This window comes from Vibrio sp. 10N.247.311.47 (assembly GCF_041467535.1).
In the GTDB taxonomy this organism is placed as follows: Bacteria; Pseudomonadota; Gammaproteobacteria; order Enterobacterales; family Vibrionaceae; genus Vibrio; species Vibrio crassostreae_C.
The window spans coordinates 115,344-173,014 of sequence record NZ_JBFSUR010000002.1 but is presented as its reverse complement, the minus strand read 5'-3'; the positions used below and the strand labels follow the sequence as shown (position 1 = coordinate 173,014).

Genomic DNA, 57,671 nt, shown 5'->3' with positions numbered 1-57,671 from the left:
TTTGGCGCAGGACCAATTTTAGCTTGAGGAAGCATATCGTGACAAAGTACCATTGCTTTGGCTTGTGCTAGCAACATGTGGTGGTTTTGTTGGTATAGATCTTTCACCGGGTTCTCACCGCTAACACTCTTGGTACCAATGGCATCACCGTGCAAGATCATCATATTTTGTTCATTAATTGTTAGCCAGTACTTAACACGGTCACCGTACAGCTCGAATAGTGTTTTAGAGTACAGTGCAAACGCATCAACAGTGTCACGATTTGACCACCCGCCTTTTTGTTGTAAAGCGTATGGTAAATCAAAGTGATAAATCGTTAGGATAGGCTCAATATTGTGCTTGATCAGTTCGTCGATTAAGTTGCTGTAAAACTCCACGCCTTTCTGGTTAATTTCACCGTCACCATTAGGGAAGATACGCGTCCAAGCCACAGAGAAGCGGTATGCTTTCAAGCCTAGCTCTGCAAATAGTGCTACGTCTTCTTTGTAGTGGTGGTAGTGGTCACTGGTAACTTTAAAATCTGTTGTACCCTCGACAATTGGAGCCATATCGATAACTGATGGTCCTTTACCGTCTTCGTTCCAAGCGCCTTCAACTTGGTAAGCTGAGGTTGACGCGCCCCAAAAGAAATCGGTAGGGAAAGGAGTTAGATTCTTAGGTTTCATGTTTATCTCTTTATTTTAATCTGTTGTTATTTTATTGAATTTTACGGTGTAGGTTGATTAGCTCTTCAATCAACTCACGAGCAAGCATTGCAGTCATAATGTGGTCTTGAGCGTGAACCATGATTAGGTTCACTGGCACTTTTCCTTCACCTTCATCCATTCCAATGAGCTCAGTTTGAACCTTGTGAGCACGCTTTGATGCCTCAGTAGATTGTGTTAGTAATGAGTCAACTTCTGCCCATTCACCTTTCTTTGCATTCTGTAGCGCTTGCATTGCTAGGCTTTTTGACTCGCCAGCATTGATGATCAATTCCATTACGGTTGATTCTAGTTCCATGTGGATATCCTCAATATTTTTGATGAATAGAGTGGTAGTACCCACTCTATTGAGTTAGATGAATGTTACGCGAAGCTTTGTTCACTAGATTTGTTATCTTGAGTAGAATTTGTGTCTTGAGGCTGCTCTTCTGCAAGCAACTGTTTTTCGTAAATTTTGAAGAATGGGTAGTAAACAACCAGATTTACACCAATTAGAATGAACACCAGTACAGCATTGTTTAGCTGCCATCCAGCTCCCCAAGCTGCACCTATTGGTGCTGGTGCCGTCCAAGGAACCAGTGAAACCATTTTGCCAATCCAGTCCATACTCGTCGCGAAGTAAGCGATGATAGCGTTGATCATTGGAGCGCCGACAAATGGAATGAACATAATAGGGTTCATAACGATTGGTGAACCAAAGATTACAGGTTCATTGATGTTGAACATTGCAGGAACTACACCAAGACGACCGATTGTTTTAAGGTGAGCAGATTTACTTCTCAGGTAAAGTAGAACTAATGAGAATGTTGCACCAGAGCCGCCTAATACAATAAAGAACGACCAGAATGGTTCAATAAACACTTGAGGCAGTTCCATTCCTGCAGCAAGAGCTTCTTGGTTTACACCTAGGTTGTAAAGCCAGAAGGGTGCCATGATGCCAGAAACGATTGCTGAACCATGAATACCAGCAAACCATAGAGTATGTGCAACAAGTACAGCAAGTAAAATCGCCGGCAATGTGTCAGATGCTGATACCAATGGCTGGAATAGAGCCATAATTGCACCTGGAATTAGCATATCGAAATTGTTTTGAATTAGAAGGTTTAGTGGATAAATCGTAACTATCACGATCATTGTTGGGATCAGCAGGTTAAATGACTGACGAATTTTATCAGGCACCTGCTCCGGCATTTTAATGCCAATATTATGAACTTTTAAGAAACGAGTCAGTTCAGTAACAAAGATCGCAACAATGATTGCAGTAAAGATACCAGTGCCACCAAGGTACGTTGCAGACAGAGCACCATCTTTCATCGGTGCTGCTATCAAAAGAAATGACATCAATGAAAGCATTGCCGTTGGTAGGGCATCTAACTTGTAGCTATTTGCTAGGTTATACGCGATACAAGCAGAGATATAACATGACATAATCCCCATACTCATATTAAAAGGGGTCATGATTTCATCAAAATAGGTGGATGACATTGAAATCCACCATTGACCTAAGGCAAACGCGGTATCTTCCGAAAAAGGAGGAAAAGCAAACACAAGCAAGAAAGAACCCACGATCATGAAGGGCATTGCGCCAATGAAGCCGTCACGAATTGCACACACGTGCTTTTGAGTTGCCAGTCGGCCTGCTATCGGTGTTAAGGTGTTTTCTAGAAAATCGAATAATGCTTTCATCGTGATATCCCTCTTATTGATTTAGCATTGTGATTGCATCGTTAAGGATTTTTTCGCCTTTCATCATGCCGTAATCCATTTGATTCATTACAGAAATTGGTTTGTTAGCAGCATCAGCAATCTCTTTGAAATCATTGAGTTTGTATTTAATTTGTGGACCTAGTAAAACGCAATCGAAGTTTGGAAGGTTCGACTCGAATTCATCTAATCCCACAGCTTCAATATGCGCTTCAATCCCTTTCGCTGCCGCAGATTGCTTCATTTTGTTTACGACCATGCTAGTAGACATACCAGCAGCACAGCACAATAAAATGTTGATCATGATTTAGTTCCTTTTCTTATTAATTTATCACTTAATCTAGTAAGCGTTGTAGAGTACGAGAAAAATGTAACCGGTTACAGAAACCGGTTACAGAAACCGGTTTCACTTGTGTGAGAAATGTCATAAAATATCGTTACTCAATGCTACAATTGATGACGGGCATCACATTAGGTAAGAAATCGGGTTCGAATTTAGGGGTTACTATGTTCTAGTAGACAGTAAGATAACTTTATTTTTTGATAATTGGTCCATATAAACAATAACTTATAATAATATCCAAACGTAACGTGGGTAAGTGATGAAAGGAATAGAATGAGTACCATTGTTGATGTCAGCAAACTTGCTGGAGTCTCCAAAGCAACAGTCTCGCGTGTGATCAACGGCACAGGTCAGGTTAAACAATCGACAAAAGATAGTGTCTTCGCCGCGATGGAACAGTTGGGTTACCGTCCAAACCGGACCGCTCAAGCTTTAGCGACAAATAAAACTGATACAGTGGCATTGGTACTGTCTAACTATGACAGTACTAGGTGGGGGGTACTATTACAGCAAATCTCAATTCAACTTCAATCAGAAGGCAAAACACTAACAGTAATCGATGGTAAGAATGACCCTCAACATGAATATGAAGTAATTAGACAACTAGAAGGGCAATTTGATGCCATTTTGCTTTATAGCCGAACCCTATCTGATGAGCATATACAAACGTTAGAATCACAACTGTCCGTGCCTTTTGTTGTGTTAAACCGTGCCTCTATGGCAGGGAATTACCATTCAGTATCCATTGATCAATCTAGTCTTATCGTGACCGCAATGGAACATTTGATTTCATGCGGTCATAAGAGCATCGCATGCATAACTGGTCCAATAGACAACCCAACAGGAAAAGCTCGTATCGAAGGTTATAAGCGAGCTTTAGAATCATCTAGATTGCCTTATAATCCATCTTTAGTGTTATCCGGTGATTACCATATAAGAAGTGGATATGATCTGTGTACCAACCTCTTGAAGTTAAATGTGAAGTTTACGGCGATTCTCGCATTTAACGATAATATGGCTTTAGGAGCGATTAAAGCTTTGTCAGAAGAAGGGGTTCACGTTCCAAGTCAAGTATCTGTTATTGGTATAGATAATGATCCTTTTGGTGAGTTTTCAACCCCAGAATTAACGACCATAGACTTACCGATTGAACTCATGGCACAGAATGCTGTTAAGTTAGCGTTAAAGCTACGTGATGAAGCTGTTCCATATGAACCGAAAATCTTAAATGGAAATTTAATAAGTCGAAATTCAGTGACCCCATTCCATGCGAATAAGTCTTGGTTAAGTTTCTAAAACCCTGAGGTGTGTGATTCATACAAAGCTCTCCTCGGAAAACAGCCCCAAAACGAACCATTAAAGATGGCTGACTCGTCAGTCCTTTTTCCATTGTTGTAGCAAACTTTGGGGCAAAAGTGTTTTAGCTTACCTGCCCCGTATTGAACAATATGAACGCGCAAATATAAGCGGTGAGATCGATAGCTTTACTCAGCGGTATTCCTGCACCATGGTTCGCATTGACATCAGTACGAATCATCACAGGCGCACCACCTTGATGCTTGTCTTGAAATTAACGATACAAAGATTTGGTCGACTCTCTCACAATTAAATCAATCTGAGGCAACCTTGCTTCATGTCGCTCGCCAGATAACAAGTTCAAGATCGACTGAGCACACACTTCACCAATCTCTTCAATTGGCTGCCTTAATGTTGTTAACGCGGGTGTGAAATACTTCGACGTTGGTAAGTCATCAAACCCAATCAATGACACATCTTCTGGCACTTTATAACCGTGATCGTGTAGCGCCTTAATCGCCCCGTAAGCGGTTTGGTCGTTAGCAGTAAACAAGGCGGAGAAGTGAACCCTAGATTCTAACTCTTGGATTCGTTTTTCTAATGCTTCGATATTAGTATCAGCAGCAAAAGAAGAGAGTGAAGCAAGCGATGCCGCCACTGCGACCGTTATTGGCAAAAGCTTAAATTTTTGCATTGTATTTCCCTATTATTTTTTTGAGTTTTCATCGAACAGGGAAATATTAAGCAATGAAAGAGTTGAAAAGTTGGTCGCTGTTCACACTGATAAATCAGCTTAAATGCCATGAAACTTTTAGAAAATCCATGACGAAAACTACTGATTTTAGATCAACAGGTTATAGTGAAAAATGCGTAAAATATCAGCTTGAAATCGCTTTCATTTCATCAGTAATGGTGGCGGCTATCACGTAAAAGGGTGCCGAAAAGCAAAGAGAACGAGGTGTGAATTTGATTGGTTTTCATATATATGAAAAACCTCAAAATCTAAGGTAGATTTTGAGGCTTCTTGGTCTGAGTAAAATACCCAGTTATCTAGAATCAAGCATTCGTTAAAGTGAATCTAGAGACGCAACCCCCATATTGAACAGGGTAAATGCGTAGATATCAGCAGTGAGATCGATAGCTTTACTCAGCGGCATACCTGCCCCATGCCCTGCATTGACGTCAATACGGATCACCACTGGCACGCCACCTTCATGCTTATCTTGCAGCTCTGCAATGAATTTATAAGAGTGAGCAGGTACCACGCGGTCGTCGTGATCAGCGGTCGTCACCAGTGTTGCTGGGTAATCGACGCCTCGTACAACGTTATGAACCGGGGAGTAACCCAGCAGGTATTCGAACATCTCTTTATTTTGCGCTGACGTGCCGTAATCGTACGCCCAGCCTTCGCCAGACGTAAATGTGTGGTAACGCAACATGTCCAACACCCCAACCGCAGGTAAAGCCACTTGGAACAGCTCAGGCCTTTGTGTCATGCAAGCGCCAACCAACAAGCCTCCGTTAGAACCGCCGCGAATCGCTAACTTATCGCTACTGGTGTAGTTCTCTTCAATTAAGAACTCTGCAGCAGAAATGAAGTCATCAAATACATTCTGTTTTTGTTGTTGTGTACCGGCTTTGTGCCACGCCTTACCGTATTCGCCACCACCACGTAAGTTCGGCACTGCATACACACCACCCAATTCCAGCCAACTGCCCACCGTGCCCGAGAAAGAAGGCGTTAGGCTAACGTTAAAGCCACCATAGGCGTACAACATGGTTGGAGTATTACCGTCTAACACTAATCCCTTCTTGTAAGAGATAAGCATCGGAACCTTGGTGCCATCCTTCGAGGTATAGAAGACTTGTTTAGACTCAAATTGATCCGACTCAAACGGAGACTCAGAGCGTTGGTAGATTTCAGAGCTTCCAGATTCAACATCAAAAGAGAAAATCGTTGGCGACGTTACATAGTTGGTAAAGGTGTAATGAAGCTGGGTTTGCTCTTTTTTACCACCCAAACCACTAGCCGTTCCTAGCCCGGGTAAATGAATTTCACGAACTAGGCTACCTTGGTAATCCAGCTGCTCAATCTTAGACACCACATCCACCATGTAATGAGCAAACAAGTAACCACCACCAGTGCTGATATCTAACGGCTGTGGCTTTTCAGGAATGATATCGAGCCACTGTTGACTGCTAGTATCAAAGCTCACCACCTTGCCATTAGGCGCATCGAGATTGGTGTATAGAATGAAGGTCTCATCTTGGTTATCGATGAGATAAGTGTCGCTATCCACATGATCAATCAGCGTGTTCAGCGATTGTTCCTCTGAACCTAAATCGATATAGAACAGTCTGTTACCCGATGTCGACTCTCGCCCTAGAATGATCAAGTAACGGTCGTCTTCGGTGGTATAGCCTGATACATAGCGGTGCTGCTCAGCGTTGTTCTCACCAAAGATAACTTTGTCGCTAGCTTGCTCTGTACCCAACTCATGGAAGTAAAGTTTGTGCTGTTCGGTACGTGCAGAAAGCTGGCTGCCGTCTGGCTTGTCGTAACTAGAGTAATAAAAGCCGCGATTACCCAACCAAGAAATACCAGTAAATTTGGCGTCAGTGATTTCGGCTTCAAGCTGCTGTTTAGTCTCGGTATCAATCACGAAGATCTTGCGCCAGTCGCTACCACCTTCAGAAATGCTGTACGCCACTAAGCTGTAGTCTTTAGAAAACGACACCGAGCCTAGAGATGTGGTGCCGTCTTCCGAGAAGGTATTCGGATCTAGGAATACTTCAATCGACTGACCTTCTTTCTGACGATAAAGAATACTGTGATTCTGCAGTCCATCGTTCTTATAGAAGTAGGTGTAATCTCCTCGTACAAACGGTTGTGAGCTCTTTTTGTAGTCTTGCGCTTTCGCTAATCGCTCTCGCAGTTCTGCGCGATACGGGATTTGAGCAAGGTAATCGAATGTGACTTCATTTTGACTCGCCACCCATTGCGCGGTTTCGTCACTTCTGTCGTCTTCTAACCAGCGATATGGGTCTTCGATTATCTGACCGAAATAGTCATCACTGACGATCTGTTTGTTGGTGACTGGATATTGATACTCTTTTAAATAGCTCATCGTGATCCTTATTAAAAATAATGTGAAATCGTCAGATAACGCGTTCTGATGTGTTCAATCAATAACTTAATCTTGTTCGGTGGCTGACGAGTGAACGGGTACACCGCATAAATACCCAGCTTTTTACCGACTAAATCAGGGAAGATATCCACCAGCTGGCCGTTACGAATATCGTGATACACCAGACAACGTGGCACGTACGCCACACCATGACCGCCCAAAGCGGCTTTTCGTAATGCCGTCGCGTTATCGGTAGAGAAAGAGCCAGAGACGCGCACGATGTATTTGTCGTTGTCGGTACAGCCATCCTTACTGTGTAAGAACTGCCACTCACTAGCGCCTGTCGTTTGATAAGCGTATTGCAAGCAATTGTGCTCAACCAAATCCTTGGGCTGCATCGGCTTACCGTTCTTAGCGATATAAGATGGCGAGGCACACACCACCCATTGTGAATCCAATATATGACGAGCAATGAGGCTTGAATCTTCCAAGTAGCCGGTTCGAATCACCAAATCGAGACCATCCTCAACCAAGTCGACAAAGCGATTATTCAGAGACATATCGACCGTTAAACCTGGGTGCATATTACAAAACTCGGCCACAGCGTCTGCGAGAATCAAATCTCCGGAGATAGTAGGCACTGACATTTTGATATGACCACTGACATTTTCACCAAAGCCTGAAACTGCGTCCATAGCCTCTTGAGCCGCCTGCTTCACATTTTTGGCTCCGTGTAACATTGCCTTACCCGCCTCGGTAAGCGTCAATTTACGCGTGGTTCGATATAATAGCTGCACGCCAATCTCTTCTTCCAAACGCGCAATTCTCTTACTAACTACCGAATTTGTAAGGTTATTTTGTTCTGCCACCTTACTAAAACTACCCAGCTCTACTACCTGTGAAAACAGGATCAAATCGTCTGCTCGCATTTGATTATGCCAATTTTGGAATTAATTATTTTCATTATTTCCCTATATCAATAAAAAATAAAGGGGTAAATTCACGCCAAATTAACAAAACAATTACAAAAACAGCTTTTGCAATCACATCGGTTACAAATAAAGCGACTCTAATTACAACAATTGAATCCTCGAGATTCAGATTACACCTACAAAACTAATGACGTGTTATTCACTTCAAACATGAACGTTTGAAAACAAGTACGAGGAAGTACCCATGAGTGAAACTCTACTAGCATTATTGGCCTTTTCGCCAATAGTTGTTGCAGCGATTCTGCTGGTTGGCCTTAACTGGCCTGCAAAAAAAGCGATGCCAGTGGCATTTGCATTAACCGTTGCTATCGCCCTATTCGCATGGGATATGTCTAGCACTCGCGTGCTGGCTTCAGTATTCCAAGGCTTCGGCATTACCGTGTCGGTTCTCTGGATTGTGTTTGGCGCCATCTTCTTATTAAACACTTTGAAACACACCGGAGCTATCACCACCATCCGCAACGGATTTACTGACATATCAGCAGACCGTCGTGTACAAGCGATCATCATTGCTTGGTGTTTTGGTTCATTCATTGAGGGCGCATCTGGCTTCGGCACACCCGCTGCAATCGCCGCTCCCTTACTCGTTGCAATCGGCTTCCCAGCATTAGCTGCGGTACTGATGGGCATGATGATTCAATCTACGCCGGTATCGTTTGGCGCGGTTGGTACACCTATCATTGTTGGCGTAAACAAAGGTTTGGATACGCACAACATCGGTGAAAGCCTGATTGCCAATGGTTCAACATGGGATGCTTACCTACAACAGATCACATCAAGTGTTGCGATCATCCACGCCTGCGTTGGTGTGATGATTCCTGTATTGATGGCGATGATGCTGACTCGCTTCTTCGGTAAGAACAAAAGCTGGACTGAAGGTCTTGATATCCTGCCGTTCGCACTGTTCGCAGGTGCCGCTTTCACCATTCCTTACGCACTAACGGGTGTTTTCCTAGGTGCTGAGTTCCCATCACTGATTGGTGGTTTGGTTGGCCTTGCGATTGTTGTAACAGCAGCAAAACGCGGCTTCCTAGTACCTAAATCAAAATGGGATTTTGAGAGCGAAGACAAGTGGCCTGCAGAATGGCTAGGTTCTCTGAAAATCGACCTTGACGACAACAATCAAGGCCATAAGAAGATGAGCATGGCGATGGCATGGGCACCATACGTGCTGCTAGCGGTGACCTTGGTTGCGAGCCGCGTGAACCCTGAATTCAAAGGCCTACTGAAGAGCGTTAGCCTATCGTTCAGCAACATCCTTGGTGAAACCGGTGTGAGCACTGCGATTCAGCCTCTGTATCTACCGGGCGGTATCTTGGTCTTCGTCGCGCTGGTTGCTGTTCTCATGCAATCTCGCAGCGCAACGCCACTGGCTAAAGCCTTCGGTGAATCGAGCAAGACTCTGATTGGCGCAGGCTTTGTGTTGGTGTTCACCATCCCAATGGTTCGTATCTTCATTAACTCTGGTGTGAACGGCGCAGATTTAGCAAGTATGCCCGTAACCACGGCAAACTTCGCAGCTGACCTCGTTGGTAGCGCATTCCCAGCATTGAGTGCAACGGTTGGTGCGTTAGGTGCCTTCATTGCAGGTTCGAACACAGTTTCAAACATGATGTTCAGCCAGTTCCAATTCGAAGTAGCGCAGACTCTGACTATCTCTAGTGCGGTGGTTGTTGCTCTACAAGCCGTTGGTGCAGCAGCAGGTAACATGATTGCGATTCACAACGTGGTAGCGGCATCAGCAACTGTTGGCTTGCTAGGACGCGAAGGTGCAACCCTACGTAAGGCAATCATTCCAACGTTCTACTACTTGGTGATGACAGGCATCATCGGCCTAGTGGTTATCTACGGATTCAAAATGACCGACGCACTTATGTAAACCATAAGTCGTTCAAAAGCACTTGGCGTTAATACTCAATTCCCCGACAGCGACACCGTCTAATAAGACAGTTGATGAGTTCCGGGATGGATACTAGAGCACATCAACACCCATGGGTATTAACGCCATTTTCCCGAATTAAAGCAGCCCAAACCAAGCTCTCAAAGAAGAGCAACATCCCAAGAATTTAGGACTGAAATTATGATCATATCCGCATCGACTGATTACCGCGCCGCAGCAAAAGCGAAATTACCACCGTTTCTTTTCCACTACATTGATGGTGGCTCTTACGGAGAACATACCCTACGTCGCAACACGGCTGACCTAGCTGAGATTGCGCTAAAACAACGCGTACTCAACGACATGTCGGACCTAAATTTGGAAACCGAACTATTTGGCGAGAAGCTAGCGATGCCAATCGCACTGGCGCCTGTTGGTTTAACGGGTATGTACGCAAGACGCGGTGAAGTACAAGCAGCAAAAGCCGCCGACAACAAAGGCATCCCTTTTACCATGTCGACCGTGTCGGTATGTCCGATTGAAGAAGTTGCACCTAAGATTGAACGCCCAATGTGGTTCCAACTTTACGTGTTAAAAGACCGTGGCTTCATGAAGAACGTTCTTGAACGCGCTAAAGCCGCTGGCGTCACAACACTGGTCTTCACCGTGGATATGCCCGTACCCGGCGCTCGCTACCGTGACATGCACTCAGGAATGAGTGGTCCAAATGCAGCAGTACGCCGCGTATTCCAATCTATGCGTCATCCTAGCTGGGCAGTTGATGTTGGCTTGTTAGGTAAGCCACATGACCTAGGCAATATCTCAACTTATCGTGGTTCTCCTACCAAACTGGAAGACTACATCGGTTGGTTGGGCGACAACTTTGACCCATCAATTTCATGGAAAGATCTAGAGTGGATCCGTGATTTCTGGGACGGCCCTATGGTCATCAAAGGCATTCTTGATGAAGAAGATGCAAAAGACGCCGTGAGATTTGGCGCAGACGGTATCGTCGTTTCAAACCACGGCGGTCGTCAGCTTGATGGTGTTCTATCAAGCGCTAAAGCATTACCTGCAATTGCAGATGCAGTAAAAGGCGACACTAAGATTCTGGTCGACTCTGGCATTCGTACTGGCTTAGATGTAGTGCGCATGATGGCGATGGGCGCAGATTGCACCTTACTTGGCCGCTCATTCGTCTACGCGTTAGCGGCTCAAGGACAAGCAGGCGTTGAGAACCTACTCGACCTGTACGACAAAGAGATGCGCGTTGCGATGACTCTAACTGGCGCCAAGACAATCAAAGACTTAACCCGTGAATCTTTGGTGGGGCTAGATTAAGTCCGTTGATTCACTGTAATGCTTTGGTCTACTTAGACCGAAGTTCAATCGGTGTCACAGCAATTCCACTGCCGTTGTGACACCGTTTAAGCACTGGAAAATAAAATAAAAAAACAAAAAAGCAAATCAGTGCCAAATAAGAAGCACAAGGAAGCAAAGATGGAGACAAACACATCCCATGAGCGAGTAGTAGATCCACAAGCTTATAAGCAGCTTGAAGCGATACTGGCTCAAAGAATAGAAACAGAACGCATTGTCACACAAGAGGCAAAGCGCTTGGCTTACGGCACCGATGCGAGTTTCTATCGCTTGGTACCGAAAATGGTTCTAAGGCTGAAAAACTTAGATGAAGTGATATTCACTATTCAAAGCTGTCGCGAACTGGGCATTCATTTTACCTTTCGCGCTGCGGGTACCAGCCTTTCAGGCCAAGCCGTTTCAGACTCGGTACTTATTACTCTGACCGACGACTGGCGTGGCCATGAAATCGTCGACAACGGCAATCAGATTATCCTTCAACCGGGTGTGATTGGTGCTGATGCTAACAAATACCTCGCCCCTTTCCAACGTAAAATCGGCCCAGACCCAGCCTCTATCAACACCTGTAAAATTGGCGGTATTGCCGCGAACAACGCCAGCGGTATGTGTTGTGGTACTGCGCAAAACTCCTATCGCACCGTCGAGAGCATGAAAATCGTATTGAGTGATGGTTCCCTGCTTGATACGGCAGATAACGCCAGCGTTGAAGCTTTCAAGCAATCACACAAAACGTTGTTTGAAGGCATTATTGATTTACACAGACAGACTAGCTCAAATCAAGAACTGGCAGACAGAATCCGCCACAAGTACCGTCTTAAAAACACCACCGGCTACGCGCTCAATGCATTGGTCGATTACCACGACCCAATTGAGATCATAAAACACCTGATGATTGGCTCAGAAGGCACACTAGGCTTCATAGCCGAGATCACTTACAACACGGTGATTGAACACCCGAACAAAGCTTCAGCGCTATTGGTGTTTGCCGACATAGAACAAGCCAGTAAAGCTGTGACTACGCTATCTAAAACTCCGGTTGCTGCTGTTGAGTTAATGGATGGTAGGGCGCTACGTTCTGTCGCGGATAAACCGGGTATGCCTGCGTTTATGCCAAACCTAGATTTAGAAGCGGCGGCTATTTTGGTGGAATCACACGCCAGCTCCCAGCAGGACTTAGATTTACAATGTAAATCAATTTTGGATGCATTGGCTGATTACACGATTGTTGAATCGGTCCCTTTTACGTCCGATCCAAAGACTGTTGCAACCCTGTGGGCCATTCGAAAAGGCATGTTCCCTGCGGTTGGGGCCGTTCGTGAAGTTGGCACAACCGTTATCATCGAAGACGTGGCTTTCCCTGTTGAAAACCTGGCTAACGGTATTCGAGAGCTGCAAGAGTTGTTCGATAAATACGACTACAGCGAAGCGATCATTTTCGGCCATGCACTCGAAGGCAACCTTCATTTTGTGTTTACCCAAGGCTTCGACAGCCAAGAAGAGATCGACCGTTACGGCGGTTTCATGGATGACGTTGCCGAACTGGTTGCGGTGAAATACCAAGGTTCTCTAAAAGCAGAGCATGGTACTGGTCGTAACATGGCGCCTTATGTGGAATTGGAATGGGGCAAAGACGGCTACGCCTTGATGCAACAGATCAAAGCGCTGTTTGACCCAGAAAGGCTGCTTAACCCCGGCGTTATTATTAACGACAATCCAAATTCACACATCACCAATTTGAAGCCAATGCCTGCTGCCGATGACCTTGTCGATCGCTGTATTGAGTGTGGCTTCTGTGAGCCTGTTTGTCCGTCTCGTACGCTCACTCTATCACCACGCCAACGTATTGTTTTATATCGCGAGCTACAACGCCGCCGCGCTGCGGGCGAAGAAATAGAAGCAAGCGAACTAGAGAAGACTTTTGAATACCAAGGCATTGATACCTGCGCCGCAACTGGCCTATGCGCCGAACGTTGCCCAGTGGGAATCAACACCGGCGATTTGATCAAGAAGCTTCGTATTGCCAAATACGAGAAATTTACGCCAATCGCTAAGTGGACAGCGGATCATTTCTCGACCACCACTAAACTTACCAAGGCTGGCCTCAAAACCAACCAAGTGGCGAGCAAAGTATTAGGCGCAAATACTGTCGGCAAGCTAACCAACGGCCTGCGCTCTATCACCAAAGGTGCGACACCCGTTTGGATGCCTGAGATGCCGCAATCCAACAGTCACTCGCTAGTCTCATCACCAGTGACGGCGGAAAACTCAAGCAATCATAAGAAGGTGGTTTATCTGCCTTCGTGTGCCAGTCGAACCATGGGGCAACAGAACGATGCGGGCGACCAACGTCCTCTAACTGAAGTGACCATGTCTTTGCTTAACAAAGCCGGATTTGAGGTTATTCTTCCGAAGAAGCTAGACGACCAATGTTGTGGCATGCCTTACGACAGCAAAGGGATGACCGATTTAGCCCAATCTAAAGCTCAACAGCTCGAAGAAGTGTTGTGGCAGGCCAGTCGTCAGGGTGAATACCCAGTCTTAATGGATACTAGCCCATGCGCCAAACGCAGTATTGAGCAGTTCACCAAGCCATTAGAGGTGCTAGAGCCGACAGGGTTTGTGAATCAATACTTGCTAGAGCACCTGACGCTTGAGCCACTGAAAGAAACCGTAATGCTGCATGTCACGTGTAGCTCTCGTCGAATGGGCTTAGAAGGCGCGATGTTAAACCTTGCTAAAGCGTGTACCGAAGAGGTGATTGTTCCAGAGCATATTCAATGTTGTGGTTGGGCAGGTGACAAAGGCTTCACTACACCAGAGCTGAATGAGGCGGCGGTACACCCACTCAAGGAACAAGTGCCGAGCAACTGCACTCGTGGCTTTAGTAACAGCCGAACCTGTGAGATCGGTTTATCACACCACAGTGGCATTCCGTATCAATCAATCTTGTACTTGGTGGACGAAGTGGCGCAGTAGATCCACTCATACTGCGAGCAACGTGCTCTAGCTTAAAACGAAAAATGGCAGCCCAATCAGGCTGCCATTTGTTTATTCGATTTAAAACGTATTACCGAGCTAGATATTGCTGAGCTAGCGGCTACTGAGCTAAGCGCACCAACTCTTCTGGCGAGTAGTGTTCTGCTTCTGCGCCTTTGGCGATTAAGTCGATCACTTGGAACTCATTCATGTCACCAAACTCTTTGGTTACGTAATCACGGAACGCTTTCTCGTTCGGCCATTTGCCTCGCACGATATAGCCATCTTCCTTATCGAAATCTTCCGTCTCAAAGAAAGAAAAGTCGGTCATACCAATATTGTGGCAATACAAAACGAGATACATGTTGAATCCTTTACACTTAACTAGGGCCTGTTTAACTTTCGAGCCGATCAAAAAGCGTCTCTAAAAAGCAGGGCTAAGGTTACAACATAAATGCTAAATCGAATACCCAATCGGATCGTCAATTTAGAAACCTCAGCGACCGGATCTTTACGTTAGTCATCAAACATCAAGTTAATGGCTGCACCCAACAAGATCAGCCCAACAATTGGCCCCATGACTGCTAATGGCGCGCGCTCAATGTATGGAAGGTTCTCTGCGATCATCAAACCCCATTCAGGTGTTGGTGGCTTTGCCCCTAATCCGATGAAGCTCAGCGAGGTCAGACTTAGAGTGATAACCGGTAGCCTCAACATCGCGTGTCTTAACAACGGTGGCAACACATACGGAAGCAAGTAGAAACGGAAGATTCTAAGCTTACTGGTGCCCCATAGTGGCGCGAGGTGTGTATAAGGTTGAGCCTTGGCTTCTACGATCAAGCTTGAGCAGTGTGCAGCTAGCGGCGCCCACGACACCAATACAATCGCGATTAATGCGCTGTTCGGATTCATCCCCGTTAAGCCTGCAACAAGCAAGCCTGCAATGATGTATGGGATACCCTTAGTGATCTCGATAAGGCCTTGGCTAAAGCGGGTGTTGAAACCCATGATGATGCCCGTCACCAAGCTCAAGAACGTTGCCAATATGCCGGCTTGGAAGGTCGCAATCATACCAGAACCAATTCTCGCCAGTAGGTCTCGACCAATGCCATCTGCGCCCAAAGGTGCTTGCCAACTCGGATCCGCTAAGCGAGCAAATTGACTGGTGTATGGGTCACGAAATGCAGCCCAAACCACGATTGAAATCAGGAATGAGAGTATTGAAAAAGCAACAGCACGCTTGGTGCGGCTTTGTGTAAAACGAAACGAAGAGTGGCTACTGATGAGCTTGCCGCTTTTCAGGCTGTGGCCAAGAATCAATTGCTGAACAAACAAGCTCATGCTGCTCACGGCAATTGAAAATAGCAGCAACACCAATAAGCCGCCTTGCAGAATTGGTAAATCTTGCGCCTTGGCTGCACCAAGAATCATGCGCCCGATACCAGGGATCGAGAAGATAAGCTCAACCGCGACTGCGCCACCAGTTAAGCCAATCACGATCATCGCGATTTGCGGGATCAGACTACTCAGCGCTCTTTTCAACGCAAAGCGAATAATTTGGTTGGAGTGAACATTGGCACTGAGCCAGGTGATCACCCAAGGTTCATTTAAAACGCGTTGTAAACTGTCTCTGAGTAGGCGACTAAACAGGCCACTGGCAGGCAATGCAAGCGCTAAGCTCGGTAGCCAGATGTCTTGCCAACCTTGCCAACCATACGGCGGCAGCCAACCTAACCAGATAGAGAACACCAGTATTAATACCGAGGCCACTACGTACTCTGGCAACGATATTAATACCGTACTTAAACTGCTGTAGCTCTGCCCCAGCTTGCCCTTCTTCCAACTGCGTAAGGTGGCAAGCAGGCCTGCACCACACAGTACGAAAGTCATCACCAGTGCGCTAGACATCAAAAACAGAGATGTAGACGCTGTTTTTTGAATACCTAGTGCAACCGAAGAACCATCAATCCATGATTCACCTAGATCACCTGAAAAAGCACTTCCTACCCAGTCGATCAGGCGCTCAATGGCTGAACGGTCAAGCTGAAGATCAGCGCGTACCGCCGCTAAAGCTTCAGGCGTAAGCAGGTGTTGTTGCCCCGCCCTAGCCCGCAGAATAGATTGGCTTGGATCGATGCCTGCAATGTCAGGCATCAAACCAACAAGAATCACCACCACAATCAGTGAGGCGATTCTTGATAGCCAAGGCGTCAAGATAAATAGAGTTCGACGCAGAGTCTCAGCAGATAACATTTATTTAGTTAGCCTGTGTTGCCGGGTTAACTTGTGTCGCTTTTTTGACCTGTGTAGTTTGGTCAACCAAGCGACGTTCACTTGGGTCACGAACGACATTGCTTACACGCTCACTTTCACCTTGAATCACACGTTCGTGAAGCAGCGGGATAGCCGCGAAATCGTTAAGGATTTTTTGTTCAGCTTCGATGATCGCTTGGTGACGCAGCGCACCTAGCGGTTGTAGGTCAGCGTGATTCAGTGCTTTATCTACCTCTTGAGAACAGAACTGGCCAAGGTTGAATGAACCCTTACAACCAAAGTCGCTCATCATGTAAGCCACTGGGTCACCCGAATCTAGAACCGTTGCACGAGAAAGGATAAACGCGTCAAACTTACCAGATAGCGCATCGTTCTCGATCTGAGCATATTCACGAATATCCAGCTCAACCTTGAAACCAGCCGCTTCAAGTTGTTGCTTCAGTAGCGCTGCCACTTCTGGAAGCTCTGCACGGTCGGTAAAGGTACCAATAACAATGCTTTCGCCGTTCGCTTTTAGCGTTTTGTCAACTGCCTGACCTTCAGGTCGAATTGGTTCAGCCCAAGCAAGTGCAGGACCTAATAGACCTTGTGCAATATCCGCGTGGTTCTCATAAACGGTATTCACGATTTGCTCTCGGTCCACCGCAGCCGCCGCAACCTTACGCAAGTTAATATCGCTGAATACGCCTGACTTGTTGTTTAGGTAAAGCGTATTGGTACGAGGCATCGCCACTTCATAAAGTAGGTTCGGATCAATGGTCGCGATTTGTGAAACGGGCACTGCTTCAACGATGTCTGCCGTGCCTGTTCTTAGAGCTGCAGCACGAGCAAAACCGTTAGGAACGTATTCTGCAATCACAGATTCAACCTGTGCTTTTTGACCCCAGTAGCCATCGAAACGTTTTAGCTTCGCGCTGGTTGTACCGTTAATTTCAGTCAACTCAAACGGGCCCGTACCTGCACCCATTGGGCTAACACGGCCATCTTCTTGGTAAGCACTTGCTGCAAGAATCGCTAATTGAGGGCTTGATAAACGGCTTGGTAAAAGAGGGTCATCAAAGCTGGTCTTGATCTCTACGCGGTAGTTGTCCATCGCTTTCACTTCGAGATCGACACCATCTAGAATGCGTGGCTTAGGTGCAGCCTCAAGCGCTTTCTGCAAAGAGTTCACTACGGATTCTGCTGTTAATGTAGAGCCATCGTGGAATTTAACGCCTTGGCGAATCGTGAACTGCCAAGTCAGAGGATCAAGATGTTTCCAATCAGTCGCTAGCATTGGTTCTGCTTCTGAGGTTGGGCTCAAGTTGACTAACGTTTCAGCCGTGCTCCAACGTGATAGTTTGAACGCGTCATCAGAAAGTGGCGATAGGCCCGTTCTTGGTGGTTGCATCATCGCAACTCGAATTTCAGATTTTACTGCGGCATCGCTAGACCCTGGTTGAGAGTCAAAACAGCCCGTCAAAGGCAGAGCCAACGCAAGCGTGCAAGCCAGTTTGATTGAATTAAAACGCATAATTATTTTTTCTCTGTAGCTGTATTTTTTTAATAAATAAGGTTGTGTTTAACAAGTAGATTTCGAAAGAGGCTGAGACTCGATCAGCATCTGAGTCGCAGGATGAGCAGGTTTACTCATCACTTGATCGGTCGGTCCGTGCTCCACCATTTCACCATGGTCGAGTACCAGTATTTCTTCACAAAGGGCTTTTGCGGCACCTAAATCGTGAGTAACCAAAATAAGGCGCATATCGCGCTTCTTTTTTAATGAATTAACCAAGTCCAACAACCTTTGGCGATTCACTGGGTCAAGGCTGGCAGTAGGTTCATCGGCCACCAGCACTGCGGGTCTAACGACAAGAGCCCGAGCAATAGCCACACGTTGAGCTTGGCCTGTAGAAAGCTGATTAGGTTTCAGTGATAACAAAGTGGCAGGTAAGCCCACATCCAACAGCGTCTCTTCAATAATGCTTTCATGGTTGCCAGAAACATCTAAGTTGCTTAGCGGCTCGGCTAAGATCTGTCGAACGGTATAGTAAGGGTTGAGGCTAGTGTGGGGCTCTTGAGGCACCAATTGAATCAAGCGACACACCGTTGCTTGCGCTTTGCTATCGCGAATTGGGAGCGAATAACCGAACAAGTTTATTTGACCAACGGTTGGCGCTTTAAGGCCAAATAGCAGTTCAATTAACGTTGATTTACCGGCACCAGAACGCCCAACAATTGCTAGGCTTTTGTCTTCAACATTAAGGTCTATGTTCTGTAGCGCTTTGAACGCTTTACCACCCAACCAACTTGGTACGGAGTAGTAGTGAACACTCACATTGTCGAACTTAATCTCTATCGGTGTTTGTGTTTCTGAATCAGTCACTGGCATTAATGGCGAGGCTTCTGAGTTTAGTGATAAGGTCGAGCTCATTCGATTAAGTCTCTCAATGAACAGCAGAAAGCGTGAGAGCTCGACTCAAGTGCATGTTTCGGTGCACCGTAAGCCACCACACCACCATCATCGATGACTAACAGCTTGTCACACGCCAACGCGCTATGCAGGTCATGGGTGATGAGTAAACCACCAATTTGACGCTGTTTAACATTGTGTCGAATCAGCTTAAGTATCTCTTGCTCTGTCACCGGATCTAACGCACTGGTTGGTTCATCGGCGATGATAATATCGGCGTTACTCAGCAAGCCAATCGCAATACACACACGTTGGCGTTGCCCACCCGAAATTTGGCTCGGGTACAACGGCAAGATGGTTTCTGGATTAGGAAAACCAAGTTGATTCAGCAACTCGGTAATTTGAATTTTTTCTTTTGATTTAAGCTTAGTGCGAGTTCCCGTCAAGGCAAGGCAGAGTTGACCTTCTATTGAAACCAGAGGGTTCAAAGCTTGAAGCGCATCTTGGAAGATAACTGCGGGGCGCTGTGTGGCAGTTCTTTGCAACATAGGCAAACCACATACCGCTTCACCAGACAGAGAAATATGACCTTCAACCTCGACCGTTTCTGGCAGAAAACCCGCAATCGCACGTGAAAGCATCGACTTACCAATGCCTGACGGTCCCATGATCGCCAACAGCTCACCTCGATAAACATCGAAGTGGATATCTTGGAAAAGGGTTCTCGAAGAGGTTTTGATCGTTAGGTGGTCAACAGACAAAAGTGGGGTGTTCACGCAGATACTCACAGATAGATGTTATAACATAACAACATTATCATTTAGCTGAGGCGATGAAAAGCGGACATTGAACTGTATCGCGTTTTACTTACAATTTTATTGACCATTTATAGTGAGTCATTACATACAAAAAAGCGCTCACCAAATTTATCGTATAAAAATAGTAAAGCGCTTTCATAAAATATTAATAATGTATTAAAGATGGCAATTAGACAGCTTAGTTAATGGCACCCTGTACTGCATCTTTGACTGGGTAACACTTCTGCTTAACTTGTGCGATGAACGGATACAGGAACGCAATACGCCCAAGATAGAACAGAGTAAACGCAAGCCACAAACCATGATTGCCCCAAATATCGATGGTGAATGCCTGTACCGCTAAGAATACCAACAAAGTCACGATGCTTGAGTCTCTAACCGGACGCGTGGTTCCCGTTCCAGTAAAGATGCCGTAAACCGTTAAGCCAAAGCCAGCCACTAGCGGGAACACAATTAACCACGGAGCCATCTCTTGGTACAGCGTGACCAGCGCTGGAATATCGGTAAACAAGAAAACAATCATATCTTTAAAAATCAAAGTTAAAAGCGTCAGCGCGGCAATGAAACCTGCCGTCCATTGGAAGTTAAGCCTTAAAACACGATCAAGCATTGAAGGGTTCTTCTGTCCTACCGCCTTACCTGCAAACACACTCGATGCGTTGGCAATACCATCAAACATATAGCTGACAATGAAGGTCACCTGCATCAAGATCGCGTTAGCCGCTAGAACATCGGTACCCAGTTTAGAGCCAGTACGCGCCATCATGTTGAAGAACACCAAGATACAAATGGTGCGAAGCAATAGATCGGTATTCGAAGAGATGATTGTCGATAGGTCTTTCTTGGTCATCTTCGAGCCTTGCAAGAACTCAGAGATCGAAATATTGCTGGTCTTCATCACCAAGGTCACACCAATCGCAAAGGTGGTAACTTGTGCAATCAAACTTGCGTAAGCCACACCTGCGACACCCAAATCGAAATAAAGTACAAACACCGCATCCAAGACAATGTTCAACACATTACCAAACACTTGTGTATAAAGAACGTCTTTGGCTTTCGCCTGTCCCATTAACCAACCAATAATGGTGTAGTTAAGCAACACGAAAGGCGCGCCATAAATCAAAATACTGAAGTAGATATGCGCGTGCTCGGCTACATTGGCTTCAGGCTCTATCACCCACATTGCGCCTTGCCAGATGAGTGGTTGTATCAAGATAAAGATCAAACCCACTAAACCAGACAGCACAAACGGACGCATCAAGCTACCCGCCAAATCAGTGCGGTTTCCCTTACCCAGTGCCATCGCACTTTGGCCCGTGGTACTGACACGGAAAAAACCAAACAACCAATACATGGTGTTCATAATGATGGTGCCGATCGCTACGCCACCAATCAATTCAGCAATACCAAGTTGGCCAATAACAGCGGTATCCACAGCACCTAACAGAGGTTGTGTCACCGTTGAGATGATGAAAGGGAAAGCGATTTTCAGATAATCTTTGTGGGTAATGGTCATATTCTATCGAGTGATATTAAGAACTATTTGCAATTAGAACGAAATGCTATCGTTTAATCCGTACGTTGTCATCATTTACTTAGAGTAGATTATCAACAAAGCATCTTTATCTTAGGCCAACTGCATAAAATCGTTAGCTGCTATTGGTTGTGCTAATTTGTCTCAACAAAAGATCAAAGTCTGGTTCAACAAAACAGCACAACCATCGATTAGTAAAAGCTCACGGGAAGGTAGAAATCGAGTTCGAACACTTCATCGGTGTTGAGAAAATGATTCTGATGATAATGCACATACGCGGGAGTCGAGCGCTGTTTGAAACCAGATGTGGGTAGCCACTTTTCTAACACCATACTGATCTGTGGTAGCAGTTCTCCATAGCGGCCATTTAGTCGAAACACAGCGTGTAAGCCGCCCGGAATCACCATCTGATTCACAACACTGCGATACTTAATCGGCTCATCAATCGCGATACACGCGACATAACGACACTGATCCATTTCAACCCAAGCAGGGTTTGAGTGATGCAAACCAAATTGGCTCGAAAAATCACGCTGTTCGGAATTCGCCCACGCTTTCAATATCAACCACGCATTGCGAATAGAGCGGTTATAACCCGTATGTCGAACATAGGCCGCCATGCGTTCAGGCACTTCAACGATCTTGGGTTCGGGCAATACTCGCTGCGCCACATTCAAATAGCCCGCCGCCACTTCGGGATCTTTCAAATAGGGTTTTTCTGCTACTTGTAAATCGTGTTTACGCCACTCGCCCGGAGACATATTAAAGGTCGCTTTAAATGCTCGACTAAACGAAGACACCGAGCTAAAGCCACATTTATGGGCGATCTCGACCACTGACGAGCTGGTATCAAACATCAATTGGTTGGCTGCATACTCCATTCGAGTGCGTCGGATATATTGATGCAACGACTCCCCGACCACGCTTTTAAAGGTGCGATGAAAGTGCTGTTCTGAATAGGCCGCTATCTCAGATAACTCTTTGGCAGACAAAGGCTGACTGATGTCTTGGTGAATATGGAACAGGACATCATTGATTCGCGATATGTGTTGACGTGACATCGTTTAAATAGCATAAATGGACATGTTTAAGAGCATAAACGGACACGCTTGTTTTTACAATTGCCGTGTAATATCAAGCGATAGAATAAAAACGATAAACGACGAGACACAACACATGGAAATCGCACAGTCATTACAACAGATTCAATCTTCATACATTCGAGAGATCCTCGCAGCCGCAAGTGATCCAAATGTCATCTCATTGGCCGGTGGTTTACCGGACGAGAAAACATTCCCTATCGATTTAATGAAGCCAACGCTAGAAAACCTAGCGAACATGCCTGAAGTTTTCCAATACGGTTCTACTGCCGGTTACGGCCCGTTGCTTGACCACCTAACACAAAGCTACCAATTGCCAGAATCACACACGGCAATGATTTGTACTGGCTCTCAGCAAGGTTTGGATTTGATTGCGCGTGCGTATGTCGATCCAGGTGATGTGGTTGTGATGGAAGCGCCAAGCTACTTAGGTGCGATGCAGGTGTTTGGCCTAGTTCAAGCAAACATTGCGACCGTGTCTCAAACCGAATTTGGGCCGAATCTAGATGAATTGGAAACATGCTTTGCACAGCAAGCGCCAAAAATGTTCTACGCGGTGCCTGATTTTCACAACCCAACCGGTGTGTGCTGGGCAACAGAAACTCGTCAAAAAGTGGCTGAGCTGTGTATCAAGTACAACGTAGCCTTCATTGAAGATGCGCCATACCGTGAGCTGCGTTTCACAGGTACGGAACTGCCATTGGTTTCTTCGTTCTGCCCTGACAACTCTATCGTTCTTCGTTCATTCTCTAAGATTGCATCGCCAGGCTTACGCATTGGCGCGGTAACAGGTAAACGCAGCTACCTTGAGCCACTGATCAAAGTCAAACAAGGCGCGGATTTACACTCAAGTGTACCTATGCAAGCACTGCTTGTTGGTCTTCTAAAACATGAAGACTTCAACGTACACATGGAAAACATTCGCACACTGTACAAGTCTCGTTATGAAGTGTTGTTCTCAGAGCTAAAAAAACAACTGCCTGCAGATTGCGTGTTAAAAGCCGTAGATGGCGGGATGTTCATTTGGGTAGAAATCCCAGAGTGCGATACCTTCGAATTAGCTAAGACTTTGCTATCGAATGGTGTGGCGGTTGTACCAAGCCCAGTATTTTATCCAAAGGCCGATGAAGCAAAAGCCGCACTGCGCTTAAACTTCACTAACGCCAACCCAGAAGAATTAACAGAAGCGGTGAAACGCTTAGCGGAAGTACTTAACCAAGCGTAATCGCTGATTAAGTCAGACAGATTCAATACCAAGGCCCTGATGTATTTTTACAGCAGGGCCTTTTTGGTTTGGGAATACGTGTTGTAATTCGAACCAGATAAAACGGTTTCATTGCATTTCTTAGTCCAAAAGCCACACTAATAACAATGCTAAATAGCCCTACTTTTGGTTGGTTTTTGTCCTTCCTTGGCTTGGTTATACTGCGGCGGATTTTAATAAGCCAATATGGGCAAACCTGAGTAAATCAAACTCAGTATGTATCATAAAAGGCAACCGCTCTGGATTTACGTTCCAGCTCGCAGAAAGGAAAAACCATGTCTCAATATGTTGTATGTGCTCTGTATAAATTCGTAGCACTTGATGATTACCAAGAAATTCGCCAGCCACTCACTGACGTGTTAGAAGCCAACCAAATCCGCGGTACTTTGCTACTTGCGAGTGAAGGCATCAACGGCACCGTTGCAGGTAAGCGCGAATCTATCGACGCTCTTCTTCAATGGTTCAAACAAGATTCTCGTTTGGCTGATGTTGTTTACAAAGAGTCGTTCAACGAAGAACAACCATTCAACCGCACCAAGGTTAAGCTTAAGAAAGAGATCGTAACCATGGGCATTGAGGGTATCGACCCACGCCACGTTGTCGGCACTTACGTGAAACCAAACGAATGGAACGCTCTGATTTCTGATCCTGATGTAATTCTGGTTGATACTCGCAACGACTACGAAGTCGATATCGGTACATTCAAAAATGCTGTAAACCCAAACACAGAAACCTTCCGTGAATTCCCTCAATACGTTGAAGACAACCTTGATCCTAAGAAGCACAAGAAAGTTGCGATGTTCTGTACTGGCGGTATTCGTTGCGAAAAATCAACAGCCTACATGAAAGAACAAGGCTTTGATGAGGTTTATCACCTTGAAGGCGGCATTCTTAAGTACCTAGAAGAGGTACCTGAAGAAGAGAGTATGTGGGAAGGCGACTGCTACGTATTTGATGGTCGAGTTGCAGTAAACCACCAGCTAGAAAAGAGCGGTTACGATGTGTGTAACGCGTGTCGCCTGCCAATCACTGACGAAGACAAAGCCTCTAAACACTTCGAGAAAGGCGTAAGCTGCCCTAAGTGTATTGATAAGCACAGCGACGAGCAGAAAGCCCGTTTCCGTGAACGTGAAAAGCAAGTTCAACTGTCGAATGCTCGTGGCGAAACCCACGTAGGCGGCGAAGCTGCTCACCTTATCGAGCAACGCAAAAAAGAGAAGCTTGCACACAAAGAGCAGCAACGCTCTGGTAAGAAAGCAAAGTAAACTTTCTGCTTTAAACTCTTATAGTTCTAAACATATAACTATAAATAGTTAGCTATATACATACAAAAGGGCGCAAGTTCGAGGATAATCCTACGAGTTTACGCCCTTTTTTGATCGCTTTACGGCTTTGTGTTTTGAACCACATTTCTTTCGAAAAATTACTTCTATACTGTTAATAATTCGACTAGAGAGGAAGTGCCAATGCTCAATGAAAACCATGCCTTTATCTTAGATTTCCCAGATCTTAAATTAGACATTGTTCAGCTCAACCACGACGACGAAAAATTCAAAGCAGACATGCAGAAATACCACCAACTCGACTACGACATCCGTCAGCTAGAAATCTCTGGCAGCCCTATCGATGACGACAGCATGCACAACCTCAAAGTAGAACGCATGGAGCTCAAAGACTCGCTACACAAACAGCTCACGCGCCATCACGCGCTTAAGATCGTATAGAAAAATCAATCCAAGACTTTATTCTTAGCCATGCATCACGCATGGCTTTTTGGTTTCATCACTTCGCAAATCTAAGCTAATTCGGCTTCTTCAATTATGTTACTGTTTGCTTATTCAAAGGCGTTTGATAAGGAAGCGGTAAAAGTGGCAATGAAAGAAGAGAACATACAACTCCAACTCTCTTCAAATTCTGAATTCGATGAACTGTTTGCGTGTGTTAAACAAGGTATTTTCATACACGTAGATAGCGTTTTCGGCTGGGATGACGACTTTCAACGTCAACGACTTTTAAACGAATACCATCCATCTTGGTTTCATTGGGTATATCGCGAAAATAAAAGAGTGGGGCTCGCCTGCTTTAAACCTTATGACAACGCATACCATATTCATTTGCTGATCATTTTCCCCCAGTACCAAGGTCGTTCGCTTGGCAAGCAAGTCATGACTCTCATACATAAAAAAGCTATGGCAGAGCAACTTAGTCAAGTCACTCTATCGAGTTTTAAAAGTAATGCTCGTGCTATTAACTTTTATCAATCGCTTGGCTATCACGTTGTTGATGAAGGAGATGATGATTTTGTGGGGATGGAGCTCAATCTATACCACAAACACCATCTCTAATTAAACGCTCTGGCAACACGGCCATTACTGCTCAGTACATAATGACCAATATAAGCTGGGATAAATACCGATTGCCCTTTGGTGAGTGTCAGGTGTTCACCTTTCTGACTCATTAACGTTAAATCATCATCTATCGCCATTAAAATTTCAGCACCGCTTGTGATCACTTCTTCTTGCTGAGGGCGATGAAAGATATTGAAATCAAAATCACTGACAGGAATATCATAACTATCACATTGACCCAGTTTTAAGGGCGCTAACAACAAGCGTTCAAACGGGATTGGTGTAAACTCTGTGCAGGCAACCAACTCAGCGACATCAATGTGTTTTGGCGTTAAGCCAGCTCGCAGCACATTGTCTGAATTGGCCATGATCTCGAGCCCAGTTCCCTTAATGTAAGCATGCGGAGTATTCGCATTCAAATACATCGCTTCACCCGGGTTCAATGTGATCAAGTTAAGAAGCAGAACACAAAATAGACCAATATCGTTTGGATACTGATGACTAAGCTCAATAACCAAAGCAAACTCAGATTGACCTTGGTGAGCGGCTGCGTAAGCCAGAAGTTGCTCTAATGCTCGGTGTTTACGTTGGTCGTCCAGAGTTAATAAATCACGGAAAAACGCCTCTAAACCTAGAGAATCAAGGTGGTTGCCAAACTCTTCAACTAAACCAGCCAGCTCGCTCGAATTCAACTTTCTGAACAACCCTAATATTTCATCGAATTCTCGAAAGCCATTCATTGCTTGATATTCAGTGATCGCGTAAACCAATTCAGGTTTGTGGTTAGAGTCTTTGTAATTACGATGTCCTGCAGTCAGAGGGATTCCTGCTTGCTCCTCTCTTGCAAAGCCAACCTCTGCTTGGCGCTTGTTTGGGTGAACCTGAACAGACAACGCTTTTTCTGCTGCCAAGATCTTAAACAAGAACGGCAGCTCACCAAACTCCTGCGCAATATCGCTTGATAGATAGGCCGGTTTATTCTTGTTAATCAGCTCAGAGAGAGGCACCAAGTGCTGGTCAAGCTTAACCATTGAGCAACCTTTTGGATGCGCTCCCATCCAAACTTCCGCTTGCGGCTCTTGTGACTCATTCTGAAAGCCAAACAGTTCACGTATCGAAGAAATGCTCCCCCATGCATAATTTTGGATGGTGTTTTCCATTGGGAAAAATGAGTGTTCTGAGAGGTGGCTGAGTGACATGGCGTTTTCCGTAGTGAGCCCTTTGAACACAATTCAGAGAGCTGATTTCTAATAACGTAAATAATTAGAAAGACTACAGAGCTCGGCTAGAACCCACATGAGATGAGGTCTTAGACGCAATAGGAAAAATTCTTAGAAACAGGTGAGACCGATGAAAAGCGTGAAAATAGTCACATTTGAATATCACGTATAGAAAGCGCCGAAAATAAGATAGCGGCTTGTATCGCACTGGTTACAGCAGCGATACAAGCATCTGAATACAAACACTAGTGACTATCTTGTTATCGTTCCTTAAAAGCTAGAGCGAGCTTCTGCACTTTTCTGAGGTGATTGAGCTTGTAAGAAAGGCAGTAACAGCAAGCCAATAACGGCCGCACAAGTCGAGATGGTAATGAAGAACCCACTCCAGCCGTAAGCTTCTAGAACGAGCGCTAATGGGTAACCAGAAAGTGCTGCTCCCATGTAAGCAAACAAGCCAACAAAACCTGTCGCCGCCCCGGCAGAGTCTTTATGTGAACATTCCGCCGCCGCCATGCCAATAAGCATTTGAGGGCCAAAAACAAAAAAGCCAACGCAGAATAGCCCAGCCGCTTGAAACACAAAGTTGGTTAAAGGCATAAGCCATAAAGCCGAAACCGAAAGGAAGATGCCAATCGCAAACAAGATGTTCATTGGACCGCGGTTGCCACCAAACAACCTATCCGATCCCCACCCAGCAACAAGTGAACCAACAAAACCTCCTATCTCGAACAGAGACAAGGCAGCGTTGGCGTTGATCAAACTGTAATCGTGTTCTTCGGTGAGGTATAAATTGCCCCAGTCGTTAACTGCCGTTCTTACGATGTAAACCAACACATAACTAAAGGCGAGCAACCAAATGTACTTATTGCTGAACACATAGGTTTTCAGGATCTCTCGATAGCTTAACCCTTGCCCATGGCTCTCTTGCGCTAATTCCAGGTGATCACTGCGCCACTTCCCTACCGTCGGAAGTCCCATGGTGGTGGGCTTGTCACGTAAGCGCCAGCAGACAATAAGACCGATAAAAACACCAATCACACCCGGCCAGATAAACCCAGCTCGCCAACTGAACTGCAGCGTTAGATAACCCACAAGAATAGGGATAAGCGCTCCACCAACGTTGTGCGCTGTATTCCAGATTGCCCAGCGAAAGCCTCTTTCGGAGCGAGAATACCAAGTCGTCAATAACTTGGAACACGATGGCCAGCCCCAACCTTGGAACCATGCATTCAGTACCCATAGCGAGATAAAAGCCGCTAACGAACTCGAAAAGCCAAACGCGATGTTTATCAGACCAGTCGCGATTAGGCCAAGCCCCATGAAGTAACGAGGGTTCGACCGATCCGATATCGTGCCTGAGATAAATTTCGATAAGCCATAAGAAAGATAAAAGAGCGTGCCAATTAAGCCGATATCGCCTTTGTCCAAACCTAGATCGGTGATCATTGCAGGCGCGGCGTAATTAAAGGTTTTACGAGTGAAGTAAAAACCCGCATAGCCGACATACATTCCTATCATGATGTGAAGGCGCCAATAGCGATAACTCTGATTGACCTCATCATCAGTTAGAGCATCACTCTCTGACGTTGTTGAGCGCAGAAATCCAAACATATTCGTTCTCACACTTTAGGTAATGTAACGCTGATATTGGTACCCGAAGATGAGCCATTAGCGTTGATTGTCATCTTGCCGCCGAGCGCCTGAACACGCTCTTGCATACCGCGAACACCCATTCCTTTGAGAAGATCTTGCGCTGTAAAACCAATGCCATTATCTGATATCTGAAGATAAGCCTGGTCACCTAAAAGCAGTTCAATTCTGATTTCGCTCGCGTTGGCGTATTTAGAGGCATTGTTTAGAGATTCTTGGCACAGCCTGAAGATAGTGACCTTAAGCGTGTCACTCAAACACGAGTAATCACCTTGCCAATTTAACTGAATATCAACGCCGTGATCCGAAAACTCCATCTCTCGAATAAGCTGTTCCACGGAATCTTTTAGGTCCAGATCGTCCAGCATCTTAGGTCTTAATTTTGTAAGTAGACGTTTGGTGGTGTCATAAACATTCAAAGATAATGATTCAATGGTACCCGCACAGCGAACGCTCATCTCAGCCGCGTCGACACGTTTAATAATGCTTGCCTGAGTACGAATTGCCGTGATGTTTTGGCCGATTTCATCATGCAGTTCACGCGCAATATCACGACGAACCGACTCTTCAGCGGTAACTAACTGACGTGAAAGGTTTTGATTTCTGGAGAGTTCACTTCGCAATTTGGAGTTGAGATCTTTCTGCTTTTGAACCGCTAAACCAAGCAGTATACCTGTGATGGTTTGAGCAGATAGAGACAAGAGTAAGTCGGTAATTTCGAGTTTGGATGTTCCGCTGTGGGCTGCAATCAACGCGACACTATTTAACATTGTTGCAAGCAGAGCACCTTGCCATCCATAACGAACGGCGAGCAAGATAATAGGGATCGCCATACAGAACGGGGCAAAGCGCCTTAGCTCATCAGGCAAACTGGTTTGTATCAAAATACTGGCGACCAACAACACGCTATATAAAGCAATATGACGGATTTTGAACTCAACGACATTATTGATTAAGTAAGAGCTCAATGGTGCCCACTTGTTTTGGAATAGATAGTTCCAGACCAGATAACACATCGGCACCAGCATCAGTCCGCCAGTAATACTCACCAACCACACCATGTAAACAGCAGAAACATGAGAACCCACCACGGCAACGTTAATAAATGCTGTGACCATGATTAAGCTCGCCATCACTAACAAGTGACGATTCTGGTCACCAGAATAATAACGCTTGGCAATTAGCGTGGCAGGAATACTCAATCCACTGGCGATGAGTATCGTCAGCCATTGGGGTTCATCAAGCAGCAGAGCTAAAGCGATCGCAAGTCCCCACTCTGCAATATAGATGGCAGGCCAATAGTGGGTACGAGTGTGCAGCGTCATTCCCAGTCGAAGTGAAAACGGGAAAAGCAGAATGGCTAACTCAGGGTCATTAATGAAATAGAAGGCAATAACCCATAAACAGAACCATGCACAGCCAGCCATAAAAACCCCACACAGGGAGGTGGCTAGGTAAGAACGCATTAGTACTGGTCTTGTGTAAACAGTTTCGCTAACTCGACATTATTCTTAACATTGAGTTTGTCCATCGCATTGGCACGGTGTACATGCACCGTTTTATGGCTAACCCCTAGCTCTACGGCAATAGATTTTACATCGAGCCCTGTCGCCAATAACTGACACACTTCGCTTTCTCTGCGGGTGAGCTGATTTAAAGAGGCTTTATTCTTCATGGGCGTCGCAAGCTTTATGGCGATATCGGGCGTGAGATAACAGCCACCATTTGCGCTCGTGTGTACGGCTTGGATTAACTCATCAGGGCTACAGCGCTTGCTGAGATAACCTTTGGCTCCTAACTCTAATGACTTCTCAACCATCGCCGGAGAGTCATGTACGCTCAGCATGATACTGGCAATGCCTGATGGAATCTCTTCCAATAAGCTCAGGCCACTTTCGTCTTGCATTGAGATATCTAAGATCACGACATCAGGGTGACAACTTGGCAATCCTAGGCGCGCTTCTGCCGCAGAGTTGAATTCCCCCACGACCGTAATATCAGCTTCAAGACTGAGTAATTGAGCAAAGCCAGATCGAACAATGACGTGGTCATCAACAAGCGCAACATTAATCATGATATTAACCAAAATTAAGAGTAAGAAAGAAAAATAGCCCCAACAGGAGCTATCTAAAATTAAGTTTATTAATAGAGATGATACTGAATCGAACTAACGATTGGTATGATCTCACGTGCTTTAAACCAATAAAGCACGTGAGACTCGCTACGCGTTTTGAGACGCTAAGTGTATTTTCTTAGCGTGGCGAATCTTCTTCTCTTCCGCAACCGCAACGAATAGCAGTAACACGATACAAATGGCAGCTGACGTATCAAGCGCTGCGAACGTGCCTTTCCAACCCGTTAAGCCAAAAATAGGTGTGCCGTCTGCAATCATACCTAGGCCAAGTTTGGCAAAGCTGTCACCAATTAAGTAAGCAAATGTACCTTTCACGCCATCCGCAACGCTGATTGCTTTCTTAGGCACGAAACCTACTGCAGCAACACCAATCAGCAACTGAGGACCAAATACTAGGAAACCAAGCACAAACAGTGATGCTAGGTACATGAACTCACTGGTTGCATGCTGGTAGAACTCTAGCGAAACGATAATCAGGCCAAGCGATACACAAGCAACCAAAGCACGGCGTCCGTTCGCAAGGTCTGACAGATAACCCCACATTAACGTACCGACCAGTGCACCAACCTCAAACAGAGTGAAGCCTGAAATCGCGGTTTCTTTTGATAGACCTAGCTCTTGATACGCATAAACGGTAGACCATTGATCGATACCGATACGAACAATGTATAAGAAGATATTCGCGAAGCAGAGCAACCAGATCACTTTGTTTTTCAGGATGTATTCAACAAAGATCTCTTTCTTAGTCATTTGATTTTCTTCAGCAGCCGTATCTTCTTCGCTGACTTCTTCATCAAACAACTCTTCAACCGTACCTAGACCATAGGCTTCTGGAGAGTCATTACCAAAGCGCATACCAATAAAGCCAACCACAATCGCAATGATTGATGGGAACACGAACATACCGATCACGTTGCCATCAAAAAGGTAGTTAGCACCGAACAGAGCAACACCAGCGGCACCTGCGCCACCCACGTTGTGCGACATATTCCAAAGGCCTAAATAAGAACCACGCTTGTTACGAGGCGTCCATTTAGTGATGGTCGAGTAGCTTGAAGGACCGCCGGTACTTTGGAAGAAACCACTCAACGCATAGAAGGCAACCATCAAGAATAAGCTAGCACTGCCACCGCCCATACTGAAGCTGAAGCCCAACATAGCGATACCAGAAAGGACAAGCATGAATGGCAGGAACTGCTTGGTGTTTTTACCATCGGCATAATAGGAAACGACGGTTTTACCGATACCGTAAGTGATAGAGAAACCCAGACCGATAAGACCTAGATCCGTCATCGATAATCCATAAGTAGAAATCATGTCGTTTTGCGCGACATTGAAGTTCTTACGGATCAAATACATGGTTAGATAACCAATGAACACGACGAGGTAAGATTGTAGGAATGGTTTAAACCACATTTTTCTTCTAGTTTCGACCGGAAGATCCAGCGTCGGTTTTCGAACCTGATCTAGGAACTTTAACATTGTGAACTCTCTTATTTTTTGTGAGGTCTGCACGGCATAATTGCGGCCATACATTGTTTGTTAGTTGACCGTGAAATAATAAGGAGTCTAAAAATCGACCGCATGAGAGAGGGTCTTAGAATAACTAGGAAAAATTCTTAGTTCAGAATTGGGAGTCAAGAAAGCGTGAACAGCATCACTTTGTTTACGGTCTGTTATGGATTGATATTACGATAACAAAAGTCACTCATTTCAGGGCTGACGAACCTTGTAAATAAACAGAAACGAGTGGATTACTTCACTAAAAAAACACCAGTATCGGTTCATCACCATAAAACTCCATGGTCATGGTGTGTCCGATACTGGTTCAGCATTCATTCTGATTAAAATAGATTCAATAGGCTTGTTACGTTTCGCGTGAATCGTACTACAGTCGCTTGCCGCTACCGTCTTCCCACATTACTTCACATTCATCTTTGATGGCAGCTTTTAATAATTCAACCAGTGGGAACGCTCGACTACCGATATTAACAGGCGCTTCAACCACCTCTTCTTCATTGTCGTCATCAGTATTTTCATGCTCTACGGACTTGCTCTGCTCTGCTGCAATAGCAGCACGTAGATTATCCAGAGCTTGAGGAACCTCTGAAGCATCCATAGCACCTGGGATGGAGCCGCTATGCCCAAGCATCTTGATGAACTGGAGGCCGACTTCACCAAACATCGTGACACTAGCATGAGCTTTACAACTAAAGGTAATTAACATAATGAGCCTTTCTTAATTTTGGTCGTTTACAAACTATGTGGAGTAACTCTCTGGAAAGCAAGTAGATAAACATCAAACAACGGTTACAAGTTTGATGCTTAAATCTAATCTTCTAGAGATGACCAGCACCATCGGTGATATACATCACTATTTGGAATTGATTGAACAGCCTTTCATATGAAACCTTGATAGTAGTCACACTAAATAGACATCTAAGCCTCTGCATAGCTTGTTATTTAATCTACTATTAACACCATTATCAAAAACTTTGGCACAGATCACATGAAAAGGCTCGTCGGCAGGCACCTAGAAGAAATGGCGGACATACGATCCACCCGCAAGCAAAAAATTGTTCACTCCTTTTCACTGACTGCCGCTGCGTTATTCATTTTCTACACTTGGGCTTACTTCCAAGGCCAACATTACACGCTGTCGGTTTTCGAACTGTGTTTTGCACTTATCGCTATCTCCAATGCATTTTACGTAAGAAAAGTCATTAACCCTGAGTATTCAGAATTGATCCTGAGCGGTGTTTTACTGGTTCAAGGGGTCATCCTATTTTTGTACAGTCACGCCATTCCTGACCGAATTCTTTGGCTCTACCCTATTCTGGCGGCGGTGATTTTTATCAATGACTTCAGAATTGGAATCATCTTCAGCACCTCATTTTGTTTGTTTATCAGCACCTTAATTACGGCAATGCCCAATAACTTTTCTCTGCCATTTAACAGCACACATCGGTTTATTCTTAGCCTGTTTACCATGAGCTTGGTGTGTCACACGTCCGCTTATTACTACACAAAAGCCGTCAGTTATATTCAACGCCTGTATAAAGAAGGCATTGAAGATCTCGCTTACAGAGATCAGTTAACCGGCTTGGCAAACCGTTGGAGCTTTGAACGCTGGGCGACAGAAAAACTAGCTACCGTGGATAGTGAGCGATCACTTACGGCATTGGTCTTTTTGGATATAGATGACTTTAAAGGCATTAACGACAGCTACGGGCACGATGTGGGAGACAGTGTCTTACAGCATTTTGCCAATCGCTTGAGCAACAACATTCGAACCAGAGACAGAAAAAGCCATGAATACGATTATTCCATCGCGCGCTTTGCTGGAGACGAGTTTGTTCTGATGCTCTACGATGTGCCAACTCGTAAAGATCTAGACGGCATTCTAGATAGGATCTGCGGGCTGTTCGAAAGCGGCTGCCAAACAAACGAGAGAATCAAGGAATTGACGTTAAGTGTTGGGGTTGCTTTGTATCCGCAAGATGCCCAAGAATTACATGAGCTGACGAGATGTGCTGATAAAGCGATGTATGTTGCCAAGCATTCAGGAAAAAACCGATATGCTTATTATCACGACAACCCAGTATCGACCCTGATAGAAGAACTACCAACGAGCCTTGTTAGCTCAGCACCGGATTCATCTGAACTTGAAGATTGCTTTGAAGCGAAGATCGAAGGGAACAATGTTACGCTATTAAAAACGCGCCAACGCTAGCCATTCCTATAACGGAGCGGCGCTGCTAACCTGCAAGGTACATAAGCCAAAGACTCACTAACCCGATCATAATAATCCATATGACTTGACGTGTTCGGTTTGGGTTATTCCCTTTAGGTCGCCTCACCACGGTTTTAAAAGCGGCTTGCTTAGCTGACTGAATAAACGGCGCTTCTATCTCACGTTTTTTCACGCGGCGTTTAACTGCGCTGTTTGCAACCTCTGTAAAGCGCTGGCTTTGCTCCGTTGTAAAGTCGTTATCAAAACCTATCCGACCATGCCTTTCGCCATGTTTTTGCTGAACTGCCATAGCGGCCTCCTTGGCGATATACTATCTATTGAGTATAGACATAATTTCATATTGTTACCTGTTCAAGATTTTCGAATAAGTCACTCAACGCTGTGCCATCTTCTTTTTAAATCAAATTACATAAACTACAGCTATTCAAGTTTATGAGGGTTTCAAAATGACGAATGTAAGAGCAGTAGATCATGTGATTACAGCACATGCCACCTCAGATGGTGATGGCGTCAAAATCCAACGACTCGCAGGTTTTAATAACGCACGTTTCTCTCCATTTTTAATGATTGATGAACTGAAGTCGGATGAAAGCAAAGACTATGTTGGCGGCTTTCCTCCACATCCTCACCGTGGGATAGAAACGCTCACTTACATGCTCCAAGGTCACTTCCAACACAAAGACCATATGGGGAATGTTGGAGAGCTACGCAGCGGTGGCGCTCAATGGATGGCCGCAGGCCGTGGTGTCATTCACAGCGAAATGCCAATGATGGAAGAAGGTGCGCTGCATGGTTTTCAGATTTGGATAAACCAACCTGCGACACACAAAATGCAGCCAGCTCAGTATCACGATTTCCAAAGTGAAAGCATCGCGGAGCATCAAAGTGAACAAAGTGGTTTGTTAAGAGTGATTGCCGGAGGGTTTGAACTGCACAACCAAACTGACAAGGATTCAGAGGCTTTACGAGCGCAGGGTCCATTACAGAAAACAGGTGTGCCATTAAGCGTTGCGGATTGGCGCTCTCATTCTGGGCAAAAAGTCACGTTAGGGACTAATGTTAATCACAATGCCATGACTTATGTGTACCGAGGCAGTATTAAGATCGGCGACAAAGTCATCAACCAAAGTCAACTTGCCCTGCTCACCAAAGCTGAATTGTTGTCTTTAGAAAGCCTAGAAGATTCAGGTGTACTGATTTTTTCTGGTGAACCGATTAATGAACCTGTTGTGCACTATGGTCCGTTTGTCATGAACTCGATGGAAGAGATTGAACAAACAATTCAAGACTACAACAACGGTGTGTTTGAGACTTACTGATGTCTTGGCTTTGAGTTGAGCTTTGAAGATTGAAGATTGAAGATTGAAGATACTTTGCAACGAACAACGATTTGGTCATCCATTTGATGACTACAAAAACAAGTGACACTATCCACTGCCGGTTACTATCACTTATTTAACCACGCTCCTAGAGCGTGGTTTTTTTCTATTAAATCAGAGACAAACGATGCCTGATTGAACAAATTTAGACCTGATTACAAGTACTCACATAGGTAAGCAGTCGCTTCTTTTACCTGTAGGTCGAATGAAGAGTCACCCGCAACGTCAAAAGACTCACCAGATTGGTATGTCGTCCAGTCATCATCACCAACACGCTTTACAATCAAAGCACCTTTAACAACGGTCATCTTTTCTGGAGCAGCAGTACCGAACGTGTACTCACCAGCCGCCATTACACCAACACTCACATCAGCACCAGACTGGTTAAACGCTAACGACTTAACGCCACCTTCAAAGTATGTGTTTTCTTTAATCATTGTACTTCCTTGTTATCTTCAAATTGCAATTATTGAGCTCACCGAGTAAGCCTATGCGTAAATTTAGGTGATAATTGTTTTAACCAATTCGAGACTTTCCTACAAGAAATAAATACGCATAGCTTAAGCATTTCTGGAGTTCGCTTTCATTGATAGCGTAAATACTGAGGAGCAAGGCTAAAAACCACTAACGCAACCACATTTATTAGAACATTCGATCCTGCTTCTAACTCTTAGAACAATTTTTGCAAACTAAGGTTTTAATTAATAGAATCTAAAACAATATCAGTCGAAAAATGAAGAGATAATGGCAAAAAAGCCGACTAAAAGCAGAGATCTATTTGCCAACTCGTTACTCTACGGCTTCCTATTAGCTGGCTGTATGGTTGCCCTCACCGCCGGCTATTTTGCTTACCAAGCCCACCAGCAATCTGTCAGCCCAAGCAACGTCTATGGCACATGGATAGAGATTGCGGCGCCACCTTACAACACCGACATCCTGACACTTTCAGAAAACGGTGTGATGATGAATCATCGTCTTATCACTACCTCATTCGATTTTGACGGGAAGATCGTCACGATCAACACTGGCTCTGGAACCACCGTTTACACCATCAGTGGTACTTACGATTCGCCTCGCTTAAAGCGATTAGAGCCAAGCGTACCATCTCAGCAATTTATTAAAGAAGGCTACGAAGATACTGCGACTGGTGATACCCATAGTGTCATGCAACAACGACGCGCTTCCTTAGCTGAGCAATTCAAAAGATAACCCTCTTATCCATACTGCCATAAGCATTCGTCTTCAAGTTTACCCGTCGATCGACCCCGCTCGCTCAACATACTTCACTTTGTGATTCAGCTTCAATCCACAGTATTTTCTTATAGTTTGTCGCACCTTTTCATAACTTCATGTCGTGAATTTTCACTTGTGAGATTTTCCTACTGAAGGATGTTTTATTTTATAAAACATGGACTCAGCCTCTCATTCATTAAGCAACAGAATTGTAACAAGATACAATTTTTTAGTTGTCCATCGAAAACGGATTTATTTTCAGTTATGAAATTAAAACTCCCTCGAATACTGACTGGGAAGCTCCTTCAAAACTGATTGGAGCCGTTTATGGGGCCATTGGGTTCTCGTAATCTTCAAGGAATGAGAGAAATAGTATGATTCGTATAAATACCTGTGCTGCAAGCATTGCTCTAGCGCTATCTGGTACAGCATTAGCTGCTCCAACAGCACCTAGCATCGACATGTACGGTTCCAACAACCTGCAATTTTCTAAAATTGAACTCGCGATGGAAACCACCTCTGGCTACAACCAGATGGTGAAATATCACGACCAAGCGAAGGTCGACGTTAAGTTCAACCAATGGAGCGGAACGTCAGGAAACACGTACAACATCTACTTTGATGGCGTTAAAGTGGCCACCGGCCCAATCACTGGCAGCCAAACCACAGCTTCATTCGAATATGGCCAAGGCGGCTTATTTGAGATGGAAATCGAAGCGTGTGATGAAACAGGTTGTAGCAAGAGCGCACCTGCTCAAATCACGATCGCTGATACCGATGGCTCACACTTAGCGCCACTTGCGATGAATGTGGATCCGAACAACAAGTCATACAACACAGATCCAAATACGGTAGTCGGTACTTACTTTGTAGAGTGGGGTATTTACGGCCGTGATTACACCGTTGATAACCTACCCGCTGACAACTTAACCCATATCCTTTATGGCTTCATCCCAATTTGTGGTCCGAACGAATCAGTTAAATCAGTAGGCGGTAACAGCTACAACGCACTCATGACAGCTTGTCAGGGTGTTAACGATTACGAAGTGGTGATTCATGACCCTTGGGCGGCTTTCCAGAAAAGCTTCCCTCAAGCGGGACACGAATACAGCTCACCGATCAAGGGTAACTACGCAATGATGATGGCGCTCAAACAGCGTAATCCTGATTTGAAGATCATCCCATCGATTGGTGGCTGGACGCTGTCTGACCCGTTCTTTGATTTCACAACTAAAGCCAACCGTGACACCTTTGTAGCGTCTATTAAGAAATTCCTTAACACATGGAAATTCTACGACGGTGTGGATATCGATTGGGAATTCCCTGGTGGTGGCGGTGCTGCTCCAGACCTTGGTGATCCTGTAAATGACGGCCCAGCTTACATTGCACTGATGGCAGAACTTCGCGTGATGCTAGATGAGCTAGAAGCGGAAAACGGTCGTACTTACGAGCTCACTTCTGCGATCGGTGTTGGTCACGATAAGATTGAAGACGTGAACTACGGCGATGCTATCCAATACATGGATTACATCTTCGCAATGACTTACGACTTCTACGGCGGTTGGAACAACGTGTTAGGTCACCAAACAGCACTAAACTGCGGTAACTTCATGCGTCCTGGTCAATGTGATGGCACAGGCCTTGATGAAAATGGCGAACAGTACACAGGCCCAGCTTACACCACAGACAACGGCATCCAATTGCTACTTGAACAAGGCGTTCCAGCGAACAAACTTGTGGTTGGTACAGCGATGTACGGTCGTGGCTGGGAAGGCGTATTACCATCATCACTCACCGATCCTAGCGACCCTATGACAGGGGTGGGTAACGGCAAACTGAAAGGTAGCTCTGCGCAAGGCGTATGGGAAGATGGCGTTATCGATTACAAAGGCATTAAGGCGAACATGCTTGGTACGAACAACCAAGGGATCAATGGCTTCGAATACGGCTACGACGTAATGGCAGAAGCGCCTTACGTTTGGAACCGTACTTCAGGCCAGCTCATCACATTTGATGATGACCGCTCAGTAAAAGCAAAAGGCGCGTACGTTCGTAGCCTTGGCCTTGCGGGTCTATTCTCTTGGGAAATTGATGCAGACAACGGCGACATCCTCAACGCAATGCATGAAGGCCTTGCTGGCGGTACAACAGATCCTGTAAACCGTAAACCAACGGCAGCTGCAGGCGCAGACCAATCAGTTGAAGGCCCAGCCTCTGTTTCTCTAGATGGCAGCGCTTCAAAAGACAGCGACGGTACAATCGCGAGCTACGCTTGGTCTCAAGTCGGCGGTACAGCAGTAACACTGGCGAACGCTAATGCTGCGGTTGCGAGCTTCGATGTTGTTGAAGTCGCTCAGCAAGAAACACTAACCTTCAGCCTAACGGTAACGGACAACGAAGGTGCTACTTCTACTGACACCGTTGTTGTAACAGTAAGCCCTAAAGATACAGGCCCAGTAAACACAGCACCAGTAGCAGTGGTTACGGCTCCGGCTGAAGTTAATGCGGGTGATGTAGTCGTGGTTGATGCTTCGGCTTCAAGCGATGCAGACCAAGACACATTGACCTTCACATGGGATGTACCTGCTGGTATTGATGCAACGGTTCAAGGTTCTTCAGTGAGCTTTGTCGCGGCGGAATACACGCAAGATACGACGCTGAACTTCTCTGTAACGGTCAGCGATGGCACTGATACATCGGTAGCGGCTACTTCAGTGAACGTTCTTAAGAAAACCACAGGCGGCGGTACTTGTACTAACGCTTGGGATTCAAGTGCGGTCTACACTGGCGGCGACCAAGTAACTCAAGGCGGTAAGGTTTGGGAAGCAAAATGGTGGACAACAGGTGAAGATCCAACAACGACAGGCCAATGGGGCGTGTGGAAAGAGATCGGTCCTGCAAGCTGCTAACTAAAAATAGTGCTTAGTTAAATACTGACTAAGCATCAACTAAATCCCTAAAACAAAGGCCAACCAGATACTGTCTGGTTGGCCTTTTTATTTATGTTTTCTGAGCTTTGAGCTTACGATCTTTTTACTGGCGTTCTACTGACTTGCGCTCGTTATACCAATCACAGTAAGCAAGTGTTCAAAAATAGCGCAGGAAAAAAGCTTGAGAACAAGGCTGCTCTTTTCAATAAATAGTTTCGATAAGTAGTTATTCTACAATCAAAAAATCTAACGACGTTATCGAGATTTTTAACAAGCTAGGGTGAACAGTTATTTACTACGATTGGTATTAGACTTAGCCAATTAAGTTATCAAAGCTCTCGAACACTTGTGGGCACTTCATTACTCGCCCGTGGCCCTGTCCTTGAGTCGCAATTAAAGTAACGCGACCCATTTCATTAGCCGCACGCTGAGACACATCAAACTTAGTAAACTTGTCTTGCTCATCATGAACGATGATCGTCTGAGACTCACGAAGCGCTAGCTTTCCATAGGGATCAACAGACTGAATCGGGTAGTTAAACTGCTCTTCGACTTCTCCAACTACCGCCTCGAACAGTTTCATTGAGTAGCCAGAACGCGCAACGCTGCCAAATAGGTTTTCTAGATAATCCAGTACAGGTGCAATCAGCAATAATGGCTTGTTTTCCAATTTAACGTGCTTACATTCCAACGCAGAAGCCGTGCCCATACTGTGACCGACCAAACCTGCTACCTCACCCACCGAATCGAGAATCGCTTCAAGGCCGTTCACAAACGCAGGAATATGACCATGTACACCATCACTGCCACCATGAGCAGGGTGATCATAAGCCAGAGCCGTAAAACCTTTAGCGGCGATATGTTCCATCAGAGGGAAAAACTGACTCGCGGTGCCAGACCAACCATGAGTCAGCACCCAAACAGGCCCCGTACCCAAAGAATAGGTTTTTAAAACGCCATCACGACCTTTGATTTCACTCTTGATAAGCCCTTGGGGATCAGCATTTTTCTGCTCAGTACGCATTGGAGTGAGCAGCAACTTACGTGCGGTTTTCTTCGCATGACTCGGCGCTAGGATGTAATGAAGATTGGTTGTTGCGCCAATTAAGCTGCGCTTGAAGCTGAATTTGTTCGATGTATTAAAGTAGATTTTGTCACTCATGACCGGTCCTTGTATCGCCATCATCATTGGCGGATCGAGCTCGGCCCTGAAAATCGAACGACCGTGCTATTTGTTAGTATAAAAAATGACGATAGCGCTGTTTATGATTGCTTGCCGCCACTTCTGTTAAAATCTTTTGCAAACCTTAGTTAAGCAAAGTCACATGATTTGCGAGTTAACCTGCTGTATGTATTAAACCGCTCTCCAACTGGCTACCAAGCGCTCGACACCACTCCAAAAATGGGTGTGGCTCGCTTGTTGGCCTCGTAACGAGTAGAACAAGTTCGCACTCAAATAAAGACCGTATAACTCGAAGGTTGCCTGTTTCGGGTCTAAATCGGCTCTGAACTGTTTGCTCTCAACCGCTTTTGCTACCTGAATCGTCAAGTAATCAATCCACACTGAAATGGTTTTCTGCAGTGCTTTCTGAATCACAGACCTTTCACTGACCGCATCTTTCCATGCATCAATAAACATGCAACTGCCTTGGAATGAATGGTTCCAGCCCAACCAATTGTCGAGCAGCTGTTTCAATTTCGCTTCAATATCACCATCTCCCAGCTCTCTTGCGGGAATGATGACTCTTTCGGTGAATATGGCGTTGGAATACTCGAGTACAGAGAGTTGCAGGTTTTCTTTAGAGTTGAAGTGTGCAAACAAGCCACTCTTAGACATGCCACACTGCTTGGCTAACTCGCCAATCGTCAAACTCTCAAGCCCATTCTCACTTGCAAGCGCGAATGCATGGCTCAAAATATACTCTTTGGTTATCTTTCCCTTACTCATTATTCACCAATAATAAATCTGATACATTATTTTTAGCACGTTCGTTCTTTTTTTCAAGATTTTTTACTTAACCCTAGGTATTCATTTTGTCTTATCAAAGAACTGTGGAAAAATGCGACAGTATTCAAAGGAAATTGAAATCGACTAACAAAGGAAAAACAATGAACACACTTTGGGAACAGTTTGCGTTTTCGGCGTCAGTAACAGGCCCTATCTGTTTAATGCTGTTTCTTGGTGTGATGCTCAAACGAATCGGCTTAATCAATGACAATTTCATTGATGTCGCATCTAAGGTGGTATTTCAAGTCACCCTGCCCGCGATGCTATTTCTGAGTATTGTTCAATCGAATCACAACTTTTCAGCCAGTAGCGCGTTAGTTGCGTTTGGCGTCATCGCTAACTTTGTCTTTTTCTTGTTCACGATTTTCTCAACCAAATTAGTATTTAAAGGTTCGAAAGATCAAGGTGTGATTGTCCAAGGTGGATTCCGCGCCAATACCGCGATCATCGGCCTCGCCTATGTGGCTAATATCTATGGCAACCAAGGCGTGGCATTGGCGGCTATCTATGTCGCATCTCTAACCGTGTTGTATAACATTCAAGCCGTGATTGCACTGACACCCAAAGGCGAAGACACTGGTGCGAAAGCGATTAAAGTGATCGCTAAGTCGATTACCAAGAACCCATTGATCATCGCTATTTTCTTAGCGGTCGTCTTCTATGCGCTTTCGATTCCTATCCCAAAAATGGTCACTGATGCTGGTCAGTACTTTGCCAACATGACGTTACCTTTGGCACTGCTGTGTACCGGTGGGTCGCTGGACATCAGCTCGCTCAAACAAGAAAAGTTATCGACGTGGTTCGCCTCTAGCTACAAGTTAATTGCCTCACCGTTACTGATTACACTGGCGGCTGGGTACTTAGGATTTGAAGGGCTCGATCTCGGGCTTATCTTCTTGATGAGCGCAGCACCAACAGCAGCGGCAAGCTACGTTATGGCTCGTGCGATGGGAGGAAACTCAACACTGGCGGCTAACATCATCGCGCTTACTACTGTTGTTTCTCTTATCACTTGTACTCTCGGTATTTTTGTACTTACTGCAATGGATTTAATATAGCTGCGACAGGCTTCAAATAATCAATACAAGCCTTAAAACAAAGGTCGCAACCCTTGATTTAGCGCTAACTGATTCAATAAAAAGGCTGTTAGATTCTACGAAAATTTTCTTAGAGATCTGATATGTCTTCCGTTCAACATACGCCTTCACAACACATCGCCAGTATTGAGTTGGGTCGAGTGATTGCTATCTTGGCGATCATTGGTTTACACGGTCAAATGGCACTCACTTATTGGCAAATAGATGAAGTGCCTTGGATCGGTTATGTACTCAACCAAACCGCTCGTTTTGCGGTACCTCTGTTTTTCCTAATTTCCGGTTATCTTATTCAGCCCAAGCTGACTGCCTCCCCGTGGCAAACCGTCATTAATTACTCTAAACCACTGCTTAAGGTTTGGTTAGCATGGAGCATCATTTGCTTAGTGATGCCATTCAACCTCGCGAAGGTAGAAGAGTTTGGTTATCTAGGTGAGCGCCAAGGCTATTGGGGTTTCTTAATGAACACGCCACTTAACTCTTTCTTAGAGGGTGGATTGGTTCATTTATGGTTTATTCCCGCTCTCGTATGTGCAGTTTTGATCATCGCTTTGATAGTCGAAATGAAACTCGACAAACTGCTATTACCAGCGGCCATTGTACTTTACGTTTATGGTGTTTTAGCGGGCAGCTACGCAACGCTAACCGGGTTAGAAGCACCTTTCTTCACGCGTAATGGCCCGTTCTTTAGCACGTTAATGGTGACCTTAGGTTTCCTTATTCGTCAGAATCAATGGAAGGTGTCATCAACTAAAGCGTTGGGGTTATTAGCGTTAGGCATGTTGATTCATTTTGCTGAGGCATCATGGCTCACCACGTTCGACGTCGGATTCAACATGAATGATTTCTTGTTTGGCACGGCGCTATGGGGGATGGGCGTGTTCATGTGGCTTTTAGCAAATCCAAACATGGGTAACTACGCTTGGGTTCGCGCCATTTCAAATCGCATGCTAGGTATCTACGTCAGCCATTTGCTGATCATTATCGTGTTGTTCAATGTCTGTGGAGTTTTAGGCATTACGGAATTGGCAAAAGACGTTACGGTATTTTTTGGCACCGTATTGTTGAGCTTCGGGTTGGTTGTTGGAATCGAAAAAACACCACTGCGACGTGTGCTGCTTCGTTAGTGTTTGTGCCTAACATCATCAGCTAAATCAGTTTTAAAGAGTCACAAAAAATAAAGGCAAGATAACGGATTATCTTGCCTTTATTTCATCATGTCAGTAATGAGACTGTGTCACTCGCTGGAGTGTTATCGGAACGCCATTGCGCCCTTGCCAACACCTTCATAAGCGACGATTTGTAGTGATTGGTTCTCTGCTAGGCTCGGTTCAACTTGATCCGCGATATAGCCAGCAAGTAATTCCACCGTGGTATCTGTCGGTAAAATTTCCGTCTCACTCTTAGCAATCGCTAGCTCAAATTCGCCTTGTGGCGCGGTGTAGCGGAAGCCATAGTGACTTTCATCATTAACACTGTTCGCGTTTTCACTCAGGTTAAGTGATGAAACTGAAACTTGGTCTTCTTTAGAACCTAAATAAATGTCTTCCCAACGCTGAGCAAATGCTTGTTCACGTTGCCCGTCACGCTGACCATCGACCACGATTTCTACTGGAGAACGGTGACCATGCGCGATGCGCTGGCAGTTACCATCATGCTTTTTCAAACCGTGAGTATAGTGGTAGAACGCACCATTAATGTTTTCATGGCGAAGGGTAATCTCTAACCCTGTGACGTTACTTGGAAGGTTGTCGCGAAGAATATCATAAACATGAGCGGTCACACTCTCGATGGTGATCGCTTCAGCGTCAATCAGACAGTAAGCTTCATCAGGGCAGTGCAGGTGCAGGCTCTTGTCACCGCGCAACACATCTACCTTAGAGTAACCGGCTTTGCTTGCTTGATGCACGATTGCAGAGTTTTTCATTGGCAGCAGTAAGCGGTGGTCAACATGTTGATCAACCAACTGTTTGATCTGCTTTTTGACCTTACTAAAATCCAGCACCATGCTCATTTCATTAAGTTCACCAGACATGGTGACATCTAAAATCCAACTATCTCCTACGACCCCTCTGTGTTCACAGATGTATGAAGAATCGATAACGGTAAGGTCTCTTACAAATAGGTTCAAGTTGAACTCCTTAATACTTTAATGAGATACGGGAGGCTGAATAATGCTCAGCAGGCACTTCGTCTCATTGATGTCTGATAAAATAGGACGGGCAGGATGTTACAACGAGCTAATAAAGTCCACCTTTTTACACCGTCATTCGAGAAATGAACAAACTACGCTCAATTTCCGCTAAAACATAGGCCAGCCTGATGCCAATAGCCATATTGCAGGTAGGGATGGCCAGCGCTTTACGACACATTTTGCTTTAGCCATAAACGTGGCGACATTCCCGCGACATGCTGAAAAGCACGCGAGAATCCAGAATAACTGTTGTACCCCACTTCGTCCGCCACCCAATTGATGGGCTTGTTTTGTAACAGCAAAGACTGAGCCACAGACACACGCCACTTTTGGACATAATCACCCGGAGTTTCGCCCACCTCGCGCTTGAATGCTTCAATAAACTGAGTGCGAGACATCGCGGCCAGTGACGCCATTTCGGCAAATAAACAATGCAAGGCTGCGACAAATGCCTGTGTTCCGTGTGAGCGCTAGACAAGCTCAACTCCCCCGCGCTCAATACATGAAGGTGGCCCTCTTTACCTTGTTGCGCGTTAAATGACGATACTCCACACAGGTTTCCAGAATAGAAAACGCCAGTGCGTATCGAGAAGTGTTCCATTAGTTGTGAAAGCAGATCCATGCATCCTCCGAACGATTCGCTTAGTTTTTAGTTCTTTTGTCCCTCTATAGACCGGACGAGTGGGCTAAATTATTTCAAACAAGATAACCAACACTGACAAGGAACTTGATATGTCACACATGAAATCGACCAGTCAAAAAATCACTCTAATGGCCGCGTTACTAGGCACCAGCTTTTCGTTAATGGCAGCAGACCTTGATATGAGTGTCGACAGCAATAACCTCGCAATTAAAGGCTATGATCCTGTCGCTTACTTTGCCAATGAAGGTCCAGTAAAAGGCACATCTGAGTTCACAGCGACCTATAAGAATGCGATCTATAACTTTGCGAGCAGTGAAAACAGAGATGAATTTCGAGCCAATCCAGAAGCCTATGCCCCTCAATATGGCGGTTACTGCGCGTTTGGAGTAGCCATGGGTAAGAAGTTTGAAACCGACCCTCTCGCTTGGAAGGTGGAAGATGGAAAGTTGTATCTGAACTTAGACAAATCGGTTCAGAAACGCTGGCTGGAGAATACACAAGAGTTCATCCAAGACGCCAACAGCAACTGGACAACCATCAAAACCGTAGAAGCCTATAAGCTCTAGCCTACAGCGCTTATCCATTGCCCAAGAATAAAACGGAAGCGACCGAACGCTTCCGTTTTCATTGGGATTTTCCCCAAAGAGGCCAACCCAAAGCGATTGGCAACACCTACTAAGTCCATTTCTATTCTATACTCCTAGCAGATAAGCTTTTCTTTTTATGGAAGAATAATGACATTACCTAAGATTTTGGTACTCGGCCTCTGCGCCCTATCGACACTGACTTATGCCAACCCATGGCAGTTCGTCAAAAGTGAAGATGGCATCATGATTGATAAAAGGCCACACAGCGAAGGCTTGGTCGAAATACGAGCACAGATGCAAACGCCCACCACTTACTCCGGTTTTTTACTGTTATTGGAAGACAGCGAGAACGTGCCAAACTGGATAGACAATGTGTCGCAAAGCCGTGTCTTGATGCAGATATCTGAGGCAGAAAACATCGTCTATACCCAATTCAAAGCGCCTTGGCCTGCTAGAGATCGCGATATGGTGACCTACTCAAAGTACAGCATCGAGGATGGGCAGTTTGTCTTGTCGATAAAGGATGCGTCTAACTATTTGGCGAAAGAATCGGGGTATATTCGAATTTACGATGTGGACGCACTTTGGACGCTGCAACCGCTCACTAATGGCAATACTTACATCACCTACACCGCATATGCGAACGCAGGTGGCATCTTGCCCAATTGGTTGATGAATAAGTTATCGATAGGCAGTGCGCTGAGCACGTTTAAGGGGCTGAAAGAACAGCTACCAAAATACCAAGGCCAGCAGCACCCCAACCTGCCAAGTGAGTCTCGTTAGCGGTACAAGTAAATAGGTAAATAAGGTTAAAGACTAAGGTCTTCTTGCTAGGTCGCGAGCTAAGATAAGCGCTAAACCAAACACCTGAAGAAACAGGGCGATGTTCTTATAGAAAGCCATTTTCTCATCAAGCTTTTGGATCAACTCAACCAAAGTTAGATTATCCAAATAGTAGTCATCAATTCGTGATCGTTGCGATTCTTGGGCATTGTTTATCAGCATCATAAGCTTAGGTAAATTAGCCAACGAGATGGCCGGCACCTCGTCACTCACCCAACTCCGAAGTTGTCCGCGAAGCGCTTCATCAAGAACTGTGGCAGGTTGAGCGATTTCTGGGGATAGCTTATCAAGGTGAATCAGAATCGCTTCACGCTTACGCTCTAAGGTTTCGATCGTATTCCAGGACAGTTGTATAGAGTACACATTACCGTATTTACGATCGTTGTATTCCGATTTCTCCGCTTCAATTTTGTCCAACACCAAGCTCGACATGACAATCGCCATGATGTTGAGTATTAGCCCTGCAAGGACAATCGCCCAAGCAGGAGGAAGGCGCAATGCCATAATGCTCCCTAGAACATTTTATCAAAAGGTAGGTAAGCTAAGTTTAGGACAATCAAAGAGATCATGCAGATAAGCGTTAACACCATACCCACTTTTCTGCCTTTGAAATTCTTCGCTAAGATCCCTTTAGCGTGAATCACTCGCCCCAGAATAAACGCCACACCAATGACATGAATAAGCCACACACCAGCCCCATTCATCTCTAGCAACCCCATCAAAATCACCGTGATTGGGATGTAATCCATCGCGTTACTTTGTGCCGAACGTGCTATCTGTAACGACTCAACACCGCCATCGGCATGAGCAACAAGATTGATTCGTCTTTGCTTAATAACTTCAATCGCCAACCAAATCATTACTACCGTTAGCAGAGCTGCGTAAAGTGCTGTAACCATCATATTTCCCTATTGTTTTGTCTTAACTCAGTGTTCTTTTCTATCTTTTCGACATTAACCGCCAAGATAAAATGATAATCACGCCCGAGCACTTGTAAGAGATCTCTCACACCGAACGTAAGAGATCACAATCAAGCTTCGCAGAAAATTCCTAAAATACAAACCCAACCCCTTGTTTTGTATGAATCCACGCATATTTCTTTCGGTTAGTGAGTACATTTATTTCTTGAGGTGGATTGTGAGTAAAGCCTCTGCAGTGTTTAATACACATGTCGACAGGGAGTTGGCAGGAACAGGAAAAAGCCTAACGGATTAGGTATCTTCAGGATGAAGATTTGATGACTTAGGATGAGTTATCAGCAAGGAAGTTTTGCTCTAGGATAGAGTCGCTTGTCAGGATGATGAGTTAGCAAGGACACCGCTAGGAAGGCGATGAATTGGATAGGTTAAAGGATTTAGCCAAGTCAAGGAACGATGCAGGGAGCACCAGTTACCTATTGAAAGATAAGTAACGCGCAGTAGCAGGATGGCTACGAAAAGAATAGACCCCGTTTGGTGAAAGCCAAACGGGGTTTCCTTTTTTGTAACGTCTAAAAGCTGTTAGTAGCTAACCGTTAATAGTAGCTAACCGTCAATAGCAGCTAACCGTTAAAAGTCACGTTACAAAATAATGTTCATCAAGAACATTGCACCAAAGGCATTCAATACCGAAATCGCGATCATCACCGGGATATAACGACCTTCAGTACCAATTGGTCCCATAATACGACCCATGTATTGAACCTGAGAGCCCATCAAGTAGATAGCTGGCGCCAAGATAGCGATATGGTTGCCGTTCAGAATGCCTTGGTCAAACAGCGTGATAACCACACCCACAGCACCACCCATCGACATCCAAGCGCCAATCAATACTGCTGCCGCTTCGCCAGGTAAACCAAATACCGCCATGATTGGAGCAAAAACACTGCCCATCAAATCCAGCGCACCGGTGATCTGCAATGCCTTGATGATCACAAACGCCATCAGAACATTCGGTACCGTAGAGGTAGTCGCAATAACCCAGCCTTTCTTAGCACCTTCAACGAAAATATCAGTAACCATTGGTTTCTTTGCTTTAACTTCGCTCATTATGCTACTTCCTCTGCCAGTTTTTGTTCTTTGTCTGATTTTGGTTTGTCTTCTTTGCCTTCAGTAATGTTGAGGTAAATACGAAACAGGTTCGCACCGACAAACTTGAAGATAAACATCACAGCCACAGCCAAACCAATTGACGATGTTACCGCCAAAGAACCATCCATCGCCGTTAGAGTGAACAGAACCGCACCTGAAGAGAAAAAGTTAACGATCGCCGCACCCGCCGTAAACTGGAACATGGTGAAGACATCGGTTTCGCGCTTAGTCAAATGCCCTTCATCTTTCAGTTGTCTGGTCATCGCTGCACCCGCATCGGTACTTTGCAAAGAAGCAATCAGTGCCAAGCCTGAGTTACCCGGAATACCCATTAGAGGGCGAAGTAGAGGTGTCAGTAGTTTACGAGCCGCGTCCAGTGCACCGTAGTGCTCAAGTACGTTGATCATACCCAGTGCAAACATCACGGTCGGAATAAGTGTCAAAGCAAAAATGAAACCGTCACGAGCACCACTACCGCCTTTACCGCGCAATGACGTCGTTGCCGCTTGTATACCATCAGCCGTCTCACTGACATCGTAAGCGACCTTACCAAATGAACCGTTGAGCGTTGTAAAATCGAGCACTCCATACCATTCATTTGACTGCATTAAGCCTGAAAAGAACACAATCGCGAATGCGAGTGCGATATAGCTGCCGATCGTGACTTTACGATCGGTTTTAGTTGGATTAGTCATAAGGACCTCTATACATCTCGTTTATCTGGAACAGAACACGTATAGATAGTGCAAACTAATGAGCAATAGGTTAATGACCAAAATCAAATAGCGTATCGGTTTGAACAAAAGAACCACAGCAACATATAAAACTGTTATTTAGATTTAAAAGCAGAGGCATACGCTAAAATAATTAGAATATTTCACATACAAAACTAAACAAAATTCGCTTCAACAGCGCAACCAAAAACGCACACAATCACCACACAAGTAAGGTTTCAAATGACAGGTTTTTACCTAGTCTGATCTCTGATAATGATGTAAGTGATCTCTTACATGCTTTTTTTGTTCAATTTTAATTCGATTATAATACAGGGGCTTAAATCGTGGTTACGCTTCTAAAATGCAATCGTTTACCTATTGTTGGTTGAGTTTTGAACCATGGCTAAACCATGAGCCATTTTATAAAGAATTTGAGCTTAATTCGAAATTTCAGCCCTTAGAGGTGCTATAGACTTCGCGCTGCCAATATCGAAGGAGAACGGTGGTGATGATGATGGAAATGAGAACGCTTAAATATCAAGTAATGGGCAAAGGCATGTGGATCACTGCAACGGTATCGCGCGCAGTAGCGGACAAACTTGCGCTGGAATATCAATCCTACGGCTGGCCTGTTGAAGTATGTGCCGCAGAACAAACACTGACGTTTGATCTCAATGCTGCATAATATTGGCAATGGCGAATAAGCTCTATCGGTACTAAACCCGGTAGGGCTTTTTCCCTATAATCTCTATTTTACCTACAATCTCTATTTTACCTACAATCTCTATTTTCTCTATGATTGACGAGTTGCCGATGATCGACCGTTTTCCTATGAACGACAGGGTTCCTATAATCAACGGCTTTCACTGTGACCTCACGTTTTCACCCAATCTACTGTTTTCTATATAATCTATTGAATTATTAAGATATCTATCACACTGCACATGGTTATTTAGGTCTACTCTTTTACCCGTGTTAATAACTTATTAACTTCGGAGCGTAATCCATGTTAGGTATCCAGCTTTCTGCTGTTCTCTCTTTGTTACTCTTTTCTTCGGTAGCAGGTGCTGCCACTTCTCAGTTGGGAGAACCACTCAAGCTCACCAACTCATTCGCTGGCTACCTATCCCTGACCATTTTCGTTGTCGCCTACATCGTGGTGATGATGGAAGAGTACCTAAAGCTCCGAAAATCTAAGCCAGTGTTACTTGCAGCAGGACTGATCTGGATAATCATTGGTTTTATCTACCAAGAACACAACCTTGTTGAAGTCGCTAAGCAAGCACTCGAACACAACTTACTGGAATACGCTGAGCTGTTACTTTTCCTACTCGTCGCCATGACCTACATCAGCGCCATGGAAGAGAGAAGACTGTTTGATGCGCTGCAAGCGTGGATGGTGGGCAAAGGCTTTAATTTCCGCTCTCTGTTCTGGCTAACCGGTATTCTGGCCTTCTTTATCTCACCGATCGCCGACAACCTCACCACAGCTCTATTGATGTGCGCCGTGGTTCTGAAAGTCGCAGGATCTAACCCTAAATTCGTTAACCTAGCCTGTGTGAATATCGTGATAGCCGCTAACGCTGGCGGCGCGTTCAGCCCATTCGGTGACATCACAACGTTGATGGTGTGGCAGGCTGGTTATGTGAGCTTCAGTGAATTCATTCCCTTATTTATTCCTTCAGTGATGAATTACCTCGTCCCTGCAATGATCATGTCTTACTTTGTTCCCACAACCCAACCCGACACGGTGCATCAGCACGTTGAATTAAAACGCGGTGCAAGACGCATCGTGTTGTTGTTCATCATGACCATCGGCACTGCGGTTGCTTTCCATGCCGTACTCCACTTCCCTCCAGTAATGGGCATGATGATGGGGCTGGCGTATCTACAGTTCTTTGGTTATTTCTTGCGTAAGACCTTACCAAATTCACTGGCGAAGAAAAAAGCGGTGGCGATTGCCAACAATGATGGGGGGGCATTGAAGCGACTCGGTTCAGTCGTGCCCTTTGATGTATTTCGAAGAGTGTCCCATGCCGAATGGGACACTCTGCTGTTCTTCTACGGCGTGGTAATGTGTGTAGGTGGCTTGAGTCTACTGGGATACTTGGAGCTTGCCTCTGGCGTGATGTATAGCCAATGGGATCCAATTTGGGCCAACATCATGGTGGGGATCTTATCTGCGATTGTCGATAACATTCCGGTGATGTTTGCCGTGTTATCGATGGAACCTCAAATGTCGATGGGTAACTGGCTACTGATCACCTTAACCGCAGGTGTCGGTGGTAGCTTGTTATCTATAGGCAGTGCAGCAGGTGTGGCATTGATGGGGGCAGCGCATGGAAAATACACCTTCTTTGGACACCTAAAATGGATGCCAGTGATCATGATTGGCTATGCCGTCAGTATCGCCGCTCACCTATGGCTGAATGGAGATCTTTTCTAATTCGAACTGTCTTTCAAAGGCTTCTCAATAAGTGTCCAGACGTTACTCAATTGTATCGCTGGGCATTGGTTGCAAGTTAGCATCTCGCCCTGTTGTTGAATGCGCATCACTAGTCTAGAGTCAGTTCGACTGCTTCCAGAATTGAACTCAATGGTGATCAAGTCATCATCAACACGATAGGTTCGAGTAACGGAATTATCCGTTGTTTGATAAGTCACTTGCCCGGATTCAAAAAGTAGATAACTGTCATTATCTGCGTTCTCATACATACCTTTGAACAGAGCAAGTTGTGGTACTTCGAAGGGTCGACTGGTGTCGGTTAAACAGCCCGTCAGCAATAGTGCGCTACTGCAGCAGAGTATAAGTGAATGATGGCTATTCATTTGGGCATCCTTGCCTAGAGAACATGGTTAAAGGATATGCAACCAAATCGATATTTCCCAGAAAGCGTTGATTTTAATGCAAAGTCATATTTTAAGAACCACTCGCCTTCACCATTAAGTAGTACGAGATATTCAGCCAGCATCTCGACAGGCTCATGGCTAAATCGCTTGCTAGTCTTGCTCTCTTCCCTCTATCACCAATAAGTGCTGTTTACGTTCTACGCCACCTGCATAACCCGTCAGTTTGCCGTTTTTACCAATCACACGGTGACACGGCACAATCACTGAAACCGGATTTTTGCCATTCGCCAAACCCACAGCACGAACGGCTTTCGGATTGCCTATCGCATCGGCCAGTTGTGCATAGCTCCAAGTCTCTCCATAAGGAATGGTCGTCAGCGCCTGCCAAACCGACTTCTGAAATGGCGTGCCCTTGGCTGCAATCGGCACAGAAAACTGAATAGCTTCGCCCGAGAAATAGCGATTAAGCTGCTCGATAGCCAATGCAAAGATCGGAAAGCTATCATCTTGAACACCCAACGGTTCCGGCTTGGTGGTATGTGTCTCGAACCAAAGGCCGAGCAAGCCTTCATCGTTCGCCTGTAACGTCACGGTTCCCAATGGGCTCTCATAGTAAGTAAAACGGTTGTCCATGATATCTCCTAGCTTAGTATTCCGATTAAGACTGATTCCAACAGTGGAACGTGGCGTAACTACCCCAAGGCGAAACACTCTCCGTGTTGATGGCGGGGCGATGCTCAATAAACTTCTTCACCACCAAGTCACCAACCAACAGATGATTAGGTTCGCTTAACCCGCGAAGCAGTGCATATTGAATAGTCCAAGGCCCAATCCCTTTTAGCTCAATCCATTTGGAAGGATGCTCAGCTTCATTGTCGACCATGTATTCGGCAAAACGCTTTAGGGTCTCTTTGCGGCTTCCCGGCATTCTCAAGAAGCTAACATCAGCGTCCGCTATCTGTTTTGGTGTTGGGAAGCTGGCTTTCTCATGTTCATCAGAAAGCTCTTTGACCAATAAGTTAAGCTGACCAATCGCCGCGGTTACCGAAACTTGCTGTCCTAGAATCGCTCTCACGCCTGCCTCCCAAGCACTCCACACGCCAGGAATACGGATACCACTCTTAGCCACCAAGTTAGGATCGATAGTCGTAAAGAACGTCTCAACCTTGGCAATATCGACATCAAGATCAAACATACGGCGGATATTCGCAATCAAGCTTCTTAATTGGCTTATATCATCCAACTCGAATTCAATATCCAAGCGGTTATCTTTGGCTAAAGTCGCCTTGAACCAACCCTTTGACCCGTTCACATTTACCGTGCGCTTATAATAATCTTCGCCAACGCCTTCTAAGCCCTCAATCATTCTTCGTCGATAAAACCTCAACAAGTGGTTCCAATCTAAGGGTCCATGAAAACCAAGCTGAATATGATTACTCTGAGTGTCACTTGGCTTCGCTCGCCTAATTTGGCTTGGCGAAAGCTGCAGCTCTTTTTGAAAGGCATCATTAAAACGGCGCGTACTATTGAAGCCACTAGCAAAGCCGACATCAGTAATGCTCATGCTACTGGTGTGCAGCAACTGCTTGGCAAACATCAATTGACTGTACAGACTATATTGCTTGGGTGACACGCCGATGTAATTGTCGAATAAGGTTCGTAAATAACGATCTGAAATACCTAACCGCGTTGCAAGGTCGACGATAGATCCTGAATTCAGAGCGCCATTATCAATCAACTGCATCGCACGTAAGAAAGTGGTTTCGACGCCCTTCCAAGCCGGCGAAAAAGGTGCGCTGTCTGGTCGACAACGTAAACAAGGACGATATCCCGCTTTCAATGCTTGAGCTTGATGGGAAAAATATTCGACGTTTTCTTCTTTGGGTGGTGTGGCTGGGCAAATCGGGCGACAAAAAATTCCTGTCGTTTTCACCGCTGTAAAAAACATCCCATCAAAGCGAGCATCTCGTGCATATCGAGCCAAATGGCACTGCTCACTGGTTAAGCTGCTGTTGTGATTGATCTTTTTCGACATGCCGTACTCTTCCCACTTACCATAGCGTTTGATCCGATACCTAAAAGTTTACCGTGAACCACCATTGTCGCTAGCCACTTTCGGAAGCGAAGGTCAGATAAATCACAAAAAAGGGTTTTAATTTTATTCAATTCGACTAAATTTAACCTAGAGAGGGCATTCTTCTCACAACGTCAACGATCGGTACTTAGCACGCCAAGATGCAGAGACCTATCGAATATAAAAAGGAAAAGGCTATGGTTCTACACACATGTCGTATTGTTTTATCAAATCAACAGGTTCTCACCAGTCAATCAGTCGAGCAGTCTCTAAGCTTTCTTGAAGACAAAGCGGACAACGGGATTTCTATGATCGAGATTGACGCAACGGATGGCAATCAAATCCATTCGTACATGTCACACTCTCTTGAAGAGTCTATTGAGAATCTAATGAACCTATAGGGCTTTTAATAAAGGCTACACATACCAGGCCTAAACGATATTTATGGAATTAGAAACGATCTCTAGTTCCGAAAAGAAGTACATTTCTGGTTTAAAACAAAAATGGCTCCCAACTATACAATTAGTTGGGAGCCATTTTTTATTGAATCTAATCAGCAAAGCCACTGCTTACCGCGAATGCCGTTACTCAGGTGCTTGTTCAGCGGCTTGCTGCAATGTGTAAGCCGTCGATGGGTCAATCTCATTAACCAACTTCTCAACCTGCATGATCGCATCAACCGAGGTACTGCTTTTACGGTAGCTCAGATAAATTGGGAGATACCAGTCTTCAACCCCTTTCACCTTGTGCAGCTGACCCGAATCGATAAAAGGTTCGACTAGAGACACCGGAAGATACGCACTGCCGCCTTTCTCTAAAATGAAATCGAGGGCGATACGGGCTGTAGAGGTACGTAGGTACGGTGCTGGCACTTTAGGGTGACGTTCTGCGTGTTCAGAACCAAAGCGCGTTCCCCAATCCACATAAACATACTTATGTTGAAATACAGATTCCAGATCATCTTGCTGCGTTGATACCAACACCAAAACCAAGTCAGCGACTTTTTTACAGTTCAGCTCTTCTGCTTTGATCTGATCGAACGCGAAAGCCATATCTAAGGTTCGTTCTAACAAATTACGGTTCAGTTGCTCGCGCCCCATCACCTCTGCCATAAAGCCGTAACCACCAAAAGAGTCGGTTACCACACTTAAACAGTTTTGCAGATACGCATCCCAAATATTCGGCGTGCCGCCCAGCGTTAACTGCAAGGCTTTACCACTCTCTAACGACAGCTCAAATTTGGCTTGTTGTAGGGTGGACACCATCACTTCGGCATAACCAATCAAACGTTCACCGGAAGATGTGAGTTTGATGTTATTGCGGTCACGAATGAAGAGCTGAGTATCAAAATAGCCTTCAAGCTGTTTGATCCGCGCACTCACCGCCGCTTGTGTTAAATACAAGTTTTCAGCTGCACGCCCAAAATGGCGCACCCTTGCAACCTCAAGAAAGGTTCTAAATACTTTCACATCCATCAAATACATCTCTGTAATAAATCTGCTAACTAGCCGATCTAGGATTGTTTATCGTAAAGGCAAAAACATTTTGTTTCCTATTTTAGCCTTTTAACAATATTTTCGCGTGAGCAATAAACACTAATTTCTATCTAACCACATTACTGAGGCTGATATGTCTGAGACCGAATTCCGACACGGAAAAAAACGTTTTTATGACACCATTAAATTCCCGAGAGGGTTCGCTAAGTCGGGTGATTTTACTCTTTCAGAAGAGGAAATCCTAACCTTGTTTGGTGACACTATGCTTGCACTTGAAACTGGTGAACTAGCACCAATCAATGCAGAAGAAAAACACTTCATTAAAGTGTTGTCTCACCCTCATAAGGCAAAGTCCAAGTTAGAGCGTGTTTGGTTGAAGTACATTCAACTGGCTCGTGGACGCCGTCGCTTTCACACCCTAAACGGCTGCAAACGCGGCGACGTATCTAGGGAAGAATACGAAAGTGAGTTAGTGTTAGAAGATTAGTAAAATCGCTCAAAGTGATACCTCATCACTTTGGGCTTTTTTTTGCCTTCAAACACACATCTTCTTTGTAATTGGTAAGTTTAGCCAACCTATCCATTTTTACCAATATTTATATACAATTCATAGCGATAGCGTGACTAAAATACAGCTCTCGTTCAATCTTATGGGTATTCATCCC

At 45.1% G+C, this 57,671-nt stretch carries 55 protein-coding genes and 1 pseudogene (1 of these 56 only partly in view); 21 read left to right on the top strand and 35 right to left on the bottom strand.

The window, feature by feature from the left end:
• The 4 genes from AB6E51_RS02345 to AB6E51_RS02330 all read right to left on the bottom strand — a co-directional run.
• Positions 1-665: the start of a glycoside hydrolase family 1 protein gene (locus tag AB6E51_RS02345; protein WP_102332272.1), read on the bottom strand. 739 nt of this gene lie to the left of the window's left edge; only the first 665 of its 1,404 coding nucleotides appear in the window; the start codon lies at positions 663-665; its stop codon lies beyond the left edge, outside the window.
• A 31-nt stretch (positions 666-696) separates the two neighbouring features.
• Positions 697-1,002 (bottom strand): PTS lactose/cellobiose transporter subunit IIA, encoded by a 306-nt coding sequence (locus AB6E51_RS02340; RefSeq protein WP_102332273.1) that lies wholly within the window; start codon positions 1,000-1,002, stop codon positions 697-699.
• 65 nt (positions 1,003-1,067) lie between these two features.
• Positions 1,068-2,390, bottom strand: coding sequence for a PTS sugar transporter subunit IIC (locus AB6E51_RS02335; RefSeq protein WP_102332274.1), 1,323 nt, complete (start codon positions 2,388-2,390; stop codon positions 1,068-1,070).
• Positions 2,391-2,403: 13 nt separating this feature from the next.
• Entirely contained in the window at positions 2,404-2,712 is a 309-nt protein-coding gene (locus AB6E51_RS02330; RefSeq protein WP_102332275.1) for a PTS sugar transporter subunit IIB, read from the bottom strand.
• A 312-nt stretch (positions 2,713-3,024) separates the two neighbouring features.
• Between AB6E51_RS02330 and AB6E51_RS02325 the strand changes: the two genes are divergently transcribed.
• Entirely contained in the window at positions 3,025-4,047 is a 1,023-nt protein-coding gene (locus AB6E51_RS02325) for a LacI family DNA-binding transcriptional regulator (RefSeq protein ID WP_102332276.1), read from the top strand.
• A gap of 274 nt (positions 4,048-4,321) precedes the next feature.
• Here AB6E51_RS02325 and AB6E51_RS02320 read toward each other — a convergent pair whose 3' ends face one another.
• Complete coding sequence (locus AB6E51_RS02320; RefSeq protein WP_102332277.1) at positions 4,322-4,741, bottom strand: substrate-binding domain-containing protein; 420 nt, start codon at positions 4,739-4,741, stop codon at positions 4,322-4,324.
• Positions 4,742-4,794: 53 nt separating this feature from the next.
• Between AB6E51_RS02320 and AB6E51_RS02315 the strand changes: the two genes are divergently transcribed.
• Positions 4,795-4,977: a hypothetical protein gene (locus AB6E51_RS02315; protein WP_004732782.1), complete on the top strand. Its 183-nt coding sequence runs from the start codon at positions 4,795-4,797 to the stop codon at positions 4,975-4,977.
• A gap of 137 nt (positions 4,978-5,114) precedes the next feature.
• Here AB6E51_RS02315 and AB6E51_RS02310 read toward each other — a convergent pair whose 3' ends face one another.
• Entirely contained in the window at positions 5,115-7,175 is a 2,061-nt protein-coding gene (locus AB6E51_RS02310) for a prolyl oligopeptidase family protein (protein WP_372057736.1), read from the bottom strand.
• Between the two features lie 11 nt (positions 7,176-7,186).
• The gene (locus tag AB6E51_RS02305; protein WP_009846145.1) at positions 7,187-8,104 is read right to left on the bottom strand and encodes a LysR family transcriptional regulator; all 918 of its coding nucleotides are present in this window, start codon (positions 8,102-8,104) and stop codon (positions 7,187-7,189) included.
• A 247-nt stretch (positions 8,105-8,351) separates the two neighbouring features.
• Between AB6E51_RS02305 and AB6E51_RS02300 the strand changes: the two genes are divergently transcribed.
• The 3 genes from AB6E51_RS02300 (at position 8,352) to AB6E51_RS02290 (ending at position 14,402) form a co-directional block, all read left to right on the top strand.
• Positions 8,352-10,046, top strand: a complete 1,695-nt coding sequence (locus AB6E51_RS02300; protein ID WP_372057735.1) for an L-lactate permease — start codon at positions 8,352-8,354, stop codon at positions 10,044-10,046.
• A gap of 201 nt (positions 10,047-10,247) precedes the next feature.
• Positions 10,248-11,387 carry an FMN-dependent L-lactate dehydrogenase LldD gene (gene lldD / locus AB6E51_RS02295; RefSeq protein ID WP_048663885.1) on the top strand — a complete coding sequence of 380 codons (1,140 nt, stop codon included), beginning with the start codon at positions 10,248-10,250 and terminating at the stop codon, positions 11,385-11,387.
• 159 nt (positions 11,388-11,546) lie between these two features.
• Positions 11,547-14,402 (top strand): FAD-binding and (Fe-S)-binding domain-containing protein, encoded by a 2,856-nt coding sequence (locus AB6E51_RS02290; protein ID WP_372057734.1) that lies wholly within the window; start codon positions 11,547-11,549, stop codon positions 14,400-14,402.
• A gap of 121 nt (positions 14,403-14,523) precedes the next feature.
• Here the strand turns inward: AB6E51_RS02290 and AB6E51_RS02285 are convergent, their stop codons facing one another.
• From AB6E51_RS02285 to AB6E51_RS02255, 7 genes are all read right to left on the bottom strand, one after another.
• Positions 14,524-14,766: a hypothetical protein gene (locus tag AB6E51_RS02285; protein ID WP_065583577.1), complete on the bottom strand. Its 243-nt coding sequence runs from the start codon at positions 14,764-14,766 to the stop codon at positions 14,524-14,526.
• Between the two features lie 152 nt (positions 14,767-14,918).
• Complete coding sequence (locus AB6E51_RS02280; RefSeq protein ID WP_372057733.1) at positions 14,919-16,655, bottom strand: ABC transporter permease subunit; 1,737 nt, start codon at positions 16,653-16,655, stop codon at positions 14,919-14,921.
• 4 nt (positions 16,656-16,659) lie between these two features.
• Positions 16,660-18,189 (bottom strand): ABC transporter substrate-binding protein, encoded by a 1,530-nt coding sequence (locus tag AB6E51_RS02275; protein WP_372057732.1) that lies wholly within the window; start codon positions 18,187-18,189, stop codon positions 16,660-16,662.
• 48 nt (positions 18,190-18,237) lie between these two features.
• Positions 18,238-19,089 carry an ABC transporter ATP-binding protein gene (locus AB6E51_RS02270; RefSeq protein ID WP_372057731.1) on the bottom strand — a complete coding sequence of 284 codons (852 nt, stop codon included), beginning with the start codon at positions 19,087-19,089 and terminating at the stop codon, positions 18,238-18,240.
• Positions 19,086-19,844, bottom strand: a complete 759-nt coding sequence (locus AB6E51_RS02265) for an ATP-binding cassette domain-containing protein (protein WP_102321379.1) — start codon at positions 19,842-19,844, stop codon at positions 19,086-19,088. Before AB6E51_RS02265 ends, AB6E51_RS02270 begins: the two co-directional genes overlap by 4 nt.
• A 220-nt stretch (positions 19,845-20,064) precedes the next feature.
• Entirely contained in the window at positions 20,065-21,402 is a 1,338-nt protein-coding gene (locus AB6E51_RS02260) for an MATE family efflux transporter (RefSeq protein ID WP_102393066.1), read from the bottom strand.
• 209 nt (positions 21,403-21,611) lie between these two features.
• Positions 21,612-22,481: a GyrI-like domain-containing protein gene (locus tag AB6E51_RS02255; RefSeq protein ID WP_017061552.1), complete on the bottom strand. Its 870-nt coding sequence runs from the start codon at positions 22,479-22,481 to the stop codon at positions 21,612-21,614.
• A 115-nt stretch (positions 22,482-22,596) separates the two neighbouring features.
• Between AB6E51_RS02255 and AB6E51_RS02250 the strand changes: the two genes are divergently transcribed.
• The 4 genes from AB6E51_RS02250 (at position 22,597) to AB6E51_RS02235 (ending at position 26,129) form a co-directional block, all read left to right on the top strand.
• Entirely contained in the window at positions 22,597-23,745 is a 1,149-nt protein-coding gene (locus tag AB6E51_RS02250; protein ID WP_372057729.1) for a PLP-dependent aminotransferase family protein, read from the top strand.
• Positions 23,746-24,059: 314 nt separating this feature from the next.
• Positions 24,060-25,049: a rhodanese-related sulfurtransferase gene (locus AB6E51_RS02245; protein WP_017067892.1), complete on the top strand. Its 990-nt coding sequence runs from the start codon at positions 24,060-24,062 to the stop codon at positions 25,047-25,049.
• 201 nt (positions 25,050-25,250) lie between these two features.
• Positions 25,251-25,508, top strand: a complete 258-nt coding sequence (locus AB6E51_RS02240) for a YdcH family protein (RefSeq protein WP_009846137.1) — start codon at positions 25,251-25,253, stop codon at positions 25,506-25,508.
• A 96-nt stretch (positions 25,509-25,604) separates the two neighbouring features.
• The gene (locus AB6E51_RS02235) at positions 25,605-26,129 is read left to right on the top strand and encodes a GNAT family N-acetyltransferase (RefSeq protein ID WP_372057728.1); all 525 of its coding nucleotides are present in this window, start codon (positions 25,605-25,607) and stop codon (positions 26,127-26,129) included.
• Here the strand turns inward: AB6E51_RS02235 and manA are convergent.
• The 6 genes from manA to AB6E51_RS02205 form a co-directional block, all read right to left on the bottom strand.
• Positions 26,126-27,331, bottom strand: coding sequence for a mannose-6-phosphate isomerase, class I (manA, locus tag AB6E51_RS02230; RefSeq protein WP_372057727.1), 1,206 nt, complete (start codon positions 27,329-27,331; stop codon positions 26,126-26,128). The genes AB6E51_RS02235 and manA overlap by 4 nt on opposite strands.
• 291 nt (positions 27,332-27,622) lie before the next feature.
• Positions 27,623-28,963, bottom strand: a complete 1,341-nt coding sequence (locus tag AB6E51_RS02225; RefSeq protein WP_372057726.1) for an MFS transporter — start codon at positions 28,961-28,963, stop codon at positions 27,623-27,625.
• An 8-nt stretch (positions 28,964-28,971) separates the two neighbouring features.
• On the bottom strand, positions 28,972-30,468 hold the full coding sequence (gene uhpB, locus AB6E51_RS02220) for a signal transduction histidine-protein kinase/phosphatase UhpB (protein ID WP_017065060.1): 1,497 nt from the start codon (positions 30,466-30,468) through the stop codon (positions 28,972-28,974).
• Complete coding sequence (gene uhpA, locus AB6E51_RS02215; RefSeq protein ID WP_017061545.1) at positions 30,468-31,076, bottom strand: transcriptional regulator UhpA; 609 nt, start codon at positions 31,074-31,076, stop codon at positions 30,468-30,470. The genes uhpB and uhpA overlap by 1 nt, the downstream gene beginning before the upstream one ends.
• 147 nt (positions 31,077-31,223) lie before the next feature.
• Positions 31,224-32,618, bottom strand: a complete 1,395-nt coding sequence (gene uhpT, locus AB6E51_RS02210) for a hexose-6-phosphate:phosphate antiporter (RefSeq protein WP_017061544.1) — start codon at positions 32,616-32,618, stop codon at positions 31,224-31,226.
• A 406-nt stretch (positions 32,619-33,024) separates the two neighbouring features.
• Positions 33,025-33,363, bottom strand: coding sequence for a DUF1840 domain-containing protein (locus tag AB6E51_RS02205; protein WP_017061543.1), 339 nt, complete (start codon positions 33,361-33,363; stop codon positions 33,025-33,027).
• 315 nt (positions 33,364-33,678) lie between these two features.
• On the opposite strand from AB6E51_RS02205, the gene AB6E51_RS02200 reads away from it, so the two are divergent.
• Positions 33,679-34,869 (top strand): GGDEF domain-containing protein, encoded by a 1,191-nt coding sequence (locus tag AB6E51_RS02200; RefSeq protein ID WP_102428138.1) that lies wholly within the window; start codon positions 33,679-33,681, stop codon positions 34,867-34,869.
• A 25-nt stretch (positions 34,870-34,894) separates the two neighbouring features.
• Here the strand turns inward: AB6E51_RS02200 and AB6E51_RS02195 are convergent, their stop codons facing one another.
• Positions 34,895-35,179 (bottom strand): hypothetical protein, encoded by a 285-nt coding sequence (locus tag AB6E51_RS02195; RefSeq protein ID WP_017061541.1) that lies wholly within the window; start codon positions 35,177-35,179, stop codon positions 34,895-34,897.
• 157 nt (positions 35,180-35,336) lie between these two features.
• Here AB6E51_RS02195 and AB6E51_RS02190 point away from each other — a divergent pair, with 157 nt between their 5' ends.
• Entirely contained in the window at positions 35,337-36,209 is an 873-nt protein-coding gene (locus tag AB6E51_RS02190) for a pirin family protein (protein ID WP_372057725.1), read from the top strand.
• Positions 36,210-36,424: 215 nt separating this feature from the next.
• On the opposite strand, the gene AB6E51_RS02185 is transcribed toward AB6E51_RS02190, so the two are convergent.
• Positions 36,425-36,706, bottom strand: a complete 282-nt coding sequence (locus tag AB6E51_RS02185; RefSeq protein WP_017057600.1) for a pyrimidine/purine nucleoside phosphorylase — start codon at positions 36,704-36,706, stop codon at positions 36,425-36,427.
• A 307-nt stretch (positions 36,707-37,013) separates the two neighbouring features.
• Here AB6E51_RS02185 and AB6E51_RS02180 point away from each other — a divergent pair, with 307 nt between their 5' ends.
• Together AB6E51_RS02180 and AB6E51_RS02175 are read left to right on the top strand one after the other, a co-directional pair.
• Positions 37,014-37,478, top strand: coding sequence for a DUF2850 domain-containing protein (locus tag AB6E51_RS02180; protein WP_372057724.1), 465 nt, complete (start codon positions 37,014-37,016; stop codon positions 37,476-37,478).
• 398 nt (positions 37,479-37,876) lie between these two features.
• On the top strand, positions 37,877-40,411 hold the full coding sequence (locus AB6E51_RS02175) for a glycosyl hydrolase family 18 protein (protein WP_371725541.1): 2,535 nt from the start codon (positions 37,877-37,879) through the stop codon (positions 40,409-40,411).
• Between the two features lie 334 nt (positions 40,412-40,745).
• Here AB6E51_RS02175 and AB6E51_RS02170 read toward each other — a convergent pair whose 3' ends face one another.
• Both AB6E51_RS02170 and AB6E51_RS02165 read right to left on the bottom strand, forming a co-directional pair.
• Positions 40,746-41,594 (bottom strand): alpha/beta hydrolase, encoded by an 849-nt coding sequence (locus AB6E51_RS02170; RefSeq protein WP_017065066.1) that lies wholly within the window; start codon positions 41,592-41,594, stop codon positions 40,746-40,748.
• Between the two features lie 192 nt (positions 41,595-41,786).
• A complete protein-coding gene (locus AB6E51_RS02165) occupies positions 41,787-42,380 on the bottom strand; it encodes a TetR/AcrR family transcriptional regulator (RefSeq protein WP_372057723.1) in 594 nt (197 codons plus the stop codon).
• Between the two features lie 161 nt (positions 42,381-42,541).
• On the opposite strand from AB6E51_RS02165, the gene AB6E51_RS02160 reads away from it, so the two are divergent.
• Together AB6E51_RS02160 and AB6E51_RS02155 are read left to right on the top strand one after the other, a co-directional pair.
• Positions 42,542-43,498, top strand: coding sequence for an AEC family transporter (locus AB6E51_RS02160; protein WP_048610304.1), 957 nt, complete (start codon positions 42,542-42,544; stop codon positions 43,496-43,498).
• A 122-nt stretch (positions 43,499-43,620) separates the two neighbouring features.
• On the top strand, positions 43,621-44,661 hold the full coding sequence (locus AB6E51_RS02155) for an acyltransferase (protein WP_372057722.1): 1,041 nt from the start codon (positions 43,621-43,623) through the stop codon (positions 44,659-44,661).
• A gap of 125 nt (positions 44,662-44,786) precedes the next feature.
• On the opposite strand, the gene AB6E51_RS02150 is transcribed toward AB6E51_RS02155, so the two are convergent.
• Positions 44,787-45,665, bottom strand: coding sequence for a 6-carboxytetrahydropterin synthase (locus AB6E51_RS02150; protein ID WP_108110853.1), 879 nt, complete (start codon positions 45,663-45,665; stop codon positions 44,787-44,789).
• Positions 45,666-45,895: 230 nt separating this feature from the next.
• Positions 45,896-46,350, bottom strand: a pseudogene (locus AB6E51_RS02145) (helix-turn-helix domain-containing protein).
• A 110-nt stretch (positions 46,351-46,460) separates the two neighbouring features.
• On the opposite strand from AB6E51_RS02145, the gene AB6E51_RS02140 reads away from it, so the two are divergent.
• On the top strand, positions 46,461-46,937 hold the full coding sequence (locus tag AB6E51_RS02140; RefSeq protein WP_017067245.1) for a YHS domain-containing (seleno)protein: 477 nt from the start codon (positions 46,461-46,463) through the stop codon (positions 46,935-46,937).
• On the opposite strand, the gene AB6E51_RS02135 is transcribed toward AB6E51_RS02140, so the two are convergent.
• On the bottom strand, positions 46,934-47,056 hold the full coding sequence (locus AB6E51_RS02135) for a hypothetical protein (RefSeq protein WP_017061529.1): 123 nt from the start codon (positions 47,054-47,056) through the stop codon (positions 46,934-46,936). The genes AB6E51_RS02140 and AB6E51_RS02135 overlap by 4 nt on opposite strands.
• Positions 47,057-47,105: 49 nt before the next feature.
• On the opposite strand from AB6E51_RS02135, the gene AB6E51_RS02130 reads away from it, so the two are divergent.
• A complete protein-coding gene (locus AB6E51_RS02130; protein ID WP_017065073.1) occupies positions 47,106-47,741 on the top strand; it encodes an START domain-containing protein in 636 nt (211 codons plus the stop codon).
• Positions 47,742-47,774: 33 nt separating this feature from the next.
• Here AB6E51_RS02130 and AB6E51_RS02125 read toward each other — a convergent pair whose 3' ends face one another.
• The 4 genes from AB6E51_RS02125 to AB6E51_RS02110 all read right to left on the bottom strand — a co-directional run bounded on the left by AB6E51_RS02125 (position 47,775) and on the right by AB6E51_RS02110 (position 50,565).
• Positions 47,775-48,305: a DNA mismatch repair protein gene (locus AB6E51_RS02125; protein WP_372057720.1), complete on the bottom strand. Its 531-nt coding sequence runs from the start codon at positions 48,303-48,305 to the stop codon at positions 47,775-47,777.
• An 8-nt stretch (positions 48,306-48,313) separates the two neighbouring features.
• A complete protein-coding gene (locus AB6E51_RS02120; RefSeq protein ID WP_004732742.1) occupies positions 48,314-48,700 on the bottom strand; it encodes an MAPEG family protein in 387 nt (128 codons plus the stop codon).
• Positions 48,701-49,360: 660 nt separating this feature from the next.
• Positions 49,361-49,828: a YjiG family protein gene (locus AB6E51_RS02115; protein ID WP_004737023.1), complete on the bottom strand. Its 468-nt coding sequence runs from the start codon at positions 49,826-49,828 to the stop codon at positions 49,361-49,363.
• Positions 49,828-50,565: a nucleoside recognition domain-containing protein gene (locus AB6E51_RS02110; protein ID WP_017077048.1), complete on the bottom strand. Its 738-nt coding sequence runs from the start codon at positions 50,563-50,565 to the stop codon at positions 49,828-49,830. Before AB6E51_RS02110 ends, AB6E51_RS02115 begins: the two co-directional genes overlap by 1 nt.
• A gap of 529 nt (positions 50,566-51,094) precedes the next feature.
• On the opposite strand from AB6E51_RS02110, the gene AB6E51_RS02105 reads away from it, so the two are divergent.
• Together AB6E51_RS02105 and nhaD are read left to right on the top strand one after the other, a co-directional pair.
• Entirely contained in the window at positions 51,095-51,271 is a 177-nt protein-coding gene (locus tag AB6E51_RS02105; protein WP_004732739.1) for a hypothetical protein, read from the top strand.
• A gap of 321 nt (positions 51,272-51,592) precedes the next feature.
• Entirely contained in the window at positions 51,593-53,032 is a 1,440-nt protein-coding gene (nhaD, locus tag AB6E51_RS02100) for a sodium:proton antiporter NhaD (RefSeq protein WP_017061523.1), read from the top strand.
• Here nhaD and AB6E51_RS02095 read toward each other — a convergent pair.
• The 3 genes from AB6E51_RS02095 to AB6E51_RS02085 all read right to left on the bottom strand — a co-directional run bounded on the left by AB6E51_RS02095 (position 53,029) and on the right by AB6E51_RS02085 (position 55,471).
• Positions 53,029-53,415, bottom strand: coding sequence for a hypothetical protein (locus tag AB6E51_RS02095; protein WP_102332295.1), 387 nt, complete (start codon positions 53,413-53,415; stop codon positions 53,029-53,031). The genes nhaD and AB6E51_RS02095 overlap by 4 nt on opposite strands.
• A gap of 171 nt (positions 53,416-53,586) precedes the next feature.
• Positions 53,587-54,069 carry a methylated-DNA--[protein]-cysteine S-methyltransferase gene (locus AB6E51_RS02090; RefSeq protein ID WP_372057719.1) on the bottom strand — a complete coding sequence of 161 codons (483 nt, stop codon included), beginning with the start codon at positions 54,067-54,069 and terminating at the stop codon, positions 53,587-53,589.
• Between the two features lie 25 nt (positions 54,070-54,094).
• On the bottom strand, positions 54,095-55,471 hold the full coding sequence (locus AB6E51_RS02085) for an AlkA N-terminal domain-containing protein (protein ID WP_017061520.1): 1,377 nt from the start codon (positions 55,469-55,471) through the stop codon (positions 54,095-54,097).
• A 236-nt stretch (positions 55,472-55,707) separates the two neighbouring features.
• On the opposite strand from AB6E51_RS02085, the gene AB6E51_RS02080 reads away from it, so the two are divergent.
• Positions 55,708-55,911, top strand: a complete 204-nt coding sequence (locus tag AB6E51_RS02080; RefSeq protein WP_017061519.1) for a hypothetical protein — start codon at positions 55,708-55,710, stop codon at positions 55,909-55,911.
• 183 nt (positions 55,912-56,094) lie between these two features.
• On the opposite strand, the gene AB6E51_RS02075 is transcribed toward AB6E51_RS02080, so the two are convergent.
• Positions 56,095-56,985 (bottom strand): LysR family transcriptional regulator, encoded by an 891-nt coding sequence (locus AB6E51_RS02075; RefSeq protein ID WP_017061518.1) that lies wholly within the window; start codon positions 56,983-56,985, stop codon positions 56,095-56,097.
• A gap of 154 nt (positions 56,986-57,139) precedes the next feature.
• Here AB6E51_RS02075 and AB6E51_RS02070 point away from each other — a divergent pair, with 154 nt between their 5' ends.
• On the top strand, positions 57,140-57,493 hold the full coding sequence (locus AB6E51_RS02070; protein WP_017061517.1) for a DUF413 domain-containing protein: 354 nt from the start codon (positions 57,140-57,142) through the stop codon (positions 57,491-57,493).
• Positions 57,494-57,671 lie beyond the last annotated feature (178 nt).

What these genes read in the sequence shown, in the direction of transcription:
- AB6E51_RS02340 (WP_102332273.1), bottom strand. Translation starts at nt 1,002, where the DNA reads ATGGAACTAGAATCAACCGTAATGGAATTGATCATCAATGCTGGCGAG.
- AB6E51_RS02335 (WP_102332274.1), bottom strand. Translation starts at nt 2,390, where the DNA reads ATGAAAGCATTATTCGATTTTCTAGAAAACACCTTAACACCGATAGCA.
- AB6E51_RS02330 (WP_102332275.1), bottom strand. Translation starts at nt 2,712, where the DNA reads ATGATCAACATTTTATTGTGCTGTGCTGCTGGTATGTCTACTAGCATG.
- AB6E51_RS02325 (WP_102332276.1), top strand. Translation starts at nt 3,025, where the DNA reads ATGAGTACCATTGTTGATGTCAGCAAACTTGCTGGAGTCTCCAAAGCA.
- AB6E51_RS02320 (WP_102332277.1), bottom strand. Translation starts at nt 4,741, where the DNA reads ATGCAAAAATTTAAGCTTTTGCCAATAACGGTCGCAGTGGCGGCATCG.
- AB6E51_RS02315 (WP_004732782.1), top strand. Translation starts at nt 4,795, where the DNA reads ATGAAAGAGTTGAAAAGTTGGTCGCTGTTCACACTGATAAATCAGCTT.
- AB6E51_RS02310 (WP_372057736.1), bottom strand. Translation starts at nt 7,175, where the DNA reads ATGAGCTATTTAAAAGAGTATCAATATCCAGTCACCAACAAACAGATC.
- AB6E51_RS02305 (WP_009846145.1), bottom strand. Translation starts at nt 8,104, where the DNA reads ATGCGAGCAGACGATTTGATCCTGTTTTCACAGGTAGTAGAGCTGGGT.
- AB6E51_RS02300 (WP_372057735.1), top strand. Translation starts at nt 8,352, where the DNA reads ATGAGTGAAACTCTACTAGCATTATTGGCCTTTTCGCCAATAGTTGTT.
- lldD (WP_048663885.1), top strand. Translation starts at nt 10,248, where the DNA reads ATGATCATATCCGCATCGACTGATTACCGCGCCGCAGCAAAAGCGAAA.
- AB6E51_RS02290 (WP_372057734.1), top strand. Translation starts at nt 11,547, where the DNA reads ATGGAGACAAACACATCCCATGAGCGAGTAGTAGATCCACAAGCTTAT.
- AB6E51_RS02285 (WP_065583577.1), bottom strand. Translation starts at nt 14,766, where the DNA reads ATGTATCTCGTTTTGTATTGCCACAATATTGGTATGACCGACTTTTCT.
- AB6E51_RS02280 (WP_372057733.1), bottom strand. Translation starts at nt 16,655, where the DNA reads ATGTTATCTGCTGAGACTCTGCGTCGAACTCTATTTATCTTGACGCCT.
- AB6E51_RS02275 (WP_372057732.1), bottom strand. Translation starts at nt 18,189, where the DNA reads ATGCGTTTTAATTCAATCAAACTGGCTTGCACGCTTGCGTTGGCTCTG.
- AB6E51_RS02270 (WP_372057731.1), bottom strand. Translation starts at nt 19,089, where the DNA reads ATGAGCTCGACCTTATCACTAAACTCAGAAGCCTCGCCATTAATGCCA.
- AB6E51_RS02260 (WP_102393066.1), bottom strand. Translation starts at nt 21,402, where the DNA reads ATGACCATTACCCACAAAGATTATCTGAAAATCGCTTTCCCTTTCATC.
- AB6E51_RS02255 (WP_017061552.1), bottom strand. Translation starts at nt 22,481, where the DNA reads ATGTCACGTCAACACATATCGCGAATCAATGATGTCCTGTTCCATATT.
- AB6E51_RS02250 (WP_372057729.1), top strand. Translation starts at nt 22,597, where the DNA reads ATGGAAATCGCACAGTCATTACAACAGATTCAATCTTCATACATTCGA.
- AB6E51_RS02245 (WP_017067892.1), top strand. Translation starts at nt 24,060, where the DNA reads ATGTCTCAATATGTTGTATGTGCTCTGTATAAATTCGTAGCACTTGAT.
- AB6E51_RS02240 (WP_009846137.1), top strand. Translation starts at nt 25,251, where the DNA reads ATGCTCAATGAAAACCATGCCTTTATCTTAGATTTCCCAGATCTTAAA.
- AB6E51_RS02235 (WP_372057728.1), top strand. Translation starts at nt 25,605, where the DNA reads ATGTTACTGTTTGCTTATTCAAAGGCGTTTGATAAGGAAGCGGTAAAA.
- manA (WP_372057727.1), bottom strand. Translation starts at nt 27,331, where the DNA reads ATGTCACTCAGCCACCTCTCAGAACACTCATTTTTCCCAATGGAAAAC.
- AB6E51_RS02225 (WP_372057726.1), bottom strand. Translation starts at nt 28,963, where the DNA reads ATGTTTGGATTTCTGCGCTCAACAACGTCAGAGAGTGATGCTCTAACT.
- uhpB (WP_017065060.1), bottom strand. Translation starts at nt 30,468, where the DNA reads ATGCGTTCTTACCTAGCCACCTCCCTGTGTGGGGTTTTTATGGCTGGC.
- uhpA (WP_017061545.1), bottom strand. Translation starts at nt 31,076, where the DNA reads ATGATTAATGTTGCGCTTGTTGATGACCACGTCATTGTTCGATCTGGC.
- uhpT (WP_017061544.1), bottom strand. Translation starts at nt 32,618, where the DNA reads ATGTTAAAGTTCCTAGATCAGGTTCGAAAACCGACGCTGGATCTTCCG.
- AB6E51_RS02205 (WP_017061543.1), bottom strand. Translation starts at nt 33,363, where the DNA reads ATGTTAATTACCTTTAGTTGTAAAGCTCATGCTAGTGTCACGATGTTT.
- AB6E51_RS02200 (WP_102428138.1), top strand. Translation starts at nt 33,679, where the DNA reads ATGGCGGACATACGATCCACCCGCAAGCAAAAAATTGTTCACTCCTTT.
- AB6E51_RS02195 (WP_017061541.1), bottom strand. Translation starts at nt 35,179, where the DNA reads ATGGCAGTTCAGCAAAAACATGGCGAAAGGCATGGTCGGATAGGTTTT.
- AB6E51_RS02190 (WP_372057725.1), top strand. Translation starts at nt 35,337, where the DNA reads ATGACGAATGTAAGAGCAGTAGATCATGTGATTACAGCACATGCCACC.
- AB6E51_RS02185 (WP_017057600.1), bottom strand. Translation starts at nt 36,706, where the DNA reads ATGATTAAAGAAAACACATACTTTGAAGGTGGCGTTAAGTCGTTAGCG.
- AB6E51_RS02180 (WP_372057724.1), top strand. Translation starts at nt 37,014, where the DNA reads ATGGCAAAAAAGCCGACTAAAAGCAGAGATCTATTTGCCAACTCGTTA.
- AB6E51_RS02175 (WP_371725541.1), top strand. Translation starts at nt 37,877, where the DNA reads ATGATTCGTATAAATACCTGTGCTGCAAGCATTGCTCTAGCGCTATCT.
- AB6E51_RS02170 (WP_017065066.1), bottom strand. Translation starts at nt 41,594, where the DNA reads ATGAGTGACAAAATCTACTTTAATACATCGAACAAATTCAGCTTCAAG.
- AB6E51_RS02165 (WP_372057723.1), bottom strand. Translation starts at nt 42,380, where the DNA reads ATGAGTAAGGGAAAGATAACCAAAGAGTATATTTTGAGCCATGCATTC.
- AB6E51_RS02160 (WP_048610304.1), top strand. Translation starts at nt 42,542, where the DNA reads ATGAACACACTTTGGGAACAGTTTGCGTTTTCGGCGTCAGTAACAGGC.
- AB6E51_RS02155 (WP_372057722.1), top strand. Translation starts at nt 43,621, where the DNA reads ATGTCTTCCGTTCAACATACGCCTTCACAACACATCGCCAGTATTGAG.
- AB6E51_RS02140 (WP_017067245.1), top strand. Translation starts at nt 46,461, where the DNA reads ATGTCACACATGAAATCGACCAGTCAAAAAATCACTCTAATGGCCGCG.
- AB6E51_RS02135 (WP_017061529.1), bottom strand. Translation starts at nt 47,056, where the DNA reads ATGGACTTAGTAGGTGTTGCCAATCGCTTTGGGTTGGCCTCTTTGGGG.
- AB6E51_RS02130 (WP_017065073.1), top strand. Translation starts at nt 47,106, where the DNA reads ATGACATTACCTAAGATTTTGGTACTCGGCCTCTGCGCCCTATCGACA.
- AB6E51_RS02125 (WP_372057720.1), bottom strand. Translation starts at nt 48,305, where the DNA reads ATGGCATTGCGCCTTCCTCCTGCTTGGGCGATTGTCCTTGCAGGGCTA.
- AB6E51_RS02120 (WP_004732742.1), bottom strand. Translation starts at nt 48,700, where the DNA reads ATGGTTACAGCACTTTACGCAGCTCTGCTAACGGTAGTAATGATTTGG.
- AB6E51_RS02115 (WP_004737023.1), bottom strand. Translation starts at nt 49,828, where the DNA reads ATGAGCGAAGTTAAAGCAAAGAAACCAATGGTTACTGATATTTTCGTT.
- AB6E51_RS02110 (WP_017077048.1), bottom strand. Translation starts at nt 50,565, where the DNA reads ATGACTAATCCAACTAAAACCGATCGTAAAGTCACGATCGGCAGCTAT.
- AB6E51_RS02105 (WP_004732739.1), top strand. Translation starts at nt 51,095, where the DNA reads ATGATGATGGAAATGAGAACGCTTAAATATCAAGTAATGGGCAAAGGC.
- nhaD (WP_017061523.1), top strand. Translation starts at nt 51,593, where the DNA reads ATGTTAGGTATCCAGCTTTCTGCTGTTCTCTCTTTGTTACTCTTTTCT.
- AB6E51_RS02095 (WP_102332295.1), bottom strand. Translation starts at nt 53,415, where the DNA reads ATGAATAGCCATCATTCACTTATACTCTGCTGCAGTAGCGCACTATTG.
- AB6E51_RS02090 (WP_372057719.1), bottom strand. Translation starts at nt 54,069, where the DNA reads ATGGACAACCGTTTTACTTACTATGAGAGCCCATTGGGAACCGTGACG.
- AB6E51_RS02085 (WP_017061520.1), bottom strand. Translation starts at nt 55,471, where the DNA reads ATGTCGAAAAAGATCAATCACAACAGCAGCTTAACCAGTGAGCAGTGC.
- AB6E51_RS02080 (WP_017061519.1), top strand. Translation starts at nt 55,708, where the DNA reads ATGGTTCTACACACATGTCGTATTGTTTTATCAAATCAACAGGTTCTC.
- AB6E51_RS02075 (WP_017061518.1), bottom strand. Translation starts at nt 56,985, where the DNA reads ATGGATGTGAAAGTATTTAGAACCTTTCTTGAGGTTGCAAGGGTGCGC.
- AB6E51_RS02070 (WP_017061517.1), top strand. Translation starts at nt 57,140, where the DNA reads ATGTCTGAGACCGAATTCCGACACGGAAAAAAACGTTTTTATGACACC.